This window comes from Bacillus sp. ABP14 (assembly GCF_001831375.1).
Taxonomy (GTDB): Bacteria; Bacillota; Bacilli; order Bacillales; family Bacillaceae_G; genus Bacillus_A; species Bacillus_A paranthracis.
Genome location: NZ_CP017016.1, coordinates 1,542,756 through 1,600,426 on the forward strand (window position 1 = coordinate 1,542,756; position 57,671 = coordinate 1,600,426).

Consider the following 57,671-nt stretch of genomic DNA (forward strand, 5'->3'; position numbering starts at 1 on the left):
ATAAAGTTATAGGAAATAGAAGCGCTATTTGAAATAGGATTTGGATTTGGGATGCTAGTTATTGATACTTGGAATGAAGCTGTAATTGTAGTGCCGGCATTAATACTACCAATAGTAATGCTAGTTGGTGTAACGCCTGGCTGAGCAACACCGTTAACTATGACACTGTTTGGTACAAAGGCAGTACCATTCGCAATTGAGTCGGATAGTAATACATTGTTCGCTGTAACATTTCCATCGTTTGTAAGAGAAAAATTGTACGTTAATATATCTCCGACTTCCGCAAATGTTTTATCTACAGATTTAGTAGCTTGAATGTTTGCTAATCTAATTGTTGATGTAACAGAGTTAGAATTTGCTGTTTTTGAAGTGGGTGGTAAGCTTGGATTTACAGTGTAAATGTAAGAAGCAAAAGCGTTATTAATGACAGGGTTTTGTGCAGTAATATTGATGACTGTTACTTGAAAAGAAAGTGTAAAAGTAGCTCCGCCAGGAATTGTACCAATAGGCAAAGCGACGAGAGAATTTACATTTTGCAAAACACCGTTTAGTGTTACAGTACCTGGAGTCAATATCGTTCCATTTGGAAGTGGATCTGTTAGTTGCACGTTAGTAGCAGCTGTATTTCCACTGTTTGTAATAAGGATTGTATAACTGATTGTTTCGCCAATCGTAGCAAATTGTTTATTTGTTGATTTTGTTAAAGTTACATTCGCATTGTTAATTTGAGTGGAAACGAGATTTGAAGAAATGTTTTTTGTAACGGGTGATTGACTAGGGTTGACAGTGTACTGATAAGAAGCGCTTGAACCATTAGATACAACATTCGAAGCTGGGATTGTATTTACTACTACTTGAAATGAAATGTTTTTCGTCGTACCAGTAGGAATAGATCCTATATTTACGCCGTTTGCGGGATTTGCTCCAACGTGTGTCGTTCCATCAATTGTTAAACTGTTGAGAACAAAAGTTGTTCCAGTAGGAATGGCATCTGTAAAAATAACATTGTTTGCACTTGTATTACCTGTACCTGTAAAGGAAACAGTGTACGTTAGTGTATCACCAATATCGGCAAAATTTTTATCTACTGCTTTTGTCATTGTTACAGTAGCATTATTCACTTGAGTGGAGACAATATTCGTCGTATCAGTCCCGCTTACTGCCGGTTGATTTGGCACAGGAATGTATTGATAAGTTGTTGTACCACTATTTAATATTGGATTTGTTTGCGGGATAGAAGGGACAAGTACTTGAAATGAAACAGTAGTTGTAGCATTAGCAGCAATAGACCCAATTGCTATACCATTAGCCGGATTTGCACCAGCTTGCGTAACACCGTTAACGGTTACACTCCCAGGAACGAAAGTAGTCCCGCTAGGAATCGGATCCGTATATATTACGTTAGTTGCAGCAATATTTCCTATATTAGCTAAGGCGATACTGTAAGTTAACGTTTCACCAATATCGGTAAAAAGTTTGTTAACTGATTTTGTTCCGTTAATATCTGCAAGATTAACTTGTGTTCCAGCAGAGTTACTTGTTGCAAGACCGTTAAAAGTCGTTCCGCCAGCAATTGGTGTATATTGAAATGTAATATTCGCGGTGTTTGAGATAGGATTTTGACTCGGAAGAGAAACGACAGTTGCTTGGAAAGTTACTGTACGAGAAGCGTTGTTATTAATTGTTCCAAGAGATATACCAGCAGCCGGATTTGCATTCGTTTGCGGGACATTATCTACTGTTACAGTTCCAGGTATAAAGGAAGTACCGTTAGGAAGAATGTCTGTAAAAATAACGTTATTGGCGGGGAGAAGCCCTGTATTAGGGATAGTAACTGTATAAGTGAGAACGTCTCCAATTGCTGCAACACTTTTATTCACGCTTTTTGTTGCTTGTATGTTAGGTGAATTTATGTTGATTTGTAAACCGACTGTATTTAACATATATGCGTCTCCGTTAGTTGTTAAACGGATTGCGGCGGACACTTGAGAATTTGTTAAATAAGGAGAAATATCAATGGAAGTAATGTCCCAGCCCTGTCTTCCAGCGGAGATGTTTGTACCTGTAGAAGCACTTTGATTTCGCGTTCCAAATGTCCCGGTTGTATCTAAGTTTCCAGCGGCATTATTAATTTGAGAACCGAAGAAATTATTTACAGCATTGTTAGGTCCAGATAAGGCATTTAATGAACTGAAATTTGGCCCGAATAGAGCCTGATCCCCAATTAAATCAGCATCTCCTTCGGTAGAACTTAAAAACAATCTCCCGCTTACAGGCCCTCCTGAAGGTGTTAAAAATCCTGAAACAGATACATCGGCACTACCAGTTTCTGCAGAAACACGGTTACCAGCTACGTAAATTGTTAAATTTCTTGCAGGTAAGGAACCATTTTGATATGCGACGATAAGTGTCCATCCAGCCGAGTTAATTGATCCATTAGAAGCATCTAAAGGATCAACAAGTCCAGGTACAGATCCTGTAGTATAGGAGCCAGACCCTCCAGCTTGAATAAGAGTCGTTACGTCTGCTGAACGAGTGTAAAATCCAAATGTAATAGAGTTTGAAACGAATGTTTGATTAGAAGCTGTAACAGCTGAAGGAGTAATTGAGTATGTTGACACAGGTGTTGTAAAAGAAACTGGGTTTCCTAATACGCTCGTAATGTTTTGATCACGAGATAAATAGTTTCCACCCCAAACAAGTTCTGCGTAAAGAATGGTACTACCAGCAGGGATATTTAAAAGAGCGGTAGAACTATTTTGTGTATAGTTTAACGTTGTCCCAGCAGGAAAAGATGTTACTTGTAAAGCGGTATTCGTAGTTGCGAATGCACCAATTGCCCCGATTGTACCAGCACGGTTTTGGTTACTAATTTTACTTAAGCCTAAAGTATTTCCTGTAATTGCGAGTGCGCCGTTAGTGGTGGTAGAAAATCGATTCGTAATGGGCATGTTGTCACCTCATTTCCAATATAGTCTTGGTCAAAATAGGATATGTGTGTGACAAATAAAGGGAAACATGTACAAGTTGATTTGATAATAATGATTTAAATGTCTAGATAAGGGGATGGAGAATGATTGGATTGAAAATAAGAGTAGATCGTCTTAGAACAGAAAATATAGAGGATATTGTTGCATTATCATCTTATATTGGTTGGGATTATAACAGGGAAGAAGTTGAAACAATTTTTAACTCAGGTATTGTATACGGCGTATGGAATGAGAGAAAGGAACTTATTGCTAGCGCTGCAATTATATTATACGGAGAGGCGTTAGCGTCAATAGGAATGGTGATTGTACATCCAGATTATAAGGGAAGAGGGATTGGAAAGATAATAACGGATGCGTGTGTTAAAAGCGTATCAGCTCATACTCCAATTATGCTGATTGCTACGGACGAGGGAAAGCCTTTATATGAAAAATTGGGATTTAGAGCAGTAAGCTATGTTTCTAAATACATATGTAACTCGTACAATGTGAATAATTATTGTATGAGAAATGAAGATTATATGATGAATTATGAGGAGTGTGATTTAGAAGAAATAATAAAATTAGATGAATATGCGTTTGGAACAAATAGAAAAGGGTTTGTAACGAAAAGAATTATGCAAAGTGAACAGTGCACTGTTGTAAGGGACAAGGAACAAAATGTATTAGGTTACGGTTTAAGCATACAAACACCAGAAAATAAAATAATAGGACCGGTTGTTGCTAAAAATGATGAGATGGCAATGAGAATTGTACATGATTTAGCAAAAGGGCATAATGGTAAATTAAGAATTGATGTACTAGAAGGAAAGAAAGATTTCATGAAAGTATTAGAGATTACTGGTTTTAAAAAGGTGAATACACCACCAATTATGATGAAAAATAGCGGTCAATTATTAAAAAGGAATAATGAGTTATATAGCATTGCAGCACAAATTTTTGGGTGAAAAAGAATCCTTCTGAACGAAGGATTCTTTTTCGCTAATCACGATATTGATCATGAGTCGGCTGAAAGAGGTCTTCCTCGATATCCCTTACCATAGAAAAATGATCAACATTATAATGACCATGGAGAATTTTATTATGGTGAGAGATAATTTGTTCTGCAGTCAATACGTCAGAAGCAGTTGTGGAATGACCGTTTTTAATTAATGTAACATCAAAGCCTTGTACAGTTGCTGTCCTCACAGCGGTATCAATACAATGCTCTGTTTTACATCCACCGATAACAATATGGTTAATCTTTTCTTTTTTTAAAAGTTCAAGTAAAGAAGTGCCATAGAATGCGTTTGTGGCTGCTTTATTAATAAGGATTGCAGACTGAGGTACTTGAATTTCATTATGTACTTCAAAGCCTACGCCGCTACCAGAAGCAACATCGATATCTCTTACGAAAACAATAAGGGCATTGGAATCTATTGCTTTCTGCACGGCTGTATTGAGTGTAGATAATAATTCGGTTTTACGAAAAACTTCACTTTCTTGTTCATTTCCATCCATTAATTCTTGCTGCGCATCGATAATTAATAGTGCTTGTTTCATCATGTCTCCCCTTTAATATGGAATAAGTTCCACTGTACATATTCCTTCATATTGTAAAGAAATCCTCTATTTATAAGCGAAGTAGACGATTGATTTACAAAGTTGTCAAAGAAATTTCATTCTCATGGCGTATAAAAACATGTATGATAGGAAGTGGAGAATTTTTGAGTAGGTGGGAATAACATGCAAACAGTAGAAGATTATCTTTCATTCTTACATACGAAAGGATTTAAATTATCAGAGGAAGCACAAGGATTTATTATGTTCGGACAAGGATATACGGGTGCATCTGATGGCATTGTAAACGCAGCAATAGAAGCGACAATTAAGCATCAATTGCAGTTTGATGGCAGTTATTTTGTTGCGTTATTAGAACGATTGAAAGAAGAAGAGATTACAGATAAAAAAAGCGCTAAGGCTTTTATGCGGAAGTTACAAGCGTAACTTCACGCAGCCTGCGCTTCTTTTTTTGTTTTAGAAGGTAATTCAACAAAAACCATGCCTAGGAAAATACAGAGGCATCCGATAATAGCGGAAATAGAAAGTTGTTCGTTTGCAACGAGAACGCCTGTTAAGGCAGCGAAAACGGGCTCCATTGCGAAAATAATTGCTACTCTCGTTGGAGACGTATGTTTTTGTGCTGATGTTTGAATGAAAAAAGCAATGGATGTCGCGAACAGGGAAGTTAGAAATAGAGCAAATAAAAAGGAAGAATTCGTCCATAGTGCTACTGAAAATAAATTTTCCCAATCTTCAAACAAAAAGGCGCAAATAGAAGAAAACATACCGACAGCTAATACTTGCGATGTGCTTAACAATAAAGGTGATATTTTTTTAGAGAAGAAGCCGTTAACGAGAATATGAGCAGCGAAAGCAACTGCACAACCGAGAACGAGTATATCTCCAATGTTTAATTGAAAAGAATCACCTGCTGTTAATAAATATAAACCCGCTGTTGCTACAGCAATGCCAATTACGATAAAAATAGTAGCTTTTTGTTTTAAAAAGATAAAAGACAAGATTGGTACCATAACGATACTAAGCCCTGTTAAGAAACCAGCTTTTGAAGAAGTTGTATAAAGTAAGCCGAATGTTTGTAATACATAGCCAACGCATAAAAAGAATCCAACGGTTAATCCAGCGAGGCTACTCTGTTTTATATGTTGTTTTGAAGTTTTTTTTGAGAAAATCATTTGAACGAATAATAAAATGATTCCAGCGAATAAAAAACGTATACCATTAAATGTAAATGGACCAACGAAAGACATAGCATTTTGAACGACAACAAATGTAGCTCCCCAAATAAAAGACACAAATAATAAAGCAAGAGGAGCAATCCAATCTTTTTTCACACTCATACCCCCGTTAATTTTGTAAGATAGCTTTTCTAGCTAATTCATCAGCAACTTTATTTTGACTACTTGGAATCCACTTAATAAAAAAGAGATCGAAACTTTTTATGTACTGCAGTGCTTCCTCTAATAGTGGTGCAAACATTTTATTTTTTGCGTATTCTTTTTCGACAGCCCTCTCCACAAGTTGCGAATCTGTACGAAAAGAGACAATGTTATAATTATGCTCCGTGCAATATTTTAATGCCGCAAGTAAAGCGTGGTATTCTGCTTCATGATTGGACATTGTCCCAAGGGGCAATGATAATTGTACAGCGGGTTGAACCCCTTTAATAAATACGCCTGCACCAGAAGGACCAGGATTTCCTTTTGATGCACCATCAATATATACTTCAATCAAAATGAGAAACCTCCAAATGATAAGATGATCCCCTACCTATATGTTTCTTTGAAGTAGGGGATAGAGTAACTTAGCCGATTGTAATACTATAACGACATGTAAATGTTTCATTCGCTTGTAAAGATTGAATTCCTTTTTTTTCCTTGAAATCTTTTGCTGGATTTACTTCATCAGCAATTCCGTACCAAGGTTCAATACATAAGAAAGGTGCATTCTCGCCTGGTGTCCATACGCCGACAAATGGGAATCCGTCAAATTCTACTTTTACGAATTTATTATGTTTATGAGAACGGATGGAGATTTCATCCGTATTCATATTTTCAAAAATAAGTGCATCGTTTTTAAATAGGTCGTATGTAAGTGGCAACTCATTCGTACTTTCAGCAATTAGTTGCTTCTTATTTGAAAGGTAAGGTCCTTCTAATACGCTCGTTTCTAAACGCTCTGAACCATTAAAAGATAGGTGGTAATCTGTAAATGACTCGCCCTCTAATAACGGGAAATTGAAACCAGGATGTGCTCCGATTGAGAAGAACATCTCTTTTGAAGCAGGGTTATTCACTTCGTATGTTACATGAACGGTTTGTCCGTCTAGTTCATAAGAAACGAGTAATTCGAATTCGTATGGGTATTTTTTTAATGTTTCTTCATTACTAGTTACAATGTAAGTGATTTTCGTTTCACTTTGTTCTTCTACAGAGAATGTAAGATCACGAGCAAAGCCGTGTTGTGTTAAAGAATAAGGTTTACCATCTACGTAGTATGTATTATCTACTAATCGGCCGACGATGGGGAATAAAATTGGTGCACGGCGTCCCCAATAAGTAGCATCACCTTGCCATAAGTATTCTGTATTGTCTTCTTTTAAGAGAACGCTTTGTAATTCTGCACCTTTGTCAGAGATGGTAACGATCACTTTTTCATTTTGAATTGTTGCAGTCATGAAGTAAAACCTCCTAAATCTTTCATATATTTCATTATACGTTGTCTAAAAGAAAAAGGGTAGTTCATGGTAGGAATCTATTGACGAAAGGGGGGCTACCGCGTAAAATATAGTCTTGTTGCTTAAAAAACGAATAACGTGGTTCGAAACCATCCCACGTAAAAAAACTAAGGAGATTTTGTCATGAATATTAGAACATTAGTCGGTAATGGTATTTTAGCGGCATTATATATTGCTGTTTCTATGCTTATTCAGCCATTTGGCTTTACGAATGTACAGTTTCGTATTTCAGAGATGTTTAATCATCTCGTTGTATTTAATAAGAAAGCAATTTACGGAATTGTATTAGGTGTATTTTTAACGAATCTCTTTTTCTCACCTATGATCGCTTACGATTTAGTATTTGGAGTAGGGCAATCTATTCTTGCATTAGTTGCAACGATTATTTCTATGCGATTTATTAAAGGTGTTTGGGCTCGTATGATTTTTAATACAGTTATTTTTACAATTACAATGTTTATGATTGCAATTGAACTTCATCTTGCATTTGATTTACCATTCATGTTGACTTGGTTAACATGTGCAATCGGTGAATTTGTTGTTATGGCGATTGGTATGCCTGTAATGTACTGGATTAATAAACGAGTACAATTTGAAAGATTTATGTAATAGATGAAAGAGCTATTCCTATAGGGATAGCTCTTTTTGCATGTGATAATATTGAATATAATTCTTTGACTCTTGATAAAATATAATAAAATAAAGTGAGGCTTTCATTAGCTGGATACATATAAGAAGTCTTACATAAGGGGAATCTATAGTATGAAATATAAAATTCATTGGTTGTATAAAACAAAACGCGGTTTTCAGACGGAATTAACGACAGATTATATGAACATAGAAGAAGCACTTCAATTTGCGGAGGATTTCGAGAAAACAGGAAGAGTGAAAGAATTATTATTTTACGATGAAATGGATGCAGAATGGTCATTAAAGGAAATGAAGAAGCTGAGCAAACAAGTGGAGGAAGAACCCCAAGAAATACTCGTTTATTTTGATGGCGGCTATGATGTACAGACGAAAGAAGCTGGTATAGGCATATGTGTATACTATAAAAAAGGAAATAAAAACTACCGAATTCGCCGTAATGCATATATAGAAGGTATATATGATAATAATGAAGCGGAATATGCATCACTATTATATAGCATGAATATACTCGAGGAATTAGGGATTAAGTATGAAGCGGTCACGCTTCGCGGAGATTCTCAAGTTGTACTGCAACAATTGGCTGGAGAATGGCCTTGTTATGATGAACATTTAAATCATTATTTAGACCAAATTGAGCAAAAGGCGAAGCAAATGAAATTAAAACTTGTATGTGAGCCTATATCAAGAAAACAAAATAAAGAAGCACATCAATTAGCTACGCAAGCATTAGAAGGAACAGTGATTGATAGTCATAAAGAAATAACCGAATAGAGAGGTGCAAAGGTGGATAAAAAGCAACTCATTACAGAGGTAAATGACTTATTAGAAACGTATTGTGAAGGATGTTTTTTGCGAGAACATAATCGAAAGACAAATAGTAAGTATTATGCTCATTCCTTTTGTATAAGACAATGTACCGTTGGAGAAACATTGAAAAAATATGGGGAACAGTTGTCATGAAAAAACATCCAGAGAAAACTCTCTGGATGTTTTTTAGTGCTTCGCTTCATTTAATTGATGCTCACACTCGCTTAATTTCTTTTCCTCATTTATTAAAAATGGCTCGTCTAAATCTGTTGCAACAGATTTCATAATTTCAAGCTGAGAGCGAGCTGCTTCTACAGCAGTAGTAGCATGCTCTAATGTATCTGGATCCATTGAAATTGTCGCTGATCCTACCATTTTTTGTGCTGTTTCTACACGGAATTTCACTTCTTCAAAATCATTTACTTCTGATCCCATTAATAATTCCTCCTTTGTATAGTGCGCATTTCACATAGTTTTTGCTCTGGAAAACGGAAATATACAAAGGAATAACAAAGGAGGTTACCAAGTAAGGTAACCTCCTGTCATATGTTGGATTAAAGTTTTACTACGTTAGCAGCTTGAGGTCCACGGTTTCCTTCAGTGATATCGAAAGATACTTCTTGACCTTCTTCTAAAGCTTTGTAGCCTTCGCCTTGAATAGCAGAGAAATGTACGAATACATCGTCAGCGCCTTCAATTTCGATAAATCCAAAACCTTTTTCGTTGTTAAACCATTTTACTTTTCCTTGCATGTTACAATTCCTCCTAGAAAACATTTACGTTTTTTCATTTAGTGAAATTCATTTGAAAAGATAATATAAACTAAAAATGCTATAATCTTGAATATTCTGCTAAATGATTAATTTAAATATACACGAATTGGGAGAATTTAGTCAAGTAAGCGATTTTATTTTTTTGTATTTTTAAATAATTTTTTAGCCAAATTTTTTAATAGGTATAGGACAGGCCGAGTATGTAATAGTCTTAATTGAACGCTATACATAATGAGGTGAAAGAATGAATGAGTCTTATTTATTAGATAATGAAGGAATGAGAACGAGAAACGACATACCGAATTGGGTTGCAAAGGAATTTCAAAATTTTTCGAGTGTTGTGCTAGAACCAACTTTTCCGTGCTATTTCGGCTTAACAGCTTTAAAAAAGAATGAACTTCGTTATTCATTTCTCTCTCATAATGATTGGAGTCATTTGCCATATACAATGTTATCTTTTTTAGAGCTAATGAAAGAGCGTCCAATTGTAAGAAGAGGCTTTTTTCTTTTTGTAGAACCGGAATGTGAGGAGCAATCACTGGAATATTACCGTGATTACTTTTGGAAAGTACTACAATATTTACATGAAAACGATAAGGAAACATGGCCAAAGCAAATTCCTAAAGACCCAGACCATTACTTATGGGAATTTTCATTTGGCGGGGAACCGATATTCGCATTTGGAAACGCACCAGCCTATAAACAACGAAAAACTAGGCATTTAGGAAATTCTCTCGTTATTGGATTTCAGCCACGTACTATATTTGATGGATTAGAAGGGGATCGTCCTAAAGGAGCATATTCTAGGCAAACGGTCCGTGAGCGAGTTGAAAAGTGGGATCAGCTGCCGAAACATCCTAACATTAGTCATTATGGTGATCCGGATCATCGTGAATGGAAACAATACTTTATAGGAGACGATGTAGAACCGTTAAAAGGAAAATGTCCTTTTCTTCATAAGATAGAAAAGTAAGAGTCATCATCTGGATGGCTCTTTTGCATATTTTGGATAAAAAAGGGTATTTTAGTAGTACATATTTTGTTGAAAGCTAGTCTATTTTTAATCATTACATCATTACTTAATAGTAAAGAAAGTAGAAAGGATAGAGCAATGTTTGGAGCGATTATACAGCAAATTGTATTAGGTATTTCATTAGCTGCGCCAGTAGGTCCGATTAATATTGAAATGTTAAAACGAGGAATTGAACGAGGTTTTTGGCATGCGTGGGTTGTTGGAATTGGTGGAATGACAGCAGATATTTTGTTTATGCTTCTCATCTATTTCGGTTTATCTTCTCTGTTTATGTATACATATGTACAAGCTTTTATGTATTGCACAGGGTTTTTCTTATTATTTTATTTAGGATTTCAAAGTGTAAAACAAGGAATTTCTCAATCGAATATGGAATATAAAAAAGAAGAGGTAGGCGGCCTTAAACAATCGTTTATGGCAGGTTTTTTAATTGCGATATCCAATCCATTAAATCTTGTTTTTTGGTTTGGTATATACGGAAGTACACTTAGCTCATTGCTTACGAAGGTAACGAAACAAGAAGCCTTTTTGTACAGTCTTTGTATTATCGTTGGTATTATTTTATGGAATGTAAATATTGCTTTTTCTGTCCATTTTGGCAGAACTTTATTAAAGCAAAAAGCACTTGGCTATATAACAGCCGGAGCAGGTATTATTTTAGTAGGATATTCTATCCATTTTGCATACAAAGCTTTACAGTTGTTCACATAAGATTGAAGGGGAGATTTTTATGTATCGAACCACTATTGACGGAAAAGAAATCATTATTACGTTAGCACCAAAAATCAGAAAAGAAATTACTGATAGAAATCCACTATATGAAGCGGTATTTCATAATGCAGCAAGATTACTACAAACAAAGCAACCAACGTTTGCTGTAAATCATGAAATATTTGGACTTATTATTGGAGAGGTACAAAGAGGAGAAGTAACAGTGTTTGCGGTGGAACATATTATTCCAAAGCAAAATATATTTGGACCGAACAATTTTTTCTCGACAATAGAGCAACAGGCAAATTTGTAAAGCGTATAGAATAAGATATAGAAAAGAAATAGTCGTAACGATATGTTGCGACTGTTTTTTTTGAAAAGGGGGAAGGAAGATGAAGAGGGTGGGGAAAGAGTTCTTTTTACAACATGATATCGTTATTATGTATAGTATTTTATTTGTTTTTATCATTATTTTAAAAATGCAATTTTTCACATGGATCGGTTTGTTAGCTTGTTTGTTTGGTATTATTTTTTATACGCTAAACGAATATATGACACACCGTTTTTTATTTCACTTAAAACCACCTAAAAACGTATTTTTATTAAAAATGCTAAGAAGATTACATTATGACCATCACGTCTATCCAGATGATTTAAAACTGTTATTTTTGCCTGTATGGTTTAGTATACCGAGCTTTACTATATATTTACTTATATCATACGTGATAACAAAAAGTGTTACCATTACACTTTCATTCGGAATCGGAATGATTATTATGCTTCTCGTTTATGAATGGAAACATTATATTGCACATAAGCCAATTCGTCCCGTCACCAAGTTTGGTAGGTGGCTAAAAAAACAGCACATATTACACCATTATAAAAATGAAAAATTTTGGTTTGGTGTTTCAAATCCAGTATTCGATTTCATATTTGGAACGCTTAAAGATGGAAAAGACGTTGAATTAAGCGAAACAGCTCGTAATTTAGAAAAAGAGAAAAAAACAGAAGTGGTGCGATAAGCACTACTTTTTTATTCTATTTTAATGAGTATGAAAGCTTCACTGGTGCGTAAATTTTATGTTGAAAAAATATATTAAAAATTTAGGGGAAAATGCCGAAAAATGTCTATCGAAAAATCTTTGCAGGAATGTATGGATTGTCTAAAATGAAAATAAGTTTCTGAATATTTATAAAATTTAGTTTTTGGGTATACAAGGGGGAATTGTACTTTCAGTAAGAGAGGGGATTAGAGAATGAAACGAGATGATACGTCAGCACGTAAGTTACAAAATGAGGTGAATTATACAGAGGTTGTTCAGTCAGAAGAATTTCAATTGTTATTAAATACGAAAAAGAAGTTCATCGTTCCAATGAGTATTTTCTTTTTAAGTTTTTTTATTGCGTTACCTATTTTAACATCGTATTCAAAGGTACTCAATACATCGGCATTTGGTGATGTTACGTGGGCGTGGGTATTTGCTTTTGCACAATTTATTATGACGTGGTCATTATGTATGATTTACAGCAAAAAAGCTGAATCTTTTGATAAAATCTCACAAAATATTCTGCAAGAGATGCAAAAAGGGAGGGGCTGACTTTGAATACAACCGCTTTTGCACTATTTTTAATCATCGTACTTGGTACACTCGTCATAACTTATTTTGCATCGAAGAAAACGAAAAATGCGAGTGAATTTTATACAGCTGGAGGGGGATTAACTGGTTGGCAAAATGGTCTGGCCATTGCGGGAGATTATATGTCTGCTGCGTCTTTTCTTGGTATAGCAGGAGCGATCGCGTTAACTGGGTTTGATGGTTTCTTCTATAGTATCGGTTTCTTAGTTGCTTATTTAGTTGTACTATACTTAGTTGCAGAGCCGCTTAGAAACTTGGGGAAATACACATTAGCAGATATGATTGCGGCGCGTTTTGATGCGAAAAAAGTTCGCGGAGTTGCAGCGCTTAATACGATGACGATATCCATTTTTTATATGATTGCACAATTAGTTGGTGCGGGTGCACTTATTAAATTACTATTAGGAATCGAATATACAACATCTGTATTAATCGTTGGTACACTTATGACTGTGTATGTTATTTTTGGTGGTATGACTGCGACGAGCTGGGTGCAAATTGTTAAGGCAGTATTACTTATGGCCGGTACATTTATTATTTCTGTAATCGTTTTCGCTAAATTTAATTTCAGTGTGACGGAAATGTTCGCGCAAATGAAAACAGCTACTCCGTTAAAAGAGTCGTTTTTAAATCCCGGTGTAAAGTATAAAGATGGTCTTGATACGCTATCTTTAAATTTAGGACTAGTTCTTGGTACAGCAGGGTTACCACATATTCTTGTCCGCTTTTTTACAGTACGTGATGCAAAAACGGCACGTCAATCTGTCGTATATGCGACATGGTTAATTGGCGCATTTTATATTATGACAATTTTCTTAGGGTTTGGGGCAGCGGCGTTTGTAGGAAATGAGGCAATTATTAAAGCAAATCCAGCTGGTAATATGGCAGCACCTTTATTAGCGAAAGCATTGGGCGGAGATTTCTTATTTGCTTTCGTATCAGCAATTGCCTTTGCAACGATTTTAGCTGTAGTGGCAGGCCTTGTATTAACAGCAGCATCAGCATTCGCACATGATTTTTATAACGAAATTATCCGTAAGGGGAAATCAACGGAAAAAGAGCAAGTATCCATGGCTCGTTATGCGTCTATTGGAGTAGCGGTATTGTCTATTATACTAGCGTTATTTGCTCAAACATTGAACGTAGCATTTTTAGTTTCGTTAGCATTTGCAGTTGCAGCGAGTGCAAACTTGCCAGTTATATTATTCACAATATATTGGAAGCGCTTCAATACAACAGGTGCCATCTCTGGTATGATTGCTGGTCTTGTATCAGCTATTGTTCTTGTAGCGTTAAGCCCAAATGTATGGAACCCTGTAGCTGGAAAAGCTATATTTGTTGGGGAAGCGATATTCCCATATACGACACCTGGAATTATTTCGATTCCGCTTGGATTTCTTGCAGCGTATTTAGGAACTGTTTTATCTAGTAAGAAAGAAGATGCAGCGAAATTTGATGAAATTCTCGTGAAATCTAATACTGGGCATGGTATTAGTGACGCGTCTTCGCATTAAAAAAGAGGAGCTTTTCGATAGATAAGAAAAGCTCCTCTTTTGTCATTTTCTTGTAAATAATACTGCTTTGTAAGTAGGATTTGTCTTAATTTTGTGGAATGAAAATAAGCAGGGAGAAATTTAAATCATCATGGCACCAGCGCAGCTTTTGTGAAAAATAAGTTGTTATGGAAGGTGGAAGAAATGATGAAAACGAAACAGACTGATGAATTATTAGCAAAAGATGAGCAATATGTTTGGCACGGAATGCGTCCCTTTAGTCCAAATAGTACAATGGTAGGGGCAAAAGCAGAAGGGTGCTGGGTTGAAGATATACAAGGAAAAAGATATTTAGATGGTATGAGTGGTCTTTGGTGTGTGAATAGTGGATATGGCAGAAAAGAGCTTGCAGAAGCGGCATATAAGCAATTACAAACATTATCATACTTTCCGATGTCACAATCACATGAACCGGCTATAAAGCTTGCAGAAAAATTAAATGAATGGCTTGGAGGAGAGTATGTTATTTTCTTCTCTAATAGTGGTTCGGAAGCGAACGAAACAGCTTTTAAAATAGCAAGACAATACTATGCGCAAAAAGGTGAACCACATCGTTATAAATTTATGTCACGTTACCGCGGCTATCATGGGAATACAATGGCAACGATTGCAGCGACGGGACAAGCACAGCGTAGATATCAATATGAGCCATTTGCTTCAGGATTTTTACATGTAACGCCGCCAGATTGTTATCGTATGCCTGGAATAGAAAGAGAGAACATTTATGATGTAGAATGTGTAAAAGAAGTAGATCGGGTCATGACATGGGAACTAAGTGAAACGATTGCAGCTTTTATTATGGAACCAATTATTACAGGCGGAGGCATTTTAATGCCGCCACAAGACTATATGAAAGCTGTTCATGAAACGTGTCAAAAACACGGTGCCTTGCTCATTAGCGATGAAGTGATTTGCGGTTTTGGGCGTACAGGAAAGGCATTTGGATTTATGAATTATGATGTGAAACCAGATATTATTACAATGGCAAAAGGGATTACAAGTGCATATTTACCATTATCAGCAACAGCTGTGAAAAAAGAAATATATGAAGAATTTAAAGGAAAGGGAGAATATGAATTCTTCCGTCATATTAATACATTTGGTGGAAATCCTGCAGCTTGTGCACTAGCACTTAAAAATTTAGAAATTATGGAGAATGAAAATTTAATTGAGCGCTCTGCACAAATGGGCTCGCTTTTATTAGAACAATTAAAAGAAGAAATTGGAGAGCATCCACTTGTTGGAGATATTAGAGGAAAAGGTCTACTAGTGGGAATTGAACTAGTAAACGATAAAGAGACGAAAGAGCCAATTGATAACGACAAAATTGCAAGTGTGGTAAATGCTTGTAAAGAAAAAGGGTTGATTATAGGTAGAAACGGTATGACAACAGCAGGATATAATAACGTTTTAACGCTAGCACCACCGCTTATTATTTCAAGTGAAGAAATTGCCTTTGTTGTTGGAACGTTGAAGACAGCGATGGAACGCATTTAATGAATCGAGCGAGCTGTGATTACAGCTCGCTTTTGTTTATGAGGTGAAATATGGTAAGTTTTCAAAGGGAGGGGAATTATTATGGAGAAATATGATCCTAGTCAACATTATCACATCGGATATTATGAAGATGGATATGATTTAGAAGTGACGGCGTACAAAAGAATAAATGAACCAGTTTGGGATGCGTATATTCCACACTATGAGGTAGACGATTTTTATAAGAAAGTGGAGGAAATGAAGCTAGATGAATATGTAGATGATTATGGTGTATTCATTTCGTAATGATATTGATGATGATGAAGCACGAGTTATTTTTGAAAAATGGTTAAAAACGAACGGGATTGTTTAAAGATAAAACGAAAAAGAAGCTTACTATCTTATAAGATAGTAAGCTTCTTTTTTATTAAACTTATTTACTTGCTTTCATTGCTTTATCTTTTGCACCAAAAGTGTATTTTAACATTGGTGGTGTAATCATTGTAGTTAAAATAACGACAATAACGATAGCTGTAAAGTAATCTTGTGCTAGTAGACCTGAAGAAAGTCCTGTTCCTGCGATGATAAGTGCAACTTCACCACGAGAAACCATTCCAGAACCGATAATTGCAGAAGACTTAGCGTCAAATCCAGTCATTCGTGCACCTAAGCCACAACCGATTAGTTTCGTTAATACAGCGATTACTGTTAATGCTAGGATGAACCAAATTTGATCGCCAATACCGTCAAATGTAATATTCATACCGATACTTACGAAGAATACTGGAACGAACATAGCGTAAGCAATTGGTTCTACTTTCTTTTCTACCTCATGTTTGTAGTTCGTTTGAGAAATTGCGATACCAGCTGCGAAAGCACCGATAATACCAGCAATTCCTAATAGTTCGCCGAAATATGCGAATGAGAAACAGATGATAAGAGCCGCGCTTACGATAGACTCAGATACGCGTAGTGGTGATAACCAGCGCATAATCGCAGGAACACCTTTCCATCCGATTAAAATAATAGAAGCGAAGAATACAACTTTCTTCAAAATAATCATTGTTAAGTTAACATCGTCTGTACCTAGGAAACTCATTGCAAATGCTAATAAAATAACGACAAGAATGTCATCAAATACAGCTGCGCCCAGCATAGTTGTACTTTCACGTGTTTTCATCTTTCCTAAATCGCGAAGTGTTTGTACGGAAATACTAACACTTGTCGCACATAAAAGTAATCCTAAAAATACAGCATTTCCTTGTTCCATTCCCATAATAAGACCAGAAACGTAACCACCTACGAATGGAAGAATGATACCTCCGAGTGCAACAGCTAAAGAAGAATTACGATTTGCGTTTAATTCCTCTAAGTCTGTTTCAAGTCCTGCCATAAACATTAAAAGAATAACACCAACATTACTTAATTGTGTTAGAAGTTCTGAGTTTTCAATCCAACCTAATACAGCTGGACCGATAACGATACCGACAATTAATTTACCTAGTACAGAAGGTTGACCTAATCTGACACTAAGATCACCAGCAAGCTTTGTACTTAATAAAATAAGTGCAATTTGAAAGAAAAATTCGAATTCCATCGGATCCTCTCCTTATCATTTTTATTTTTATCATACGATTTCTCGGAATTTGCCTAATGAAAATATGTAAAACCCATTAAACAAAGGGTCTGATTACGAGTTCTTTTGAACTTGTAATTTGAACCTGTAATTAATATATAATAGATTTTACAAAAAATCAATGGAAAAATGGGGGCTTTTTTAGAGAGAGACTGTGTAATTGGGGATATACATATAAGAGTAGCGTGTGAATTTATATATGTATGAAATAGTATGAAGTCCTTTTTCATTACAAATAATAAAGCCTAAATGTTATTTCACGAATTATAAATGTGAAAGGGAGGACTTATCATTTGAAGTCATTAAAAAATAACTTGTCTATCGTTGCTTTAGGTGGAGTAAATGAAATAGGGAAAAATATGTATGTTATTCAATTTGAAAATGATATTGTCGTTATTGACTGTGGATCAAAATTTCCAGATGAAAGTTTATTAGGAATTGATTTAATCATTCCAGATGTCACCTACTTACAAGAAAATAAAGAAAAAATTCGCGGATTAGTCGTGACGCATGGACATGAAGACCATATTGGGGGAATACCATATTTTTTAAAACAACTAAACGTACCAATCTATGCTACGAAGTTAACGTTAGGTTTAATTGAAATTAAATTAAAGGAACATAACCTTCAAGATGATACAGAATTAATCGTTATTCATTCAGAATCAGAAATTGATTTCGGTGCTATTAAGACAACTTTCTTTAAAACGAATCATAGCATTCCAGATTGCCTCGGTATTGTTTTTCATACACCAGAAGGTACTATAGTACATACAGGTGATTTTAAATTTGATTTAACACCAGTTAATAATCAACATCCTGATATTCACAAAATGGCTAAAATAGGTAGTGAAGGTGTATTAGCTTTACTATCTGAAAGTACAAATGCAGAACGACCTGGATTTACCCCATCAGAAAGGTCGGTAGGGGAACGGATAGAGGAAATATTTATGAAAGCAAATAGGAAAGTGATTATTTCTACTTTTGCTTCTAATGTGAATCGTGTTCAGCAAATAGTTGAAGCTTGTATAAAAACAAATCGAAAACTGGCTTTGCTCGGCAGAAGTATGGTAAATGTAGTAGAAGTTGCTCTAGAGAAAGGGTATCTAAATATTCCAGATGGTATGCTAATTGAAGCAAATGAGGTAAATAATTTAGATCCAAAGCAGGTCGCAATACTTTGTACAGGAAGTCAAGGAGAACCAATGGCAGCTTTAGCGCGTTTAGCTAGTGGAAACTATAGGCAAGTAGATGTTTTACCAGAAGATACAGTTATTATAGCTGCGACTCCTATTCCAGGAAATGAACGTAATGTTTCGCGAATTATCGATAACTTATTTGCATTAGGGGCAAGAGTGATTTACGGATCAGGCAGTTCTACTGGAGTCCATGTATCTGGCCATGCATATCAAGAAGAATTGAAGTTAATGCTCACATTAATGAAGCCAAAATATTTTATCCCCATTCATGGAGAGTTTAGAATGCTACATCACCATAGCTTGCTAGCGGAATCAATTGGTGTCGAAAAAGAAAATATCTTTATCGTTCGTAATGGAGATGTTGTAGATATAAGTAATCAAGTGGCAATTCAATCGAGAAAAATACAAGCAGGAAATATATATGTAGATGGATTAGGAATTGGTGATGTTGGAAATGCATTATTACGTGATCGAAAACAACTTTCAGAAGATGGAATGCTCGTTTTAGTTATTACTTTTAATAAAGTGGATGGAGAAATAATTTCAGGTCCTGATATTATTTCTCGTGGATTCGTCTATGTTCGTGATTCAGAAGAATTTTTGAAGGAATTAAATAAATTAGCTGTTATTACGATTAATAATGTAAAGAAAGAGAAAGTGAATAGCTGGGGTATTTTGAAAAGAGAAGTAAGAGAAGCTTTAGGGAAGTATATATATACGAGTACGAAAAGAAAACCGATGATTCTTCCTATAATTATAGAGGTGTAATAATGAATAAAAAGAATTCTCTTACGGGGATTCTTTTTTGTTTTGAAGGCAGAATGAACATATAATGAAATAAATAGAAATGGAAGGGAATACAAGATGTTATTAAATAAACGTTTTACAATTGGAGAAATGGCAAAAATGCATAATATAGCGGAATCTACTTTACGTTATTATGATGAAAAAGGAATTTTTCATCCGTCCATTGTGGACCCACAAACAAATTATCGCTATTACACAATCGATCAATTTTCACTATTAGATACGATTAAGTTTTTACGCCAATTAAATATTCCATTAAAGGAAATTAAGAAATATATTGATGAAAGAAATCCAGCATACGCACTCAATTTGTTGGAAAAACAACAAGAAATGATGTTGAAAAAACAAAGAGAAATTGAGTATGCTTTGGCGAAAATGGAGCATAGAATTCATTTGATTAAGGAAGCAACAAAAGCAAAAGCTAAACAAATGGTAATAAAAGAGATTCCGCGGCGAAAAATAACAGCCATTGCGGTTGCTCCGAATACGACGGATGATATGTTTGAGTACTACATCCATTCGTTGCAAAAAAATATGAGGCAAATGGATGATAGTTTATTTTCTGGAGATATCGGTGTAACAGTGGCGAAAAAAGGATTCATGCAAAATGAGTTTCAAGCGTATAGTAGCGTGTTTATTCTTTTGGATTATATGCCGTATGAAGTGCATAATTCAGATGAGATTAAGGAAGGTTTATATGCTTGTTCTTATCATCATGGACCGTATGAAGAAACAGATGCAACGTACAAGGAGTTACTTACATACATTGATAAAGAAGGTTATGAAGTACATGGAGATTCGATTGAGATTGGATTAATCGATTGGTCTGTAACAGAAAATCCAGAGGAGCAAGTAACAGAAATTCAAATTCCTGTAGTAAAAAAATAAGATGAAAATCTTTGAATTGATTACAAACTTACATTCATTCATATAATTCAGTTACCTATTTTTTAAATTCTCTATTGACCTTCAAGTTACTTGAAGGTTTAAACTAAGAAAAGAGAGTTGAAAAAAGGAGCATAATAGTATGGAAGCAACAGAAAAATTAAGAGAAAAACCGATAAAAAGTTTATTTATTTCTTATTTAATACCAGCCGTTCTTGGAATGGTATTAATGTCAGTGAATATTGTAATTGACGCGGTCATGATTAGTAGAGGAGTTGGGGCGAACGGTTTAGCAGGAGTAAACGTGGCTATTCCAGCGTTTTCAATTTTCTTCTCTATTTCATTATGGATTGGAATGGGCGGGGCAACGTTATATTCCATTGCATTAGGTGAAAATAAAATTGAAAGAGCAAGGTCTATTTTTACTCAATCCATGACGGTAGCAGTCATTATCGTAGGCGTTTTAGCGGCGATTTGCTTATGGAGAATAGAAGACTTAGCATACTTATTCGGTGCAAACGAAGTGATTTTACCGTATGCGTTAGACTATTTACACGTATTATTAACATTTGGAATGATATACGTTTTAGAAAATATTTTAAGTACATTTATACGAAATGATGGAAATCCTAATTTAGCAATGGCAGGTTTAGTTGTAACAGCTGTATTAAATATAGTGTTTGACTATATCTTTATTTTCATCTTTAAATGGGGCGTAACAGGAGCTGCTTCAGCAACTATTCTTTCAGCAGCGATTGGTTTCCTTGTATTATTAACGCATTTCTTTAGAAAAAGTAGTATTTTAAAATGGACGAAATTCCATTTTGAATGGGATACAGTAAAACAAATTATGATAATCGGTTTCCCGAGCTTTACAGCAGAAAGTACAGTAGCGATTGTAACGATTGGTTTTAATATTGCATTCGTTCAATATGCAGGAGAAGTAGGAGTCGCTTCTTATGCGATGGTGAATAGTATTCATGCAATGACATTACTATTATTCTTTGGGGTAGGTGCTGCATTACAACCGATTGCTAGTTTCCATTATGGTGCAAATTTAGCAGAGAGACTTCGTGAAGGGTTGCAGTTTGCAGTGAAAATTGCAGTTGTACTTGGAGGCGTTGCAATAATTGTCGGATTATTCTTCGGGAAATATATTATTGGTCTATTTGATGTCCAATCTCCAGAGTTATTGGAGTTAACATTAACGGGTATTAGCTTGTTCTTTATCCAATACGTATTTTTAGGTTATAACATTGTATATGGAGAGTACTTCCAATCAGTGCGACAAACGACAAAATCAGTACTTATTATAATGAGTCGAGGGTTACTATTTATTATTCCATTATTATGGATTATGCCGAAATTATTTGGGATAAACGGAATTTGGCTCGTTATGCCAGTAGCTGAAGTATTGACAGCGATTATCGTGTTTACGATGAATCGTATGAAACATCCTGTGCCATTAAATATGGTAGGTGAGAAAAAAGTAATATAATGAAGAAAATCCCCTTGAGCAAGTAAGGGGATTTTTTATTTTTTTAAACTGATAGCAAAAGATCCATCAATTTCTTGAACAGAAGCAAAGGCAACGTTTTTAATATTTGTAATTCCTTTTTCTTTTAACTCTTTATATAGCCACTTTTTGTCTTTATGAATTAACTTTAAGTTATCGTATTGAATTTGTGAATCAACGATAAGGGCAATTGGTAATCCAGCATACTTAACATCTATATTCAAATCTTTCGGAGTTAATGGGACAAGTTCACGCTTTGGTAAAATGCTAATGGCTCCATTCGCTTCTAAAATAGCGTATTCAATTTCATGAACACTTGGGTATCCTGCGACGCGAAGATTAGAAAGTAATTCAGCAATGGGATACCTACTTTTTTGTAAGTTCTCAAAAATAATATCACCATGTTTAATTAAAATAATCGGGTGCCCGAGAATAAAACGATTTAGTTTGTTGAATAGGCTTAATTTTGTAAGGATTAAATGCAAACATGTAATAACGACCATACCGAGAAAAGCTTGCAAAGCACCAGAGACTGGTATGGCTTGAAAAGCTAAATAAGATAAAAAGATAATAGCACCAAAATCATGAGGAGTTAGTTGTGCTAAAGCTGATTTACCGAGCATCTTAAGTGATAGTAAAAATAAAATAAAAAAGAACGATACGTTACATAAAAAGAGAAGCAATAGAGACACTCCTTCGTGCAAAGTTGTACTTACTGTTCCCGAAAGAAATATAAATATTACTTTCTAGAGGATAAATTAGGTTGAATTGGAATTTGTCTGTATACAAACAAATAAATGGATATTATCATGAAAGAAGCAAAGAACATAGGAGTATATGGATATGAAAAAGAAAAAAATAATGAAGTATATGATAGGAATTATAATGGTTTGCGCCGTTTATGTGGGATTTTTACAATATAACATTTATAAGCATGGGCAAATGAATGCGACCTATGAAGCTGATTATATCATTGTATTAGGCTCGAAAGTGAACGGAACGAAACCATCGTACTCATTGCAATATCGTATTGATAAAGCAGCTGAGTATTTGAAATCACATGAGAAAGCAATTGCTATTGTATCTGGAGGGAAAGGAAAAGGGGAAGATATTTCAGAAGCATTAGCAATGAAAAATGGATTAATGAAACTGAAAATTGCAGAAGACCGCATTATCATGGAAGATAAGTCAACGAGTACAGATGAAAATATTAAATTCTCAAAACCTTTAATTCCGGACAATATGAAAAAAGGAATGATCGTAACAAACGATTTCCACATGTTTAGAGCGAAAAAAATAGCAGCTAAGCAAGGTTTACAATTAGAAGGTCTTCCGGCCGAAACACCGAAGCGAATTGTAATTCCATCGAACATACGAGAGTATTTAGCCATTACGCAATATTGGTTTATGAATCGAATATAGAGAAAATAATCCCGTCTGGAAATCTAGGCGGGATTATTTTTGATGAAAATCTTACAAATATGTCATGTTTATGAAAGGTAAAGCGATAGTTTCTAGAATGGATTCCTGACATAATGAAGATAACAAAAACTACTTAGAGGTGAATCGGATGAAAGGAAATAATATATTATCTTCCCTATGTTACTTTAGTATCTTTTTTGCACCATTTTTACTACCAATAATCGTGTACTTCGTTGCGGAGGATGAAGTGAAATACCACGCGAAAAAAGCATTTTGGTCACATATTTTCCCATACGCAATTTTATTTGGAGGATTAGCGATATCAGGAATATACGGTTTAGGATTCAATCAATCTGACGGTGCTGGAATTGGAATGATGATCACATATGCAGTATTCATTCTTGTAGGAATTTACTACTTTATTTGGAATATCGTAAAAGGTATTAAAGTTTTGAAAACGGCGTAATAAGATAAGAAATAATATGATGTACATCTGTCGGTATAATTTCATTTATCGTACTAATAGACGTTTTAAAAAGAGCAATTCAAAAAGAATTGCTCTTTTTGTGCTTATAAGTTGTGAATATTGAAAAAGATATGTTAATTTTTCATTATGAAGAGAAAAAAGGAGTGTTTTTCATGAATGAGATCATACATAAAATGGAGCAACACGTTTCAGTTCGTAAATATAAAGAAGAATCAATTTCAAAAGAGGTAATAGAAAGAATGGTGCAAGCTGCTCAGCATGCGGCGTCCTCACATTTTGTACAGGCGTATTCTGTTATACATGTAACAGATCAAGACTTAAAGGCGAAACTAGCAGAGTTATCCGGAAATCGTCATGTGAAAGATTGCGCAGCATTCTTTGTTTGTTGTGCAGATTTAAAACGACTTGAAATGGCATGTGAAAAACATGGTACAGAGATAAAGCATGAAGGAGTAGAAGACTTTATCGTAGCAACGGTAGATGCTTCACTCTTTGCGCAAAACTTGGCGTTAGCAGCAGAATCGTTAGGATACGGTATTTGTTATATTGGTGGTATTCGTAATAATCCGAGAGAAGTGAGCGAATTGCTTCATTTACCAGATAAAGTATATCCTGTATTCGGAATGACAGTCGGTGTACCAGATGAAGATCACGGAGTGAAACCACGTTTACCGATAGCAGCAATCCTTCATGAAAATGGATATGATGAAAAGAAATATGATGAATTATTAAATGAATACGATGAAACGATGAGCGCGTATTATAAAGAAAGATCATCAAATCAAAAAAACGTAACATGGACGGAATCGATGAGTTCGTTTATGTCTAAAGAAAAAAGAATGCATATGAAAGAGTTTTTAAGTGAAAAAGGATTTAATAAGAAGTGAGCAAAGAGAGCAAAGAGGCAAACCTGTGATGCAGGTTTGCTTTTTTTTTGGAGGAGAAAGGTGATTGTCTTCTAATAAGTATAGGGGGAGGAGATAATATGAGAAAAGCTTTAATTTTTTTGTTTGATGGATTTGCAGAATTTGAAGTGAATATAGCGAGTTTATTTTTGATAAGTAAGCAATTTGAAATAATAACAGCAACTGTAGACGGAAAAACAGTTACAGGAGAAGGCGGTTTTTTGTGTCAACCACATGTCTTTATTGAGCAAATTAAAATAGAGGACTATGAAGTGTTTATCGTACCAGGCGGACATATTTTTGATCATTTAGAAAATGAACAATTGTTATCTATTGTGAACAAATTACATAAGCAAAATAAATGGATAGCGGGTATTTGTGCCGGAACATCTTTATTACATGCAGCAGGGGTGCTGAATAAGAAGAAATTCTCAACATCATTAACATCAGATGAAAAACAATTAGCTCATTTACATGAATGGGAATATAAACAAAACAAAGATGTAACGGTTGATGGAAAAATAATAACAGCGGTAGGGTCTGCGTACGTTGAATTTGCTACTGAAATAATGAGGCAGCTCAATTTATTTAATGAAGCTGAAGCGAAGGAGAACTTGCAATACTTTAAAAATGTAACAGAGATTTGTGATGAAACGTTAGTATAAGTGAATAATTTAATTGTTAATACCTAAGTTCAGAATGTAGATACTCCTTTCTGAACTTAGGTATTTTATTTGATATCATATACATAAAAATTAAAAAAATTTTACAAAAGTGATAGAAAATGAGAGTGAAATGCCAATAGTAAGTAAAGGCAGCTGCTAAAGGGGAATTGAGGAAGGAAGATGTTTATGATTTTCGATTCTGAAGTGGATTTAATTATAGCTATGAAAAAACGCGATCAAGATGCTTTGAAAGAAGTGATTGATCAATATGGAAAATTAATTTTGTACATTATTCATAAATCATTAAGTACCCCTATTGAAAAACAATATGTGGATGATTGTTATAACGATGTATTTACTGTTATTTGGTTTCATATCGACCATTTTGATACAGAAAAGGGCAACTTAAAATCTTGGATGATTGGTATTACTAAATTAAAGGCACTGGAATATAAAAAGAAAGTATATAAAGAGAATAAAATTGATAAAGACGTAGAGATAGATACAGGTATCCATGATAGGTATGACATAGAACAAGAAGAAGAGATTATGGAAATAGTTCAAGATTTAAATAAGAAAGATCGATATATCTTTTTAAAGAGGTATATTGATGGATATTCCATTGACGACATTGCAAAAGAATTAAAAGTAACGGCGGATTATATATACAATCGAATTTCTCGTGGAAAGAAAAAAATTCAAAAACTATGGAAAGGGAGTGTGTAATATGGATAAAAGATTATTATCTATGTTAAATGAGCTCCAATATTCAGAGGAAGAAATTACACGTTTAGAGAAAGAAGCGGATGAGACTATAAATGTAGATAAGTATTATGTGAAAAACGGAGAATTATTGAAGAAATTAACGGTGCAAATGTTGGAAGAATCAGTTCGGAAAGAGTTACAAGAAGGAGAAGAAATTGAATGTGAAATATTAGTGGAAGAGGGGAGCCTTGTGAATTCTAAAGTTATCCCAAGTATAATAACTGCAGGTGCTACTTTTTATTATTACATTGTTTTAACAAATACAAGATTACGAATTAAATCGTTAGATTGTTATTTCAAAAAAATAAATGAGTACAATGTGCTAATAAGCTCAATTCAAGCAGTTTCGCGACATAAAAAAATGAAGAATGTATATGGAATTACTATAGATAATAACTATATACAATTAGGAAGTACCGAGCATGAGCAAGAATTGAAAACTGTAATTGAGAAGCTAAAACAACGTGGGGTGAAAGAAGAGAGATATAAAGAGTTTGAAAAAAGTTGGCTGATTTTTTTCAATGTGTTTGTAATAGCGATGGGTGGGCTTCTAGTTTTAAAATATTTAATTTGAAAATAAAAAGCGGCATAATAGCCGCTTTTTATTGTTATCACGTTTAAAAATATTGAAAACTTATCCGTTATGACACAAACTAAAGCACCTTCTATAACGAATGCAAACTTTCAATAAGAAGATATATGCCCGTGCAACTTAAAAGGATGTACGTAAATATTTTAAAAATCCGTTGATTAAGCCATTTGAAAATAATTTGACCTATATACAAACCTAGAAATACGATTGGAATAGCGTAAAAACTTGATTCCCAAATTGTCTTGTTTGTGCCAGTAAAGAGTATTTGCGTTAGTAGACTAATGAAATATATAAATAGATAAAAAGCCAAAGTAGTTGCTCTCAGCTTCTCTTTTTTTGTATCAGTTCCTGTAAAGTACAGTAACAGGGGTGGTCCTGGCATACCGATACTTGTCGTTAAAAGACCGGATAATCCGCCAACTATGAAATCTCTAGATTTTGTTGATTGAATCTTAAAGTTACAGATTAGCATCAAAGTTAATAGTAAGAGTAGGATGCTAATTGCTAATTTAAATGTGTTGATGTTAATAGAAGTGAAAATGATAATACCAAAAGGAACACCAACTATACTGCCGAAAATTAATCTTTTCAGTAGAATACAATCAATGTCCATTCTTATTTTCCAAATGAGTGATATAGAAATAATGAATGATAAAATGATATTTATTTGTATAGCTTCTTGTGGTAGAAATAACATGAGTAAGAAAGGTGTTGCCATAATAGAAAAGCCAAAACCGGTACTTGTTTGTAAAATAGAAGCTACTAATATAATACAAATGAACATGAATATAGTATTCAAAAAAGCCCCCCCACATAATCAAGTTTCATTAATATTTTAACATAAAGTAAAACTTTAATCAGTGAGGGCTTACTACCTAGCAAATCGCCGCTTGTTATGTTGCGGTTAATATTCCAATGATGATCCTGTAGCCTTAAAATATTTTTCTCGTGAAGGCGTCATTACTCGGATTGCTAATAAACAGGAAAGGAAAAGGATAAGTAACGAGCTACTTATTACAGTCATTTGAACGGAAAGAAATTGTGCGGATGCCCCAATTGCTAAAATGAAAAAGATTTGGATAAAACTTTTTATGGAATCAAATACGCTATCGATACGTCCTATCATATGAACCGGGATGTTATTTTGATAAAATGTAAAAAAGCCAGTACCAGCAAATGATGAAGAAATGCCAAGTAAAATGAAACCGCCTGCCGCGACGATAAATGAATTTGAAAAGGCGAAAATTACATAGCCTATTGCTGTGAAAATTGTCCCTAATCCGATACAATATTGAATTGGTAAACGTTTGGCAAAGAGAGAGACAAGAAATGAACCGGAAACGTAAGCAGCGCCAGTTATACTAACAAGCATACTGTATTCTATATCGGTTAAAAACAGTACTTGTCTTGTAAAAACAACTTCTTGTGAATCAAGTGCCATAGCGACAAGCATAGTCGCTTGAAATAAAACGAATATGAGAATAATGTACGTTTCAGTTCGAGCGAAGGAAAAAACTTGTTTCCAATCACTTCGTAATGTTTGTACGAAAGTATTTGCAACTTCTTCGTTTTGCTTTGTTTGTAATGCAATGTTTGGCAAGAAGTAAATGAAAATGGTAGAAAGTAGAAAGGAAAGTGAGTTGCAGTAAATAACAAAGGTTGCTGAGTGCGTGGTGAGAAGTATTCCAGCAAGAGCTGGACCGATAATGAAAGCTCCGCTTGTACAAAAGTTACTCCAAGCGTTGAATTGCGCGCGTTCTTCAGCACGTATGAGCATTGTTTTATAAGAAAATGAAGCCGGATCGAAAAATGATGTAGCAATGCGAGTCAAAAAGATAAAAATGTAAATGGCCCAAATAGAATCAAATAGTGGTATACAGCCAATGAGAGCTGCCCGAATGATATCTGTGATAAGCATAATGGACCGTTTGTTTAATCGATCTACTATGCTACCAGACCAAATTTTTGTAACAACGGTCGCAATTGGACCGACAATCCATAATCCTGCTACAGCAGCAGGAGAGTTTGTGCTATGTAACACCATTACGTTTAGGGCGATGAGATACATAAAATCACCTAAACGAGAAATTCCTGTTCCCGACAATAATAATAATTTATTTTTCATGAGCAGATGGACCTTTCTTTCATTGTTTTTTTATCCTGCAGGAAATAGTGTATTCCTCTTCAGAGTTTGATTGACGAGCGGTTTTGTTTTCCCAGCGTAATAAAACTTGTGTAACCTCCCAAGTAAGTTGTTGTAATTCCTCTGGAGTTAAAAATAAATGAGAAACAATATGACTACCTGTATTCGTTCCCTCTGTGCCGCTTTCTTCAATATAGAAATGAGCAGATTTTGCCTTGTAATATTTTTCAATAATCCCTCGTTTTTCCTTCGTGTCTACTAATTCAAGTAACCCTCCATCATATAAAATTTGAACGTGATAATGTACGCTACCAGTAGATTTGTTTAGTTTAGTAGCTACTTGTTTTGCAGTGAGTGCTTCGTCTTTTAAAAGGTGAAGAATTTGAATACGAGTTGCGTTGGAAATAAGCTTCTGCTGTTCAGCTGAAATAGTAAGTCTATCGTCAAACATTATGGCATCCCCTTTCTTATAATCTAAATTTATTGTACATTCTAAAAAATTAGAACGTAAGGAAAATAAATCGTCTTTTTCCTTTATATTTCGACATAAATAAAAATAGCATGTACATAAACATGCTATTAAGTAATAGTAGATTCTTCATTAAGTTTCCCGCGATAATACAAGAACAGCCATATAAAACTAACAAAAATACAACATGTAGCTAGAAAACTACCAATCATTTGAGGAGAAAGGATTTCTAATAGCCATCCTGTAATGAACATAGATAACTGTATGAGCGAACCATAAATTGAGTAATGAAAGGAAAAAACTTTACCAATCATATTTTCGTGCGTGTAAGTTTGAAGTAATGTCGTATCAAGTGGAACGATGATTCCTCCTGCTATGCGCATACATAGTAATGTAATGATACCGAAAATAAGTTGATCGGATAGAATGAATCCAAGAAAGAAAATGCCTTGTAGGAAGTAGGCCCAGCCAAATGCTTTTTTCATTTTTTCTTTATTATGGGATATATAAAGATTAACGAGAAGGCTTCCTATCATAAGCCCAGCCCCTTGAACCGTATATAAAATCCCAATGTTCGTGTGGAAAATTTTTTCGGCATAGATTGTTAGAAGTAGCTGATAAGCGCCGCCAATAAGCCCCCATGAAATGCCGACAAGAATTAATGTTAAAATGATTTTTGTTTGCGATATATATGTATAACCATCTTTTATATCAGTCAAAAATGCTTTTTTCTTGTTACAAGTATTATGAGAAGGGATACACATACTATAAATAAAATAGGCTGAAATAAAGTATGATAGGCTATTTACTAAAAAAGCGAACTCAATATGTAAAGATTGTGCAATTATACCGCCTAAAGAAGCACCTATAATAGACATAAAACCATTCATTGTACTAGAAAGAGAGTTAGCAGTTACGAAATGATTTTCGTGTACGATGTTTTTTAAGGTTGCTTGTTTAGCTGGCTCAAATAAGCAAGAAAGTACAGATAAACATATATTAGCAATGAAAATAATTTCAATTTTATAGCTTGCGAGTATGTATGTAAGGACTAGAATTCCCCGTGTAATATCGGTAAAAATCATAATATTCTTTTTAGAAAAACGATCTATCACTCCGCCTATGAAAGGGCTAAGAAGTAGTTGTGGTAAACCTTTACTTATAAAAGTAAGTGCAATCATAAACGGAGATTCTGTTATGCTATAGACGAATGTTAATAAAGCTACTGTATGAAACCAATCTCCAAGTACACTTAATGTTTGTCCGTAAAATAGTTTATTGAAGTTTTTATTTGTTTTAAGAAGTGCGGAATAAGAAACTGACATAAAAAGCTCAACCCTTATGTAATGATGATGCTTGAATTTGTTTTTTCCATTCACTTAAATACACTTTCTTTTCTGAAGGAAGTCCAACAGGTAATTGTGCAATCAATTCTAAACTATTTCCATCAGGATCGTTAAAGTATACAGCGGCATGTGCTAATTCAGGAAAAACAATTGGTTCAATTGGTTCCATTTCAAAGTCTTTTCGTGCTGAAATTCCTTTTTGATTTAGCCAATGAATCGCATTTTCTAAATCATGTAAACTTACTTGAAAGGCGATGTGTCGTAAAGAGGGATGATAATTCACTTTGTATTCTGTGCCTTCCCAAAGACCGAGCCAGCTTTCATTTTCTTTAATCCAAAAGAAAGCAATATCGTCTCCTCTTTTATATAATTTTAGTCCTAGCGATTCGTAAAAAGGTATAGACACTTCTAAGCTACGGACGGGTAAATGTGCTTCGTAAAGACCTTTAATCATGGTAATCCTCCTAAGTAAAAATATTTCTTATTTCATAGTAAACGTTTTTTTATTAGTTGAAATCAGAAAAAGGAGGGACATAACTTCATACGAAAGTATGAAAAAACAGCTCAAATATGAGCTGTTTTCTTATAGTTTTTCGTTCATTTGTTAAGGATAGGATATATTAGTATCCGTATCCGCCGCCACCCCAACAGCTACATCCGATGATGATTAGAAGGATGAATAGTACGATAAGCAAAGCAAATCCACCGCCGAAACCAGCGCAACTTCCACCATAACTCATATGTTTTCCTCCTTTTGAGTAAGTTAATCTATATAATTCATGGACTACTGTATACAGTATGTTTTTCGTATGGAAAAGGAGCCAGTCTCTTTTGTAATTAGACAAACGCCTGTATGGTCATTCTAATTGTATATAGAGCTACGGATATGGGGATGAATCGTTATATATTTTGCGATTTGTTCATAAAAAAATATATAAATTGTAAAAAAAACCATTTTTATATTTTTTTATGAGAGAATTTGTACTATAATTTTACAAGTAATATTATGGGAAAAGGGAGTTTTAGTGAAGAGATGGAGATGGGACAATTAAAAAATAAAATAGAAAACAAAAAGAAAGAGCTAATTCAACTTGTTGCTAGACATGGATTGGATCATGATAAAGTTTTGTTATTTAGCCGAGATTTAGATATACTTATTAATAAGTTTATGAATGTAAAAGATAAAGTACATAAATAAAGAATTTGTAGTTTTTTATATTAAGATATTCAACAAAAAAGGAGAGAGATGTATTTGGAACATTTACAAGACGAGCTATATAAACAAATAAAAGAAGAAAAAGGTATTGTTACAATTTTTTTAAAGAGTGGCGTTAGAATAGTAGGAGAAATTGTTGCAATAGACAAATTTACTGTTTTAATGTTAGTTGATGGAAAACAACAACTTATTTATAAGCAGGCTATATCAACAATAATGAAATAAGACACTCATATGAGTGTCTTATTTCATTATCTTTTGCAAGCTTCAACGTCAATGCCGGCAGCTAGTAATTTCTCTTCTCCATCTTGCTCGATGATTTTTTGTAATTTAGATAGGAAAGAATCAAAGTTTGTATGCTTTGCTACTTGGAATGTCATTTTATGCTCAATTGGTAGCCATGTATCAATATCAGCTTCGTTATGTTGGATTTTCACCTCAAGTTTATCAAGTGCGTTAGCAACTTTTGCTTCGTACGTTTCTTTCGCTTCAAACTCCATCCATAAATCATATAATTCCTCACCGAGAGAACCTTTTAATGTTCGTTTAATATTTAAAATTGCTTCTTGTTCATTTATTTGTTTTTGTAATTGTAATTCATGACTATTCATTGTATCAAAAGCAGGAATATCACCAGCTTCTGCTTCGACTAGGTCGTGAATAATAACCATTTTAAGTAATTTTTCAATATTTACTTTTTGATCTAAATAAGGTTCAACTAAAATGGCCATTAGAGACATGCGCCACGTATGTTCAGCAACGCTTTCTTGACGCCCGTTAGAAAGCCAGCTATGTCTCATTTCATATTTTAGTTTTTCTGCTAGTGCAATGACTTGTAAAATGTTATGTTCCATCGTGATCCTCCTTATATTTCCATAATATAATTCTAATATGGAAATGAAATGTGTCAATTTTATGAGTATATTGCGATAAATAGATGATAAGCGTATAATAAACATTATATGTGAAAACGCATTATTAAAATAAAAAAATGTTTTATAAAAATGAAAAGGAAGGGCAGGAATATGGGAGACGAAAATCAAGTGTTTGCTAGACCAGAAAGAAAAAAAAGGAAGTTTGATATTTCTAGCCCAGTGGGCATAATAGTAGGTTTTGCTATTGTAATAGCGGCAATTATGCTTGGCGGCGGTGGAATAAAAGCTTTTAAAAACTTTTTAGATGTTTCATCTATTTTAATTGTTATAGGGGGAACAACAGCGACAATTGTTGTGGCATATCGATTTGGAGAAATAAAAAAATATACGAAAAGTATTTTTACTGTTTTACATAGAAGAGAAGAAGATTTAGAACAGTTAACGGATTTGTTTGTTGATTTTTCGAAAAAGTCTAAAAAACACGGTCTGCTTTCTTTAGAAGTTGATGGAGAGCAAGTAGACAATCCTTTTATTCAAAAAGGAATTCGATTAATGTTAAGTGGTTACGATGAAGAGGAATTAAAAGAAGTGTTAATGAAAGATGTTGAAACGGAAGTGTATGAGTTAAGAAAGGGAGCGACATTATTAGATAAAATTGGTGATTTCGCTCCCGCTTGGGGTATGATAGGGACTTTAATTGGTCTTATCATTATGCTTCAAAACTTGCAAGACACGTCGCAAATTGGTACAGGGATGGCAGTTGCAATGTTAACGACATTGTATGGATCCGTACTTGCAAATATGATTGCAATCCCTCTTGCTGAAAAAGTGTATCGTGGTATTGAGGATTTATATACAGAGAAGAAGTTTGTTATTGAAGCGATTTCAGAATTGTATCGTGGACAAATTCCGTCTAAATTAAAGTTAAAACTCGATACGTATGTATACGAAACAAAGATAAAAAAAGTAAAACGAGCAGCCTAATATTGCAAGGAGTGGTATGGTGATGATAAAACGACCGCAAAAGGGATCGCCTCGTTGGATGACGACTTTTACAGATTTAACGATGTTATTATTAACTTTCTTTGTATTACTAGTTGCTACTTCAAAGCAGGATGCAGTAAAATTGTCAAAGATGCTTGAAAAGTTTAGTGATACGGAGCAAGTAGATGCAAAAGTAATGGAAAATACAATACCAGATATTTCGCATGAAAAAAATGATGAAAAAATGATTTCGAAAAAAAGAATGGATGAATTATATAAGAAGTTAAAAGCATATGTAGATAATAACGGTATTAGTCAAGTGAATGTATATCGAGAGGATACGGGAGTAAGCGTCGTTATAGTAGATAATTTAATATTTGATACAGGTGACGCGAACGTTAAACCAGAAGCGAAAGAGATAATAAGTCAATTAGTTGGGTTTTTCCAATCGGTACCAAATCCCATTGTTGTAGAAGGACATACAGACAGTAGACCTATTCATAACGACAAATTCCCTTCAAACTGGGAATTATCTTCCGCGCGAGCAGCAAATATGATTCACCACTTAATCGAAGTGTATAATGTGGATGATAAAAGGCTAGCTGCGGTAGGATATGCAGACACAAAGCCAGTTGTACCAAATGATTCACCGCAAAATTGGGAGAAAAACCGTCGCGTTGTCATTTATATAAAAGAATAGTATATTATCATTTTAATAATAAAATAATAAAAATACGAAAATTCTTTTAAAAAAATATTAAATTTTATCATTTTATTTTGTATAATGAGTGAGAATGATAAGGTTAAATATTAAGATATATTTATACATAGAAGGAGAGAATCAAAAAGAATGGCACATAAAATTTTAGTTGTAGACGATGCGATGTTCATGCGAACAATGATTAAAAACTTATTAAAAAGTAATTCTGAATTTGAAGTAATCGGAGAAGCGGAAAATGGAGTAGAGGCAATTCAAAAGTATAAAGAACTTCAACCTGATATAGTTACATTAGATATTACTATGCCAGAAATGGACGGACTTGAAGCATTAAAAGAAATTATTAAAATTGATGCAAGTGCAAAAGTTGTTATTTGTTCTGCAATGGGACAACAAGGTATGGTATTAGATGCAATTAAGGGGGGGGCAAAAGACTTTATTGTAAAGCCATTCCAAGCAGATCGTGTAATCGAAGCTTTAACAAAAGTAGCAAACAGCTAATATAGAAGGGGTGCCACAAGGAATCTAAACATTGATAGCGGATATGCGTGTGGCCCCCTTTTTTCTTGTTTTAAAACACTAAATTGTTATACATGAATGAAATGTTTGTTAGACAGGTAGGGGATTAAAATGCAAACAGATCTATTAAATATATTTTTTGAGGAATCAGAAGAACATTTACAATCGCTAAATGAAAATGTGCTAACTTTAGAACAAAATCCTACTGATATGGATGTTGTGGGAGAAATATTCCGCTCAGCTCATACATTTAAAGGTATGTCAGCGAGTATGGAATTTACGGAAATGGCGGATTTAACGCATAAAATGGAAAACGTTTTAGATGAAATTCGTCATGGGAATATAGTTGTAAATGCGGAGATTATTGATGTGATTTTTGAATGCATTGATAATTTAGAGAAGATGGTTGCAGATGTGCAGCAAGGTGGCATGGGCAATATTGATGTAGTTGCAACGAAACAGAAATTAGAAGCATTATTGAACGGCAATATAGAAATTCCTACTGAACATATAGAACAAGAAACTATAAATAATGATGATGCAGCTTCACATGAAGTGCATATAACTGTTGAGCAACAAGCTATTTTAAAAGCAGTACGTGCGATTATGTGTATTGAAGCTCTACAAAATGTAGGTAATGTAAAAAAAACAGTTCCTAGTATTGAAGAAATTGAAGCAGATGCTTTCGGGTTTGAGTTCACAGTATTTATGGATACTGATCAAAGTGAAGAAGAATTAAAACAAGTAGTGCTTCATGTTTCTGAAATTGAGAAAGTAGAAGTGAAGCAAGGACATACATCAAAAGAAGTAGTTTCGGAAAAACTGGCTACACAAGAAGTCGTACAAGAAGTTATACAAGCGGCTACGCATGTGGAATCAACTAAAGAAGTATCTAAACAATCTGCTAATGCTACACCAGCTAAAAGTACTGCAAAAACGAAAAATGGTAAAGTAGAAAATCGTTCCATACGTGTTCAATTAGAAAAAATTGAAAGATTAATGAACATGTTTGAAGAAAGTGTAATTGAGCGTGGTCGCATAGATGAATTGGCGCAAGCAATTCAAAACAAAGAATTAATTGAGCATTTAAATCGATTAGGCGATATTTCAAAGGATATTCAAAATGTACTTCTAAACATGCGTATGGTGCCGATTGAAACAGTCTTTAATCGTTTCCCGCGTATGGTACGTATGTTAGCGAAAGATTTAGGGAAAAAAATCGATTTACAAATTACAGGTGAAGATACTGAAGTCGATAAAATTGTTATTGATGAAATCGGTGATCCGCTTGTTCATTTAATTCGTAATGCAATTGATCATGGGGTTGAAACTGTTGAACAACGTCGTGATGCAGGGAAAAATGAGACAGGTACGATTAAATTAGAAGCGTTCCATAGTGGAAATCATGTCGTAATTCAAATTACGGATGATGGAAATGGAATTCATAAAGGGAAAGTATTAGAAAAAGCGATTAAAAATGGTGTTGTAACAGAATCTGAGGCAAATAAATTAACAGACCGTGAAATATTTGATTTGATTTTTCAACCAGGATTTAGTACAGCTGAAGTTGTATCAGACCTTTCTGGACGCGGGGTTGGATTAGATGTAGTGAAACATACAATCCATAGTTTAGGTGGACATTTAATTATTGATTCTGAAGAAGGCAAGGGAAGTACATTTAGAATTGAACTTCCATTAACGTTGTCTATTATACAATCTATGCTTGTTCAAACGAATGATAAACGGTATGCTTTACCTCTTGGTAATATTGTTGAAGCAATTCGAATTAAGAGAGAAGACATCCAATCCATACAAGGAAAAGATGTGTTAAATTACCGTAATCAAATTATTGAAGTGAAGCATTTAAGTACGGTATTTGGTGAGAAAACAGCAGATGAGGCGTTTGCGTCATATGATGGTCAAATGGTTCCTGTGTTAATTGTTCGTAATACACATCGCAGCTATGGACTTATTGTAAACACAATTATCGGTCAAAGAGAAATAGTCTTAAAGTCATTAGGTGACTTCTTTGCAGAGAGTTCTAATTATTTCTCTGGTGCGACAATTCTCGGTGATGGACGAGTGGTCCTCATTTTAAACCCAGAAGGTTTATAATAGGAATGAAGGAAAGCTCCCCACTTGTATACAATTGGGGAGCTTTTTGGTTAATCGTTACTAATCTGAAAATAGGAATAAATACATATTAACGTTTTATATAATAAGTTTGTTAAAATAAAATGAGAGTTTATATCATTTGATAGAAAAACAGAAATGAGGAGGCAGAGGAAATGCCTGAGCAACACACAAAAGGGGATACGAGCACAATTGTGCTAGAAAAAGAAAATGAGCATTTAACGCCTCAAGAATGCGATATTCTTGGCGAAATTGCAAATATATCATTTGGTTCAGCTTCGACTGTATTATCAACAATCTTAAATAGGCAAGTAAGCATTACTGCTCCTCGCATCGAATTGGTAGATTTATATGATTCAAGCGACGTCGAAGTTCCACACGTTGTACTAAATATTCATTTTACAAAAGGATTAGATATGGAAAACCTTCTTGTCCTTAAGCAAGATGTTGCATTATCCATTGCTGATTTAATGATGATGGGAACAGGTGAGGTGGAGGACGGAAAAGAACTTGGTGAATTAGAGCTAAGTGCTGTACAAGAAGCAATGAATCAAATGATGGGGTTCGCGGCTACATCTATGTCTGAATTCTTCCAAGATACAGTAGATATGTCTCCGCCGACAATTAAAGTTGTAAAGCTATCAGAAGAAATGGAGAAAATCTCGGAAATCGATGGAAATCAAACGATTGTTAAAGTATCGTTTGATTTAAAGATAGATAATCTTGTAAACTCTAAACTTGTGCAAATTGTTTCAATTGAACATGCGAAACAAATGATAAATAAATTAATGCAATTATCTGGTGGAGTAGAAGAACAAGACGAGCCAGCAGAAGTAGTGGAAACTGAGATTGTAGAAGAACAAGTTGAAAAAGAACATTTAACGCAAGAAGAGAAAGATGTCCTTGGTGAAATTGCAAATATTTCAATTGGTTCCGCTTCAACAGTATTGTCAACACTTTTAAATCAGCCAGTTTCAATTAGTACACCGAATGTAGAAGCGATCAATGTTCGTCATTATGATGGAGTACCAGTCCCGTTTGTTATTTTAAATGTTGATTTTGTTGAAGGACTAAAGAATGAGAATGTATTCGTATTTACGAAAGATGTCGCTTTAACAATGGTAGATTTAATGATGATGGGGACAGGAGAAGTTGATTCTGAGAAAGAACTTAGTGAATTAGAACTGAGCGGTATTAAAGAAATCATGAACCAAATGATGGGGCATGCGGCAACAGCGATGTCAGAAATGTTTCAAGAAAAAATGGACATGACACCACCAAATGTTAAATTTGTAACTTTAAAAGAAGAAATGGAATATTTGGGAGAGTCAATGGAAGTGGACGAACTCGTTCAAATTACGTTCAACCTTGAAATTGGCGACCTGCTTCAATCAAAAATGTATCAAATTTTACCGATTACAGAAGCGAAAGAAATGGTAAGAAGACTTCTATATCCAATGGTGGAAGAGGAAGAAGAGATTGTTACGGAAGAAATAGAAGAAGAAAAAGTTGTAGAACCTGTTGTGCAACCTATTGAATTTAAAGAAGTAAAACAAATGGAACCAGTATACATGGACACATCCATTCTACAAAATGTAGAAATGAACGTGAAATTTGTATTTGGAAGCACAGTGAAAACCATTCAAGATATTTTAAGTTTACAAGAGAATGAAGCGGTTGTACTAGATGAAGATATTGACGAACCAATTCGTATTTATGTAAATGATGTATTGGTGGCGTATGGTGAACTTGTAAATGTAGATGGATTTTTCGGAGTAAAAGTGACGAAATCGCTATAAGTCGTTGAAATAGGAGTTTGAGCTAGTAGATGAAAAACGTAAAGTTTTTTCTAATAAGCTGGTTATGCATACATGTGTGCTTGCTCTTCCCGCTACAAAGTAAAGCGGAAGAGCAAAATGTGCCAGAACAAAATATAAATGAAGTGAATGTGCAAGAAGAGAATAAGGAAGTTCAAGAACAGCCAGAACAAGTGGAAATGAAGCAAGATAAAGAGGAACAACAAGAAGCAAAAAATGAACAAGAAACCGAAAAGAAGATAGAGACGGATCAAGGGGTTATTACAGTAAATAAGCCGGAATTAAAAGTTGGCGAAGAAGTGCTGGTTATTGTAGAGCCGAAAGAGAAAAATGTTCAAAGTATAAAAGGTATTTTGCGCTTGCCAAAAAACGGCGATCAGTATGAACAAGAAAGAATGCTATCGTTTAAGTATGAAGAGGAAACGAAGCGATGGATTGCTAACTACAAGGTCGAGACTTTTGATTTGCAAGGTGATTGGAACCTTCAGCTCATTCAAAATTACAAAGAAAATGAGAAAGAAGAGCTCTTAGAAAATGAAGTGAAAGTCCCTTTTATTCGTATAAATAATGAAACGCCAACAATAGATAAAGAGATGCCGAAGTTGCATAAGGTTACTATCGACGAGGCGAAGGGGAACGTAATCGAACGAAAACAAGGTGATTCTATACATGTACGAGTGAAGGCAACAGACGTAGAATCAGCCGTGAAAGAAGTTCGTGTTACATTAAAAGGAAAAGAAAATAAAGAGATTACATTTTTATTAGATTACAATAAGCGCGACATGGAATGGCAAAAAGTATTTGAAATAACGAATGCGTTGCCAAATGGCTCATACGAATTACTTGTAGAGATAGTGGATGCGGCAGGCAATAAACTGATTGAAGCAAGTGAGTATGTCGTTTCTGTTTTGGAGCAAAAAACAGAAGAGGATAAAAAGATAGAAGAACGAGAGAATGAAGATAAATTAGAAAATAAATTAGAAGATAAGAAAGAAACTGAGAAGCAGGAAGACTCGAAAGTAGAAATCAAGCTTCAGGAAGAAAAACCACCAGTTGTTCAAATTCCAAAAAAAGAAGAGAAAGTAAACGATCTTATAAAAGAACCATTGAAAGAGAAAGAAAAAATTACTTATGTTATAAAAGAGCCTCTCACAGACAACAAGGAAGTAAATAAAAAGAAGGCTCAAAAAGATAAAGATAATAACAATCAAGTCATTTCGAAAAAGAAAGAGAAAAAAGAAGAGCCAGAAGAGAAGAAAGAAGCAAAAAGTGAACAGGGAATACAAGCTTCTAATGTATTTGCTATCATGTCAGGTTTATTCGTACTGTTTTTAGTTTTAAAGAGTAATAAAGAATGGGGCTAAGTATTTCATAGTAGTGGAGGCGCTTAAATGGAAATTAAACGTACGACAATTGAAAATAAGACGCTACAACCATTAAAACAGCCTGCAGCTATTTCAGAACATGAAATCCAGAAAGAACGAAAGCATAGTAATCTAGTGTTTACTGGACAGTCTAAAATTATTTCGAAGAATAATGAAATAGGGATTTTACTTGCGAGTTTAGGCGATGGAAAGGTTATGAAGGAAATGCTTTCTAAAGAGATGGATACAGTATTACAACTCTTTAAAAAGTTACATACATTATCTGGAGAAGGAAAGCAAACAGAAAAAATATTTGAACAAGTAATGAAAAGCTTGCAAGGACTTGTGAAGCAGGCGCATATAAAAGAGCTTCCTTTGTTAGATGGGACCTATGATTTTGCTGAAGTACAACTATCATTTGGTAGAAAGGTACATATTCCGTTACTAGATGTAAGTGCACTCCTTTCTAGAGTGGAAAGTGATTCTTCAGAAGGAAATATAAATTTAATGGTAACGGTTATTACTGCTTATATAACGAAATTGTCTAACGAAACCATTTTAATTAGCGTTACAGATCGCACTGCTAAAGAGCGGGATGTAAGCGTATGGAGAGCACTTGCGGAAATGAATATGACACAATTATCACAGGCTTTGAAACATACGATGCAAGAACATAAATGGTCTATGACGTTTCTTTTTCTCTTTGTATGGATTGTTGCTATTATTTTAATTCGAGTTATATAAAAAGGTCGTCACTTTACGTTGTGACGACCTCTTTTATATTTTTTCGTAGAAGAATGTATCGAAGCGCTGAAGATTATAACGTTCAGGTGTTAAAATTTGTTCAGTACTACCAACAAATAATACGCCGCCTTTTCGTAAAGCACGACTAAACTTTTCATAAAGTTTTACCCTTGCTTCTTCAGTAAAGTATATCATTACGTTGCGACAAATGATTAAATCGTAATTTGTATCGAACGACTGCATTAATAGGTCATGCTGCTTGAACGTGACGTTTTGCTTAATGTTTTGGTGTAATGAATATATATCATTCTCTTTTGTGAAATGACGCTCTTTTAAATCGGCAGGTAATTCTTTTAAAGAACGTTCTGTATATTGACCGCGTTTTGCAGTTTCTAAAATGTGAAAATCAAGATCTGTTGCTTGTATTTCAAAACGATATGGAGCTAGATGCTTCGATAAAATTAAAGAGAGTGTATATGGTTCTTCACCGGCAGCGCAAGCGGCACTCCATACTTTTAATTTTCCGTTATTTTGTTCGAGTAATTTTGGTAGTGCTTTCGTCTCTAACGTTTGCCAACGTTCTTTATTTCTAAAAAACTCTGAAACGTTAATTGTAATATAGTCAATAAAACTTAAAAATAACTTTTGATCGGTACGTAAATTGCTTAGAAAACTAGTGTAGTTCTCAAAGCCCTTTCTCGAAATAAAAGCATCGATTCTACGACGCATTCTATCTTGTTTATATGAAGCGATATCCATATTGAATTGTTGTTTAAAACTCGCGATAAAATGATCATAATCTTGTTCAATTATCATATTTATAATAGGCACAATAACGATATTGTGCCTCCCCCTTTACATCATACGGATTTTTTGTTCAAAGTTTTTTTTCATCTGTTTTTCATGTAAACCTGGTAAATCATAAATAACAGCATCAATTCCTGTTTCTTTTGCAACGTCAACGGGAATGACAGATGTATGCTTGTCCCCATTATAAAAACAGAGAACTAAATCGGTATCTTCGATTATTTGTTTTACAAAAAACATATAATCTGATCGGTAAATGGAGTCGGAAGGATGATCAAAAGCGACATACTCGGCTCCGTGTTTTTTTAAGTAATCAACGACCTCTTGAAATTCATCTGTTAATGCTTGTAACGGCTGTAGCGTGTAAAGGCATAAATTTTGAGCGAGTCTTTCGTTTTCGATGAAGAAACGAAGAACCTCATTTTCAATAGATTTATAACATAATATGTAAATTTTATGTTTGTGAGCATAGTCAGTTAAAAATTTTTTTATTTCTTCCTGATCTAATGCTGTTAATTGATTTGAACCACAAAGAAAAATATTCATAGATTTGTGCCACCTCATGCTAAATTGTAACATATCTTTTATAAAAAATAACTGCAAAATATTAGTGTTCAGAGTATAATTATAAATAACTGGATTTTACGATTAAGTTTAGGAAGAAATAAAAAAATAAATAGGTGATATAAATGCTGCGTTCGATCTCGCATAATCCAATTTTATCGCATATACCGCCTGCTACTCAAATGCCGAAAGAAGCAAATGTCAGGACAGGACTTGCATTTTCGGATAATTTGCATGCAGATCCAAAAAAAGATAAATTGTTAGAACAAATGGAAGCATTTGTCGATAACATTGGAGAAATTAAAGAGAAAATTGAAATGGAATTAACGCTTGATAATGTAATGGAATACAAAAATACAGTAAAATCATTTTTGAATTTTTACGTAGATAATGTATTGCAATATAAAGATGTCATGTCGCGTCATCCACGTTATGGCTATTCACAGAAAATGACGATTGTGAAACAGGCGGAAATGGGATTAAATGAGTTAGAAGATGTTATGAATTTAATTAATACGAAAACGGGACATTTAGAAATGTTAAATCAGATTGGAGAAATCCACGGTTTAATTGTAAATTTAGTATTGTAAAAGGGAAGGAAACGATATGTACATACAATTATATGAAAAGCTCGTTATTATTCAAAAAGCATATGAAAACATTCAAACGCTTGGAGAACAAATATATGAGAATTTGAAACATAAAAATGTAAATGCAGTTCAAAAATTGCAAGTAGAGCAATTGCAGTACATAGATGGTTTAAAAGGATTATCAAGCTCGTTTGAAGAAATGGTTATTCAGTTTTGTAAAGAAAAGGGAATTGAGCCATTTCGCGTAAGTGCATTATTTTCGCATTTTTCTAACGAAGAAATTGAAAAAATGAAAGAATTACAAAAAAATGTAGCTGAATTAGAAGAGAATGTAAAAATGATTCTTTTGAAAAATCAATATTACTTAAACGTACTATTAAAAACTACAGAAAGTATTGTGGATTCCGTTTCTGAATATAATTTAGAGCGAAACAATAATTCACAAATCTTTATGAACGAACTATTGTAAAGGGGAAGTGAAACATTATGAGACTGTCTGATTATAATACACCGCTATCGGGTTTGTTAGCGGCACAAATGGGATTACAAACGACGAAACAAAATTTATCAAACATTCATACGCCTGGTTATGTGCGTCAAATGGTGAATTACGGATCGGCTGGAGCAAGTCAGGGCTATTCACCAGAACAAAAAATTGGTTACGGTGTACAAACGTTAGGCGTTGACCGTATTACAGATGAAGTGAAGACAAAACAGTTTAATGATCAATTATCTCAACTCTCTTACTATAACTACATGAATTCGACTTTATCACGTGTAGAATCTATGGTTGGAACGACAGGAAAGAATTCATTATCTAGTTTAATGGATGGCTTCTTTAATGCCTTTCGTGAAGTTGCAAAAAATCCAGAACAACCAAATTACTACGATACATTAATTTCTGAAACTGGGAAGTTTACAAGTCAAGTAAATCGTTTGGCAAAAAGCTTAGATACAGCAGAAGCACAAACGACAGAAGATATTGAAGCGCATGTCAATGAATTTAATCGTCTTGCTGGCAGCTTAGCGGAAGCGAATAAAAAAATTGGACAGGCAGGTACACAAGTGCCAAATCAACTTTTGGATGAACGTGATCGTATCATTACAGAAATGTCTAAGTATGCAAATATAGAAGTGTCTTATGAATCTATGAATCCTAATATCGCGAGTGTTAGAATGAATGGTGTTTTAACAGTAAATGGACAAGATACATATCCACTTCAATTAAATAAAGAAAAAGAACCAATGACTGCTGAAATTTACGGTTCGGAAATTCCTTTAACGAGTGGAGCGATCCAATCAGCGATCGATACGAAAGCGAAGATTGCTAGTTATAAGAAAAACCTTGAAGAACTAATGAGTTCTGTAAAGAATGAAGTAAACACAGTAATGGGGAAAGAGTTCTTCGTTGGAGATCAAGCGAAAGATATGAAATTAAACCCTGAATTTGCAAAAGATGTTTCGAAAATGAAAATATCAGCTGAAACAGCAAATAAACTAGCAGCAATTACAGATGGAAATTATAAAGAAGGTCTTTCTTATAAACAAGCATTAGATCAATTCGTAGTTGGCGTTGCATCTGATAAAAGTGCAGTGAATGCTTATCAAAAAATTCATGTGGATTTATTAGAGGGGATTCAGCAAGAAAAGATGGGTGTTGAAGGCGTTAATATGGAAGAGGAGATGGTTAATTTAATGGCCTTCCAAAAATATTTCGTTGCAAATTCTAAAGCTATTACAACGATGAATGAAGTGTTTGATAGTCTGTTTTCGATCATTAGATAATGAGAGGTAAAAACAAAACCCTTTTCTTTTATATTTGAAGAGAGAGCTAGCGGAGTGTAGAAGCGGTCAGTGCCTAATAGTGGACCTATTGGTGTGAAACCAGAGATACGGGGCGGTAGAGGGATAAGTTAGGTAAGGGGAGAGCCGGAAATAATTCTGGTTTCTTCTTCAAATTAATTTGAAATAGATAAAGGAGGATATAGAAATGAGAGTATCTACATTTCAAAATGCAAGCTGGGCAAAGAATCAGTTAATGGATTTGAATGTGCAACAACAATACCACCGAAATCAAGTAACTTCAGGGAAGAAAAACCTTCTTATGAGTGAAGATCCACTTGCGGCAAGTAAATCATTTGCGATTCAACATTCATTGGCGAATATTGAACAGATGCAGAAAGATATAGCTGATTCTAGAAACGTGTTAAGTCAAACAGAAAATACATTGCAAAGTATTGTGAAGTCTTTAACGAGAGTGGATCAATTAACGATACAAGCACTAAATGGGACGAATAGTGAAAAAGAATTGAAAGCAATTGGAGCGGAGTTAGACCAACTTGTAAAACAAGTGTTGTATCTAGCTAATACGAAAGAACAAGGGCGATACCTCTTTGGAGGAGACAGTGCAGAGAAACCGCCATTTACGGATGATGGTACATACCAAGGCGGAAATGAAGATGTAATGTGGAAATTGAATGATGGTTATGAAATTAAAGCATTTCGTAAAGGTGAGGATTTATTAGCTCCTGTAATTCAAACATTAGTAAAGATGAAAGATGCCATGCAAAGTGGTGATCAAAAAGCGTTGCAACCATTTTTAGAAGAAAATAAGAAAAACTTAGACAGTGTTATTAACCGTACGACAGAAGTGGGATCGACAATGAACACAATTGATACTTTTAAGACAATTTTAAGTGAGCAGAATTTAGCGCTTCAAGAAAATCGTAAAGAAATTGAAGATGTTGATTTAGCGGTAGCGATTTCTGATTTAGCTTATATAAACGCAACATATGAAGCTACTTTAAAAGCCGTTAGTACGATGAGTAAAACGAGTATTTTAGATTATATGTAAATAATAAGGAGTGAAACAACATGGCAGGAACGTTAACAGGTGTTGGTGGTAGACAACAGATTTGGAATCTTGGTAATAATATGATTGATACTTCAAAACTTGTAGAATTAGAATTGCAAACGTTGGAAATGAAGAAAACACCATATAATAATCAAAAACAGTTACTAACAACCGAACGAAATGTATATGCAAGTATGCAAAAAGAATTTGGTAGTTTTTTGCAAATTTTTAAAGATTTATATGCATTTAAAGGTAATGAAAAGAAAACAACTCTATCAAAAGAAGGTTATGTTACTGCACAGACCGATGCGTCGGCAATTGCGGGAACATACAATGTTACAGTTGAGAAAGTTGCAGAACGTCATCAAATTACAACAAGACCAGTGGATTTATCTGATCCTGATAACCCTAAAAATAAAATAGATTTAGAAGCAAAAATTGAAAAAGATGTTACGTTTGGAATTAATGGTAAAGAAATCACGCTATCTAAGGATATGACTTATAAAGATTTAGTAAATAAAATTAATAATGGGAACTATGGGGTGTCCGTATATTCACTAGGTGGACAGTTATTTTTTACATCTACTACGGCTGGAGAAAAAGGAGCAATAAATTTAGTAGATGGTAAAGAAGGTTTTTTAGAGGAAATTGGTTTAGTGAGCTCATCTATAGGTGCAGATAATAAAAAAACATTTACGGTCGCTCATGAAATAACGGCGGCTACAAATGCTGAATATACGATAAATGGTATTAAAGATTCGAGTACATCCAATAAAATTGATAAAATTCCAGGTTTAACAATAAATTTGGAAAAGAAAACTTCAGAACCTATTAAAATTACTGTTGAGGATTCCGATATTAAGGAATCAATTGATTTAATAAAAAAAATGAAAGGCGAATATAATAAAGCTGTCTCAAATTTAGATTTATTTGCCGGAGAAAATGGTGCTGTACAAGGAAGTAGCATTGCTTTTTCAATTAGTAATACAATGTCCAGTATATTTAGGTATTCACAAAACGGTAAATTTTTGTCTGATTTTGGAATTCAGGTGGAAAAAAACGGACAAATGACTCTGGATGAACAAAAATTAACACAAGCCTTTAAACAGGATCAAGAAACTGCAAAGCAATTTTTCTTTGGTTTTTCTGGTTTGGGTCATAATATGGAGAAGAAATTAGATGGGATTTTTGGAGATGAAGGAGTCATAGGAAAACGCTCTAAAAGTATCGAAAAGCAAGTGAAAGAATTAGATAGTAAAATGAGAGATATTGACAATATAAATAAAGAGAAGCAACAAACAATTATTGATAAATATTCTAAGTTGGAAAGCACATTAGCGGAGCTAGATAGTCAACTAAAAACAATTAAAGCAATGACAAGACAAAAAAGTGATGATTAATGAAAAATGAGGAAGTGATTGTATGCAAGCATGGCAACGTTATATGCAAAATGATATTATGACAAGCAATCCAATTAAAAATACAATTTTTATTTATGAGAGATGTATTGTGGAGTTTCGTAAATTAGAAGAGATTTTAAATGCCTTTAAACTACAAGAAGGGGATGATCTTCTTGAAAAGTTAGAACGTATTTTTGAAGAATTAAAGCTTCAATTAAACCCTGAAATTACAAAAGATTTATATGATAGTCTTTATGATTTGTATGATTGGATTAGTACTCAAATTCAAACGATGAAAGTAACGCGTGAAGCAAAAGATATTGATGCGATTGTAAAAGTATTACAAGATTTAATAGATGGTTACCGCGGAGCACTTGAAAATGAACAATGATATTTATCGGACATTTGTCGGCTGTTTTAATGAAATCGGTGAATTGCAAGTGTCAGATGAAGAGTTTGCTGAGAAGAGTGAAATGTTAAATCGCTGGATGATGACATTAGATGAGGAAACGCGTGCGCAAGTTGCAGCAGAAGTAAGTCCATTCATTATTAAGGCGGCACAGCATATTCGAGATAAGCAAAAGATTTTGGAAGAAATGATTATGACAAATGATGGGCGCATGAAAGCTAATTCATTTTACGGTAAATTTTAGTGGTAGAGTATAGAAACGGATTCCCCTTTTAAGAGGGGATCCATTCCTTTATTTAAATAAAGATTTCCGCTGATTGAGGTTTCATTTTATGACTGTAATGAAAAATAGTAGTAATCTAAATAATGTGAAAATGAACTTTAGTTTGTAAATCATATATTGAAATGTTTCATAGATTATTACGTATATACAGTTTTTTGTATTCTTTTTTATATTTTTTTATTTTTCTAAAGACAACAATGGAAAAATGGAATAAAATATGTAAGGGTACATGATTGTTAATATTTTAATAAACACATATAAGAAAATAAATAATGAAGTGAAACTTCCATCAGTGGATCATTAAGTAAAAAAGAAAGGGTGTGGAATATGCCAGATTTAGTGAGTGATGTAGGCCATTATATGAATTATTTAGTGACGAAACGAAATACTGTTTCTAGTAATATTGCAAATGCGAATACACCCGGCTATAAAGCGCAAGATGTAACATTTGCTGAGCAAATGAATAAAAGTAGTGCATTATATAAAAACAATGCTGCAGACTTAAAGAGCAATCCGGATTTATATCAAACGAATGAAATGCACTTACCGACAGTAAATATGAAAAATACATATGCAAAGATTCAAACAAAATCAATGCAAACGAATAAAGATGGAAATAGTGTGGATGTAACGACAGAAATGCTAGATTTAATGAAAGCAAACCAATTGTATGGGATCTCAATTAATGCAATTAATACACAATATGCAATTAACCAAGCAGCTCGCGGACGTTAATAGTAGAAGGAGAGACAACGATGTTTCAGGCAATTAATGCAAGTGGATCAGGGCTAACAACAGCGAGAAAATGGATGGAAGTTACTTCAAATAATATTGTAAATGCAAATACAACGGCGGCTCCGGGGGCAGATTTATATGAGCGTCGTAGTGTAGTGCTAGAATCAAACAATAGTTTTGCAAATATGTTAGATGGGTCTCCTACTAATGGGGTAAAAATAAAAAGTATTGAAGCAGATAAAACTGAAAACTTAGTGTATGACCCAACACATCCGCATGCAAATGAAGAAGGATATGTACGTTATCCAAATATTGATGTGACTGCTGAAATGACGAATGTAATGGTTGCCCAAAAAATGTACGAAGCGAATACAAGTGTATTAAATGCGAATAAAAAAATGCTTGATAAAGATTTAGAAATTGGCCGAGGATAAGGGGGAATATAGTAATATGAAAATCCAACCAATGTTAAATATGCAACCATTTGGAGCAATTCAGTCAATTGGTGCACCGAAAACTTCTCAAACATCAGTAGTTGAGGGGAAAAAGTTTATCGATTTATTGGAAGATATGAATCAAACGCAAAACAATGCGCAAACAGCGGTATATGATTTACTAACAAAAGGAGTAGGAGAAACACATGACGTTTTAATTCAGCAAAAGAAAGCTGAGTCTCAAATGAAAACGGCTGCTCTTGTACGTGATAATCTTATTGAAAATTATAAGTCACTAATTAATATGCAAATTTAGGAAAATGGACGGGTGTGTTTAAATGGAAAAGTTAAAAAATGTTTTCCAATCGTTAAAAACGTGGCATAAGTTAGTCATTGGTGCTGCGCTTTTAGCAATTGTAACAGGAGCACTTTTATACTTCACCTTGCCAGATAAATATGTTGTTGTATATCAAAATTTAAATGATGCAGATAAGCAAGAGATTACAGCAGAATTATCGAAGCTAGGTGTCGATTACCAATTAGCAGCCGATGGTTCGATTCGTGTGCAAAAGAATGATGCTCCATGGGTGCGAAAAGAAATGAATGGAATGGGCTTACCGTTTAACTCAAAAAGCGGTGAGGAAATTTTATTAGAAAGCTCGCTCGGTTCAAGTGAGCAAGATAAAAAAATGAAGCAAATTGTCGGTACGAAAAAGCAATTAGAACAAGATATTGTAAGGAACTTTGCAGCAGTAGAAACGGCAAATGTTCAAATTACATTACCTGAAAAAGAGACAATTTTTGATGAAGAAAAAGCAAAAGGAACAGCGGCGATTACGGTTGGTGTGAAGCGTGGCCAACTATTAACGGCTGATCAAGTTGCGGGTATACAGCAAATGATTAGTGCAGCAGTTCCTGGTGTGAAAGCAGAAGAAGTAAGTGTGATTGATAGTAAAAAAGGTGTCATCTCAAAAGGGGCAGATGAAGCACATTCTAGTAGTTCCTCTTCTTATGAGAAAGAAGTAGAGATGCAGCACCAAATTGAAGGTAAATTAAAGCAAGATATTGATGCAACGTTAATGACGATGTTCAAACCAAATGAATATAAAGTGAACACGAAAGTGTCTGTAAACTATGATGAAGTTACACGCCAGTCAGAAAAGTATGGTGATAAAGGTGTGCTTCGTAGTAAACAAGAGCAAGAAGAAAGCTCTACTGCACAAGAGGGAGCAGAGACGAAGCAAGGCGCTGGTATTACAGCGAACGGCGAAGTACCAAACTACGGTACGAACAATAATCAAAATGGTAAAATCGTCTACGATAATAAAAATGGTAACAAAATTGAAAACTATGAAATAGATAAAACAGTTGAAACAATTAAGAAACACCCAGAATTAACGAAAACAAATGTTGTAGTATGGGTAGACAACGATACGTTAGTAAAACGAAAAATAGATATGACTACTTTCAAAGAAGCGATCGGCACAGCTGCTGGGCTTCAAGTTGATCCGAATGGAAACTTTACAAACGGTCAAGTTAACGTTGTAACTGTTCAGTTTGATCAGCCAAAAGAAGAGAAGAAGAAAGAACCAGAAGAAAGTGGTATAAACTGGTGGTTATTCGGTGGAATTCCAGCTGGTTTATTAGCGATTGGTGGTCTAGTATGGTTCTTATTAGCAAGACGTAAGAGAAAGAAAGAAGAAGAGGAATATGAAGAATACTTAGCAGAAGAGGAAATTGCTGCAAGTAATGAAAGTATTATGGAAATTCCTGAAGAGAAAATAGTACCAGAGCCAAAACCAGAACCAGAAGAACCGAAAGAACCGACGTTAGATGAACAAGTGCAGGATGCTACGAAAGAACATGTAGAAGGAACTGCAAAAGTAATTAAAAAATGGTTAAATGGACAGTAAGGGAGGAACAACGATGTTAGATGAAATCTCCTCCAAAGAAAAAGCTGCCATCCTTATTCGTACATTAGAAGAAGGGGTGGCAGCAAAAGTCATTGAATATATGACGGCTGAGGAAAAAGAAGTATTACTTCGTGAAATCGCGAAGTTTCGTGTATATAAACCGGAAACGTTAGAAAATGTACTAGGCGAGTTCTTGTATGAATTAAATGTAAAAGAATTAAACCTAGTGACTCCAGATAAAGAGTATATTCGTCGCATATTTAAAAATATGCCAGAAGACGAACTAGAAAAATTATTAGAAGATCTTTGGTATAACAAAGATAATCCGTTTGAATTTTTAAATTCACTTACAGATTTAGAACCACTTCTTACTGTACTTAATGATGAATCGCCACAAACGATTGCGATTATCGCTTCTTATATTAAACCGCAGCTTGCTTCTCAATTAATTGAGAGATTACCAGATCATAAGCGAGTAGAAACGGTAATGGGGATTGCGAAGCTAGAGCAAGTAGATGGTGAATTAATAAATCAAATTGGGGATTTATTAAAATCAAAATTAAATAATATGGCGTTTAATGCAATTAATAAAACAGATGGTTTGAAAACAATAGTAAACATTTTAAATAACGTTTCACGAGGTGTTGAAAAAACAGTCTTTCAAAAGCTGGATGAAATGGATTATGAGTTATCTGAGAGAATTAAAGAAAACATGTTTGTATTTGAAGACTTACTCGGACTTGAAGATCTCGCACTTCGTCGTGTGTTAGAGGAAATTACAGATAATGGTGTTATTGCGAAAGCACTTAAAATTGCAAAAGAAGAAATTAAAGAGAAATTATTTACATGTATGTCTTCAAACCGTAAAGAGATGATTCTAGAAGAATTAGATGGCTTAGGACCGCTTAAGATGACGGATGCTGAAAAGGCACAGCAAACGATTACAGGCACAGTGAAAAAGCTAGAGAAGGAAGGAAGAATTATCGTTCAAAGAGGTGAAGATGATGTCCTTATTTAAAAACAGAATTCCGAAGAATTCTGTTTCTTTTTCTGAAGAAACGTATGAATTACAATTTCCAAAACCGATACCAGTTCAAGTAGAAGAAATACAGGTGGACCATGAAGAGCTTCTTGCACAACAACAATCATTACATACTGAACTGAATCAACTAAGGCAAGAGCAGCAAATGTTAGAACGAGAGCGTCAGCAGTTATTGCATGATCAAGAACAATTTCAAATGCATGTTCAGCAGCAGATGAAAGAGATAGAATCGGCACGTCAGCAGTTTCAAAAAGAACAACAAGAAACAGCGTACGAATGGACGGAATTATTATGGGATCAATCTTTTCAACTAGCAGAAAAAATTGTAAATCAAGCAGTAGATTCGCGCTTACTTGATGTGTTACCAATTTTAACTGGCATCGTTCAAACATTGCCTACTTCGTTTGAAAAACTAGTTATTACTGTACATCCAGAAACATTTGAACGTATTCAAGAAGAGAAGGAAAATACGAAAGAGTATTGGTTACTACAATTAGTAGAATGGAAATATGATTTCTCCTTACAGTTCGGTGAATTTGTTCTAGAAGAAGAGAAAGAGTTTTTTGAATTTAAGTTTGCACCTATATTTGCGAAACTTCGCCAGAAATGGGAAGAAGAGAAGTTATTTGAGGAGCAAAATGTATGAATCGACTATTAATGAATGAAAACCAAAAATGGAATACGTTTATTGAAACGCCGTTTTATACGAAAGTCGGTAAAGTTCATAGTGTACAAGAACAGTTTTTCGTAGCGAAAGGGCCAAAGGCGAAAATTGGAGATGTTTGTTTCGTTGGAGAACATAATGTTTTATGTGAAGTGATTGCGATTGAAAAAGAGAACAACATGTTACTCCCGTTTGAACAGACAGAAAAAGTATGTTACGGAGATTCCGTTACATTAATTGCAGAAGATGTTGTTATACCTCGTGGCAATCATTTACTCGGAAAAGTGTTAAGTGCAAATGGCGAAGTACTAAATGAGGATGCAGAGAATATTCCACTGCAAAAAATAAAACTAGATGCCCCGCCTATTCATGCATTTGAACGTGAAGAAATTACCGATGTATTTGAAACGGGAATCAAATCTATTGATTCCATGTTAACAATTGGCATCGGTCAAAAAATTGGTATCTTTGCAGGTTCTGGTGTTGGTAAATCTACTTTACTCGGAATGATTGCGAAAAACGCAAAAGCAGACATTAATGTTATTAGTTTAGTAGGAGAACGTGGCCGAGAAGTAAAAGACTTTATTCGAAAAGAATTAGGTGAAGAAGGAATGCGAAAAAGCGTCGTTGTTGTAGCGACGTCAGATGAAAGTCACCTAATGCAACTTCGTGCAGCGAAGCTTGCGACATCTATTGCTGAATATTTCCGTGATCAAGGTAATAACGTACTACTTATGATGGACTCTGTTACTCGTTTTGCTGACGCGCGTAGAAGTGTTGATATTGCTGTTAAAGAGTTGCCGATTGGTGGTAAAACACTCTTAATGGAAAGTTATATGAAGAAGCTATTAGAGCGCTCTGGGAAAACACAAAAGGGATCCATAACAGGTATTTATACCGTACTCGTTGATGGGGATGATTTAAACGGACCTGTACCAGATTTAGCACGTGGTATTTTAGATGGACATATTGTATTAAAGCGTGAACTTGCAACGCTCAGTCATTACCCTGCTATTTCAGTGCTAGATTCAGTAAGTAGGATTATGGAAGAAATCGTGTCGCCAAATCACTGGCAACTTGCAAATGAAATGAGAAAAATCTTATCTGTTTATAAAGAAAATGAATTGTATTTTAAATTAGGGACGATTCAAGAAAATGCAGAAAATGCTTATATTTTTGAATGTAAAAACAAAGTAGAAGGTATAAATACGTTTTTAAAACAAGGTCGATCAGATCGTTTCCAATTTGATGATATTGTTGAAGCGATGCACCATATCGTATAAGACCTCTGCTCAAGAGGTCTTATTTTTTTGTTTTTTAATATTTCACAGATTTTTTTGGAAAAAAACTATATAATAGAAAAAGAGAGCGTTATAATAGGAAGGGGCTATAAAAACAGGTGGATAAGCAGCAGTATGACACGATAAAATTGCAAATAAATCAAGAAAAAGAACAGATTTTGAAAGAAGTGTATGAATTAGCAGCTGAAAAAAGAAAAATAGAACAAAAAAAAGAATATGATTTATATGTAGTAAAATCGCGTAGTAAAGTCGTACAAACTGGGCAGCATATAATGGCTGGTATGCTTTCCTCACATACGTTTTCACCTGAAAGAATAGAAGAATGGAATCGAAAAATAAAAAAAACAGAAGGTTTTATTCAAAAAAATGAAAGCCTTTTAGAGCAAGTAAAAGAAAAAGAACGTGTCATTGATGAGATGTATCAAGAAGATTGTAAGAAGCTTGCAAAAGTACGAGAAAAGCAGGAAGAAAAAATGCTTCTTGATTTGAAAATGTGTATGAATGGATGAGGTGAATGTAGTGATACAGTCTGTATTACCGGTGCAACAAAGTTTACCTCCGCAAAAAGAAAAAGGGCTAGAAGTACAATCAAAAAGTGAAGATTCTTCATTCGATCGTACGATGAGAATGGAAAATAAAAAGCAGCCGAAAACGGAGAAAATGAAACGAGAAGAAGCACCAAAAGAAGAAAAAAAAGAATATATTCTTTCTAAACAATCAGTAACGAAAGAAGAGCCAATTGTAAAGAAAGAAGAAAAAAAAGAGACAGAACAGTTGTTGTTAGCTGTATCTGAGCAAATGGTTGCAATTGAGCAATTACGTGTGCAGCCAGAATTGTTATATCAATACATACAAAAAATACAAGAGCTATATAAGGAATATGGAAATATAAAACTTAACGAATTACCTGCAGCTGAATTACAACAATTACAAGAACTTCTTTCCAATATGAATATCAAAAATGCTATATGTTTAGAAGATACAATGCAAATGGTATTAGATAAAGTGACGATGCCCGAGCAGACGATGCAAGTATTGAAAGTAGTAGAAACAGAAACTTGTAATATCGCAAAGAAACAAGAAGAGTCCAAAGACTTAGAGGTAGATCTTTCGAAAGCCGAGGATGATGATGTAAAGATAGAGTTGCCGGAAGGTGATGTGTTAAATGATTCGAGTTCAACGGGTGCGGAGTTACTAAATAAAGCAAAGGGTACCGATCAAATAGGAAAATCAAATAGTAGCGCTGAGAAAGTTACGTTACCTGACTTAGGAAAGAAAATGGAAGCGCAAGTAGAAGCGTTGCAAAAATTTGTAGTGAAACAAGAGCGTGTTTTGTTTCAGTTAAATCCAGAAAAACTTGGTACATTAACAGTGTTTATGAAAAAACATGGAGATCAAATTGATGTTCACGTAGAAATGGAAAAACACGATGCGAAAAAACGGGTTGAAATCATTTTTGATGAATTGAGATTGAAGTTAAAAGAAAAAGAAATCAACATTCAAATTAGCTATTCAGATAAAGATGAAAATCGAAAAGAACAGCGAGAACAAGAGCAAAGACAAAAACAAAAATTAGCAAGTACGAAACATGAAAAACAACATGCAAAAGAATTTGCGGGATTATTGGAGGAATAAAGTGTGCCAACAGTTGGATTAAATACAACGAGTACAAATCATATTCCGTTACAAGTAGGAGCACAAACAAAAAACGCATCTGTTACTGGTGCACAGTCGACAGCTCAACAAGCAAACGGAGTATCAGCAAGTACTCAAAAAACACCCGGTATTATGGATAAAGATGATTTTCTGAAACTTTTCTTAGCAAGCTTTCAACATCAAGACCCGTTTAATGCGATGGATATGAACCAAATGATGAACCAAACAGCACAACTATCGCTTATGGAGCAAGTACAGAATATGACAAAAGCAGTAGATAAACTGCAATCAACGATGTATTCGACGGCTCTTGATGGAGGGATGAAGTTTTTAGGAAAGTACGTTAGAGGTGTAAGCAATAATGGAAAGCAAGTGACTGGTCAAGTGGAAACAGTTCGACTTGCGGAAAATAACGATGTGCAACTTATTGTTGATAATCAAGTTGTCTCACTTCGTTTCATAGAAAGGGTTTCTGATAAACCGATAACAGAAACTAATCCGGAAGATGAGAAGAAAGATGATATAGAAAAAAATGAAGAGGTTAAGCCAGATTAATAAAAGGAGTGTACAAAGGTTATGATTAAAGCGTTATATACAAGTATTACAGGGATGAATGCAGCACAAAATGCATTAAGTGTTACTTCAAATAATATTGCAAATGCACAAACAGTTGGATATAAAAAGCAAAAAGCTATTTTTGATGATTTGCTATATAATAATACGGTTGGTTCACGTGGTGATGGTGCCTATGCTGGTACGAATCCAAAGAGTATTGGTAACGGTGTAAAGTTCAGTGGGACATCTACAGATTTTAGTGATGGTTCTATTACTTTAACTAGTGATAAGATGGAGACAGCGATAGAAGGAAACGGTTTATTTTTAGTTGGTGATCGTAACGGTGGAAATGTAGAGTATACGAGAAAAGGGTCTTTCGGTGTATCGAAAGATAACTATGTTACAACTACAGGTGGACAGTATGTGCTAGGTTATGGTGTGAAAACAGGAACACAAGAAATAGATTTCTCTTCACGACCAAGCCCAATTCATATTCCGATGGGATCAGCTGTTGGTGGGATTCAAACAGATAAAGCGACAATAGGTGGAAACCTTCCTAGAAACCAAAATGCATTAGCTCACGAATTCACAGTTTTTGATGCGGAAGGAAACTCGTTAACGTTACGTGTAAATATTAAGCAAAAGACTACAAAAGAGAATGTAGATGGTAAAGAAGTTGAAAAGCCAGTGCCAGGCGAATATACATATACAGTTTCTGTAAGGAATGATTCTAAAAACGAAAAAGAATTTAAGCCTGTCCAAGGCATGACGGGCGAAAAAAATCTTAAATTTGATACATTAGGAAATTTAAAGGAGACAGATGAGGTTGTACAAAAAGATCCAGTAACTGGAGAAATTACTAAAGGTGGATCTGTTCAAATTCCTTTTGGTAATGGTCTAACACTTGATTTAAGCGGATTAACAAATTATCCGACAGGGAAAACTATTTCTACAACAGAAGTAACGGGGCGCCCAGCTGCAATTGCAAATGACTACTCTATTTCTGACGGTGGTTTCGTTATGATGAAATATTCAGATGGTAGTATGAAAGTTGTAGGACAACTAGCTGTAGCTACATTCCCGAATTCAGGTGGATTAATGAAAACAGGGAATGGAAATTACGTTGCGACACCATCAGCGGGTATTCCAGGAATAGGTGTTGCTGGTGAGAATGGTGCAGGTAATGTACGAGGGTCAGCAAAAGAAAGTTCAAACGTAGATTTATCTGTAGAATTTGTTGATTTAATGCTTTATCAACGTGGATTCCAAGGAAATGCGAAAGTAATTAAAGTGTCAGATGAAGTATTAAATGAAGTTGTAAACTTAATTCGA

65 protein-coding genes, 2 pseudogenes and 1 riboswitch (2 of these 68 cut by a window edge) are annotated in these 57,671 nt (G+C 34.4%); of the genes and pseudogenes, 49 read left to right on the plus strand and 18 right to left on the minus strand.

Going from position 1 to position 57,671, the window contains the following annotated elements; genetic code table 11:
- On the minus strand, positions 1-2,951 hold the 5' end (the start) of the coding sequence (locus BGI23_RS08090) for a DUF7507 domain-containing protein (protein ID WP_070805643.1). The gene continues 12,103 nt to the left of window position 1, outside the view; 2,951 of the gene's 15,054 nt are visible here — the first part of the coding sequence; it begins with the start codon at positions 2,949-2,951; its stop codon lies off the left edge, out of view.
- Between the two features lie 122 nt (positions 2,952-3,073).
- On the opposite strand from BGI23_RS08090, the gene BGI23_RS08095 reads away from it, so the two are divergent.
- Positions 3,074-3,934, plus strand: coding sequence for a GNAT family N-acetyltransferase (locus tag BGI23_RS08095; protein ID WP_070805644.1), 861 nt, complete (start codon positions 3,074-3,076; stop codon positions 3,932-3,934).
- A 34-nt stretch (positions 3,935-3,968) separates the two neighbouring features.
- Here BGI23_RS08095 and BGI23_RS08100 read toward each other — a convergent pair whose 3' ends face one another.
- Positions 3,969-4,529 carry a cysteine hydrolase family protein gene (locus BGI23_RS08100; RefSeq protein ID WP_070805645.1) on the minus strand — a complete coding sequence of 187 codons (561 nt, stop codon included), beginning with the start codon at positions 4,527-4,529 and terminating at the stop codon, positions 3,969-3,971.
- Between the two features lie 183 nt (positions 4,530-4,712).
- Here BGI23_RS08100 and BGI23_RS08105 point away from each other — a divergent pair, with 183 nt between their 5' ends.
- On the plus strand, positions 4,713-4,973 hold the full coding sequence (locus BGI23_RS08105) for a DUF6123 family protein (protein WP_001195212.1): 261 nt from the start codon (positions 4,713-4,715) through the stop codon (positions 4,971-4,973).
- A 2-nt stretch (positions 4,974-4,975) separates the two neighbouring features.
- Here BGI23_RS08105 and BGI23_RS08110 read toward each other — a convergent pair whose 3' ends face one another.
- The 3 genes from BGI23_RS08110 to BGI23_RS08120 form a co-directional block, all read right to left on the minus strand.
- On the minus strand, positions 4,976-5,881 hold the full coding sequence (locus BGI23_RS08110; RefSeq protein WP_070805646.1) for a DMT family transporter: 906 nt from the start codon (positions 5,879-5,881) through the stop codon (positions 4,976-4,978).
- A gap of 13 nt (positions 5,882-5,894) precedes the next feature.
- Positions 5,895-6,281, minus strand: a complete 387-nt coding sequence (locus BGI23_RS08115) for a reverse transcriptase-like protein (RefSeq protein ID WP_000573873.1) — start codon at positions 6,279-6,281, stop codon at positions 5,895-5,897.
- Positions 6,282-6,351: 70 nt separating this feature from the next.
- Positions 6,352-7,224 carry an aldose 1-epimerase family protein gene (locus BGI23_RS08120; RefSeq protein WP_000127427.1) on the minus strand — a complete coding sequence of 291 codons (873 nt, stop codon included), beginning with the start codon at positions 7,222-7,224 and terminating at the stop codon, positions 6,352-6,354.
- A 132-nt stretch (positions 7,225-7,356) separates the two neighbouring features.
- A riboswitch (PreQ1 riboswitch) is annotated at positions 7,357-7,401 on the plus strand.
- A gap of 6 nt (positions 7,402-7,407) precedes the next feature.
- Between BGI23_RS08120 and BGI23_RS08125 the strand changes: the two genes are divergently transcribed.
- From BGI23_RS08125 to BGI23_RS08135, 3 genes are all read left to right on the plus strand, one after another.
- Positions 7,408-7,893: a QueT transporter family protein gene (locus BGI23_RS08125; protein WP_001026467.1), complete on the plus strand. Its 486-nt coding sequence runs from the start codon at positions 7,408-7,410 to the stop codon at positions 7,891-7,893.
- 153 nt (positions 7,894-8,046) lie between these two features.
- The gene (locus BGI23_RS08130) at positions 8,047-8,706 is read left to right on the plus strand and encodes a ribonuclease H family protein (RefSeq protein ID WP_000875517.1); all 660 of its coding nucleotides are present in this window, start codon (positions 8,047-8,049) and stop codon (positions 8,704-8,706) included.
- Positions 8,707-8,718: 12 nt separating this feature from the next.
- Complete coding sequence (locus tag BGI23_RS08135; RefSeq protein WP_000358801.1) at positions 8,719-8,895, plus strand: zinc-finger domain-containing protein; 177 nt, start codon at positions 8,719-8,721, stop codon at positions 8,893-8,895.
- Positions 8,896-8,928: 33 nt separating this feature from the next.
- Here the strand turns inward: BGI23_RS08135 and BGI23_RS08140 are convergent, their stop codons facing one another.
- Together BGI23_RS08140 and cspB are read right to left on the minus strand one after the other, a co-directional pair.
- Positions 8,929-9,177, minus strand: a complete 249-nt coding sequence (locus BGI23_RS08140) for a DUF2564 family protein (RefSeq protein ID WP_000534391.1) — start codon at positions 9,175-9,177, stop codon at positions 8,929-8,931.
- Positions 9,178-9,296: 119 nt separating this feature from the next.
- Positions 9,297-9,494 carry a cold shock-like protein CspB gene (gene cspB / locus BGI23_RS08145; protein ID WP_001161727.1) on the minus strand — a complete coding sequence of 66 codons (198 nt, stop codon included), beginning with the start codon at positions 9,492-9,494 and terminating at the stop codon, positions 9,297-9,299.
- Positions 9,495-9,759: 265 nt separating this feature from the next.
- Here cspB and BGI23_RS08150 point away from each other — a divergent pair, with 265 nt between their 5' ends.
- The 8 genes and pseudogenes from BGI23_RS08150 (at position 9,760) to BGI23_RS08185 (ending at position 16,298) form a co-directional block, all read left to right on the plus strand.
- Entirely contained in the window at positions 9,760-10,488 is a 729-nt protein-coding gene (locus BGI23_RS08150) for a YqcI/YcgG family protein (protein WP_070805647.1), read from the plus strand.
- A 138-nt stretch (positions 10,489-10,626) separates the two neighbouring features.
- A complete protein-coding gene (locus BGI23_RS08155; RefSeq protein ID WP_000466557.1) occupies positions 10,627-11,259 on the plus strand; it encodes a LysE family transporter in 633 nt (210 codons plus the stop codon).
- 19 nt (positions 11,260-11,278) lie between these two features.
- On the plus strand, positions 11,279-11,572 hold the full coding sequence (locus tag BGI23_RS08160) for a hypothetical protein (protein WP_000286361.1): 294 nt from the start codon (positions 11,279-11,281) through the stop codon (positions 11,570-11,572).
- A gap of 79 nt (positions 11,573-11,651) precedes the next feature.
- The gene (locus BGI23_RS08165) at positions 11,652-12,281 is read left to right on the plus strand and encodes a sterol desaturase family protein (RefSeq protein ID WP_000832152.1); all 630 of its coding nucleotides are present in this window, start codon (positions 11,652-11,654) and stop codon (positions 12,279-12,281) included.
- A 234-nt stretch (positions 12,282-12,515) separates the two neighbouring features.
- On the plus strand, positions 12,516-12,857 hold the full coding sequence (locus BGI23_RS08170; protein ID WP_070805648.1) for a DUF485 domain-containing protein: 342 nt from the start codon (positions 12,516-12,518) through the stop codon (positions 12,855-12,857).
- A 2-nt stretch (positions 12,858-12,859) separates the two neighbouring features.
- The gene (locus BGI23_RS08175) at positions 12,860-14,410 is read left to right on the plus strand and encodes a solute symporter family protein (protein ID WP_001098251.1); all 1,551 of its coding nucleotides are present in this window, start codon (positions 12,860-12,862) and stop codon (positions 14,408-14,410) included.
- Positions 14,411-14,596: 186 nt separating this feature from the next.
- Positions 14,597-15,946, plus strand: a complete 1,350-nt coding sequence (locus BGI23_RS08180; RefSeq protein ID WP_070805649.1) for an aspartate aminotransferase family protein — start codon at positions 14,597-14,599, stop codon at positions 15,944-15,946.
- Positions 15,947-16,027: 81 nt separating this feature from the next.
- Positions 16,028-16,298, plus strand: a pseudogene (locus BGI23_RS08185) (DUF3986 family protein).
- A 60-nt stretch (positions 16,299-16,358) separates the two neighbouring features.
- Here BGI23_RS08185 and BGI23_RS08190 read toward each other — a convergent pair.
- On the minus strand, positions 16,359-17,522 hold the full coding sequence (locus tag BGI23_RS08190; protein WP_000393887.1) for a cation:proton antiporter: 1,164 nt from the start codon (positions 17,520-17,522) through the stop codon (positions 16,359-16,361).
- 332 nt (positions 17,523-17,854) lie between these two features.
- Here BGI23_RS08190 and BGI23_RS08195 point away from each other — a divergent pair, with 332 nt between their 5' ends.
- The 3 genes from BGI23_RS08195 (at position 17,855) to BGI23_RS08205 (ending at position 21,950) form a co-directional block, all read left to right on the plus strand.
- A complete protein-coding gene (locus tag BGI23_RS08195) occupies positions 17,855-19,528 on the plus strand; it encodes a ribonuclease J (protein ID WP_044790361.1) in 1,674 nt (557 codons plus the stop codon).
- A 96-nt stretch (positions 19,529-19,624) separates the two neighbouring features.
- Positions 19,625-20,455: a MerR family transcriptional regulator gene (locus BGI23_RS08200; RefSeq protein ID WP_000925927.1), complete on the plus strand. Its 831-nt coding sequence runs from the start codon at positions 19,625-19,627 to the stop codon at positions 20,453-20,455.
- Between the two features lie 139 nt (positions 20,456-20,594).
- Positions 20,595-21,950 (plus strand): MATE family efflux transporter, encoded by a 1,356-nt coding sequence (locus BGI23_RS08205; protein WP_044790360.1) that lies wholly within the window; start codon positions 20,595-20,597, stop codon positions 21,948-21,950.
- A gap of 35 nt (positions 21,951-21,985) precedes the next feature.
- Here BGI23_RS08205 and BGI23_RS08210 read toward each other — a convergent pair whose 3' ends face one another.
- Complete coding sequence (locus tag BGI23_RS08210) at positions 21,986-22,651, minus strand: DUF421 domain-containing protein (RefSeq protein WP_000923934.1); 666 nt, start codon at positions 22,649-22,651, stop codon at positions 21,986-21,988.
- Positions 22,652-22,838: 187 nt separating this feature from the next.
- Here BGI23_RS08210 and BGI23_RS08215 point away from each other — a divergent pair, with 187 nt between their 5' ends.
- The 6 genes from BGI23_RS08215 (at position 22,839) to BGI23_RS08240 (ending at position 26,786) form a co-directional block, all read left to right on the plus strand.
- A complete protein-coding gene (locus BGI23_RS08215; RefSeq protein ID WP_317458980.1) occupies positions 22,839-23,390 on the plus strand; it encodes a YdcF family protein in 552 nt (183 codons plus the stop codon).
- A 148-nt stretch (positions 23,391-23,538) separates the two neighbouring features.
- Positions 23,539-23,856, plus strand: a complete 318-nt coding sequence (locus BGI23_RS08220) for a magnetosome magnetite crystal formation protein family (protein WP_000678041.1) — start codon at positions 23,539-23,541, stop codon at positions 23,854-23,856.
- 173 nt (positions 23,857-24,029) lie between these two features.
- Positions 24,030-24,764 (plus strand): oxygen-insensitive NADPH nitroreductase, encoded by a 735-nt coding sequence (nfsA, locus tag BGI23_RS08225; protein WP_070805650.1) that lies wholly within the window; start codon positions 24,030-24,032, stop codon positions 24,762-24,764.
- A 98-nt stretch (positions 24,765-24,862) separates the two neighbouring features.
- On the plus strand, positions 24,863-25,447 hold the full coding sequence (locus BGI23_RS08230; protein ID WP_070805651.1) for a type 1 glutamine amidotransferase family protein: 585 nt from the start codon (positions 24,863-24,865) through the stop codon (positions 25,445-25,447).
- A gap of 180 nt (positions 25,448-25,627) precedes the next feature.
- Positions 25,628-26,173: a sigma-70 family RNA polymerase sigma factor gene (locus BGI23_RS08235; protein WP_070805652.1), complete on the plus strand. Its 546-nt coding sequence runs from the start codon at positions 25,628-25,630 to the stop codon at positions 26,171-26,173.
- Position 26,174: 1 nt separating this feature from the next.
- The gene (locus BGI23_RS08240; protein ID WP_000361348.1) at positions 26,175-26,786 is read left to right on the plus strand and encodes a flagellar motor switch protein FliG; all 612 of its coding nucleotides are present in this window, start codon (positions 26,175-26,177) and stop codon (positions 26,784-26,786) included.
- A 91-nt stretch (positions 26,787-26,877) separates the two neighbouring features.
- Here the strand turns inward: BGI23_RS08240 and BGI23_RS08245 are convergent, their stop codons facing one another.
- The 6 genes from BGI23_RS08245 to BGI23_RS08270 all read right to left on the minus strand — a co-directional run bounded on the left by BGI23_RS08245 (position 26,878) and on the right by BGI23_RS08270 (position 31,502).
- Positions 26,878-27,603, minus strand: coding sequence for a sulfite exporter TauE/SafE family protein (locus tag BGI23_RS08245; protein WP_001092069.1), 726 nt, complete (start codon positions 27,601-27,603; stop codon positions 26,878-26,880).
- 105 nt (positions 27,604-27,708) lie between these two features.
- Entirely contained in the window at positions 27,709-28,929 is a 1,221-nt protein-coding gene (locus BGI23_RS08250; RefSeq protein WP_070805653.1) for an MFS transporter, read from the minus strand.
- Between the two features lie 19 nt (positions 28,930-28,948).
- Positions 28,949-29,398: an ArsR/SmtB family transcription factor gene (locus BGI23_RS08255; RefSeq protein ID WP_070805654.1), complete on the minus strand. Its 450-nt coding sequence runs from the start codon at positions 29,396-29,398 to the stop codon at positions 28,949-28,951.
- A 128-nt stretch (positions 29,399-29,526) separates the two neighbouring features.
- Positions 29,527-30,741, minus strand: coding sequence for an MFS transporter (locus tag BGI23_RS08260; protein WP_070805655.1), 1,215 nt, complete (start codon positions 30,739-30,741; stop codon positions 29,527-29,529).
- A 7-nt stretch (positions 30,742-30,748) separates the two neighbouring features.
- Complete coding sequence (locus BGI23_RS08265; protein ID WP_070805656.1) at positions 30,749-31,216, minus strand: VOC family protein; 468 nt, start codon at positions 31,214-31,216, stop codon at positions 30,749-30,751.
- Between the two features lie 166 nt (positions 31,217-31,382).
- Positions 31,383-31,502, minus strand: a complete 120-nt coding sequence (locus BGI23_RS08270) for a YjcZ family sporulation protein (protein WP_000120179.1) — start codon at positions 31,500-31,502, stop codon at positions 31,383-31,385.
- A gap of 239 nt (positions 31,503-31,741) precedes the next feature.
- Between BGI23_RS08270 and BGI23_RS08275 the strand changes: the two genes are divergently transcribed.
- Both BGI23_RS08275 and hfq read left to right on the plus strand, forming a co-directional pair.
- Entirely contained in the window at positions 31,742-31,960 is a 219-nt protein-coding gene (locus BGI23_RS08275) for an aspartyl-phosphate phosphatase Spo0E family protein (RefSeq protein ID WP_002080856.1), read from the plus strand.
- A gap of 54 nt (positions 31,961-32,014) precedes the next feature.
- Positions 32,015-32,203, plus strand: a complete 189-nt coding sequence (gene hfq / locus BGI23_RS08280) for an RNA chaperone Hfq (protein ID WP_000400652.1) — start codon at positions 32,015-32,017, stop codon at positions 32,201-32,203.
- Positions 32,204-32,229: 26 nt separating this feature from the next.
- On the opposite strand, the gene BGI23_RS08285 is transcribed toward hfq, so the two are convergent.
- Positions 32,230-32,832 (minus strand): HD domain-containing protein, encoded by a 603-nt coding sequence (locus tag BGI23_RS08285; protein WP_048551694.1) that lies wholly within the window; start codon positions 32,830-32,832, stop codon positions 32,230-32,232.
- Positions 32,833-33,003: 171 nt separating this feature from the next.
- On the opposite strand from BGI23_RS08285, the gene BGI23_RS08290 reads away from it, so the two are divergent.
- The 7 genes from BGI23_RS08290 (at position 33,004) to BGI23_RS08320 (ending at position 41,132) form a co-directional block, all read left to right on the plus strand.
- Positions 33,004-33,837: a flagellar motor protein MotP gene (locus tag BGI23_RS08290; protein ID WP_070805657.1), complete on the plus strand. Its 834-nt coding sequence runs from the start codon at positions 33,004-33,006 to the stop codon at positions 33,835-33,837.
- Between the two features lie 22 nt (positions 33,838-33,859).
- A complete protein-coding gene (locus tag BGI23_RS08295; RefSeq protein ID WP_000596045.1) occupies positions 33,860-34,537 on the plus strand; it encodes an OmpA family protein in 678 nt (225 codons plus the stop codon).
- A gap of 150 nt (positions 34,538-34,687) precedes the next feature.
- Positions 34,688-35,056: a response regulator gene (locus BGI23_RS08300; RefSeq protein WP_000940575.1), complete on the plus strand. Its 369-nt coding sequence runs from the start codon at positions 34,688-34,690 to the stop codon at positions 35,054-35,056.
- A gap of 129 nt (positions 35,057-35,185) precedes the next feature.
- Positions 35,186-37,189: a chemotaxis protein CheA gene (locus BGI23_RS08305; protein ID WP_070805658.1), complete on the plus strand. Its 2,004-nt coding sequence runs from the start codon at positions 35,186-35,188 to the stop codon at positions 37,187-37,189.
- Between the two features lie 173 nt (positions 37,190-37,362).
- On the plus strand, positions 37,363-39,006 hold the full coding sequence (locus BGI23_RS08310; protein ID WP_070805659.1) for a flagellar motor switch protein: 1,644 nt from the start codon (positions 37,363-37,365) through the stop codon (positions 39,004-39,006).
- A 29-nt stretch (positions 39,007-39,035) separates the two neighbouring features.
- Entirely contained in the window at positions 39,036-40,388 is a 1,353-nt protein-coding gene (locus tag BGI23_RS08315; RefSeq protein WP_070805660.1) for an Ig-like domain-containing protein, read from the plus strand.
- 27 nt (positions 40,389-40,415) lie between these two features.
- Complete coding sequence (locus tag BGI23_RS08320; protein ID WP_000403978.1) at positions 40,416-41,132, plus strand: hypothetical protein; 717 nt, start codon at positions 40,416-40,418, stop codon at positions 41,130-41,132.
- A 33-nt stretch (positions 41,133-41,165) separates the two neighbouring features.
- Here BGI23_RS08320 and cheR read toward each other — a convergent pair whose 3' ends face one another.
- Together cheR and BGI23_RS08330 are read right to left on the minus strand one after the other, a co-directional pair.
- Positions 41,166-41,948 carry a protein-glutamate O-methyltransferase CheR gene (cheR, locus tag BGI23_RS08325; RefSeq protein WP_000582886.1) on the minus strand — a complete coding sequence of 261 codons (783 nt, stop codon included), beginning with the start codon at positions 41,946-41,948 and terminating at the stop codon, positions 41,166-41,168.
- Positions 41,949-41,987: 39 nt separating this feature from the next.
- Positions 41,988-42,485, minus strand: coding sequence for a hypothetical protein (locus tag BGI23_RS08330; protein ID WP_001020099.1), 498 nt, complete (start codon positions 42,483-42,485; stop codon positions 41,988-41,990).
- A gap of 143 nt (positions 42,486-42,628) precedes the next feature.
- Here BGI23_RS08330 and BGI23_RS08335 point away from each other — a divergent pair, with 143 nt between their 5' ends.
- From BGI23_RS08335 to flgE, 18 genes and pseudogenes are all read left to right on the plus strand, one after another.
- Entirely contained in the window at positions 42,629-43,093 is a 465-nt protein-coding gene (locus tag BGI23_RS08335; RefSeq protein ID WP_000946323.1) for a YaaR family protein, read from the plus strand.
- A gap of 16 nt (positions 43,094-43,109) precedes the next feature.
- The gene (locus tag BGI23_RS08340) at positions 43,110-43,562 is read left to right on the plus strand and encodes a hypothetical protein (RefSeq protein WP_070805661.1); all 453 of its coding nucleotides are present in this window, start codon (positions 43,110-43,112) and stop codon (positions 43,560-43,562) included.
- Positions 43,563-43,579: 17 nt separating this feature from the next.
- Entirely contained in the window at positions 43,580-44,878 is a 1,299-nt protein-coding gene (gene flgK, locus BGI23_RS08345) for a flagellar hook-associated protein FlgK (RefSeq protein ID WP_001239681.1), read from the plus strand.
- A gap of 205 nt (positions 44,879-45,083) precedes the next feature.
- Positions 45,084-45,947 (plus strand): flagellar hook-associated protein 3, encoded by an 864-nt coding sequence (locus BGI23_RS08350; protein WP_048527154.1) that lies wholly within the window; start codon positions 45,084-45,086, stop codon positions 45,945-45,947.
- Between the two features lie 20 nt (positions 45,948-45,967).
- Positions 45,968-47,347 (plus strand): flagellar hook-associated protein 2, encoded by a 1,380-nt coding sequence (locus BGI23_RS08355; protein ID WP_070805662.1) that lies wholly within the window; start codon positions 45,968-45,970, stop codon positions 47,345-47,347.
- Between the two features lie 22 nt (positions 47,348-47,369).
- A complete protein-coding gene (locus BGI23_RS08360) occupies positions 47,370-47,738 on the plus strand; it encodes a flagellar export chaperone FliS (protein WP_070805663.1) in 369 nt (122 codons plus the stop codon).
- Positions 47,728-48,000, plus strand: a complete 273-nt coding sequence (locus BGI23_RS08365; protein ID WP_001058076.1) for a hypothetical protein — start codon at positions 47,728-47,730, stop codon at positions 47,998-48,000. Before BGI23_RS08360 ends, BGI23_RS08365 begins: the two co-directional genes overlap by 11 nt.
- 316 nt (positions 48,001-48,316) lie before the next feature.
- Positions 48,317-48,774: pseudogene (gene flgB / locus BGI23_RS08370) on the plus strand (flagellar basal body rod protein FlgB).
- A 20-nt stretch (positions 48,775-48,794) separates the two neighbouring features.
- Positions 48,795-49,208 (plus strand): flagellar basal body rod protein FlgC, encoded by a 414-nt coding sequence (gene flgC / locus BGI23_RS08375; RefSeq protein ID WP_000484673.1) that lies wholly within the window; start codon positions 48,795-48,797, stop codon positions 49,206-49,208.
- A gap of 16 nt (positions 49,209-49,224) precedes the next feature.
- Positions 49,225-49,524 (plus strand): flagellar hook-basal body complex protein FliE, encoded by a 300-nt coding sequence (gene fliE / locus BGI23_RS08380; RefSeq protein WP_070805665.1) that lies wholly within the window; start codon positions 49,225-49,227, stop codon positions 49,522-49,524.
- A 22-nt stretch (positions 49,525-49,546) separates the two neighbouring features.
- Positions 49,547-51,121, plus strand: coding sequence for a flagellar basal-body MS-ring/collar protein FliF (gene fliF, locus BGI23_RS08385; RefSeq protein ID WP_070805666.1), 1,575 nt, complete (start codon positions 49,547-49,549; stop codon positions 51,119-51,121).
- 13 nt (positions 51,122-51,134) lie between these two features.
- Entirely contained in the window at positions 51,135-52,139 is a 1,005-nt protein-coding gene (locus BGI23_RS08390) for a flagellar motor switch protein FliG (protein WP_000883362.1), read from the plus strand.
- The gene (locus BGI23_RS08395; protein ID WP_070805667.1) at positions 52,126-52,809 is read left to right on the plus strand and encodes a FliH/SctL family protein; all 684 of its coding nucleotides are present in this window, start codon (positions 52,126-52,128) and stop codon (positions 52,807-52,809) included. The genes BGI23_RS08390 and BGI23_RS08395 overlap by 14 nt, the downstream gene beginning before the upstream one ends.
- The gene (fliI, locus tag BGI23_RS08400) at positions 52,806-54,110 is read left to right on the plus strand and encodes a flagellar protein export ATPase FliI (protein ID WP_001080946.1); all 1,305 of its coding nucleotides are present in this window, start codon (positions 52,806-52,808) and stop codon (positions 54,108-54,110) included. Before BGI23_RS08395 ends, fliI begins: the two co-directional genes overlap by 4 nt.
- Before the next feature lie 116 nt (positions 54,111-54,226).
- Positions 54,227-54,637, plus strand: coding sequence for a cytoplasmic protein (locus tag BGI23_RS08405; RefSeq protein ID WP_070805668.1), 411 nt, complete (start codon positions 54,227-54,229; stop codon positions 54,635-54,637).
- Between the two features lie 10 nt (positions 54,638-54,647).
- The gene (locus BGI23_RS08410; protein WP_070807283.1) at positions 54,648-55,763 is read left to right on the plus strand and encodes a flagellar hook-length control protein FliK; all 1,116 of its coding nucleotides are present in this window, start codon (positions 54,648-54,650) and stop codon (positions 55,761-55,763) included.
- Between the two features lie 3 nt (positions 55,764-55,766).
- Complete coding sequence (locus BGI23_RS08415) at positions 55,767-56,339, plus strand: flagellar hook assembly protein FlgD (protein ID WP_070805669.1); 573 nt, start codon at positions 55,767-55,769, stop codon at positions 56,337-56,339.
- A 21-nt stretch (positions 56,340-56,360) separates the two neighbouring features.
- Positions 56,361-57,671, plus strand: the 5' portion of a protein-coding gene (flgE, locus tag BGI23_RS08420) for a flagellar hook protein FlgE (protein WP_070805670.1). It continues 3 nt past the right edge of the window; the window shows 1,311 of its 1,314 coding nt (coding positions 1-1,311); its start codon is at positions 56,361-56,363; its stop codon lies beyond the right edge, outside the window.

Coding starts and splice junctions, on each gene's coding strand:
- BGI23_RS08095 (WP_070805644.1), top strand. CDS start 3,074: ATGATTGGATTGAAAATAAGAGTAGATCGTCTTAGAACAGAAAATATA.
- BGI23_RS08100 (WP_070805645.1), bottom strand. CDS start 4,529: ATGAAACAAGCACTATTAATTATCGATGCGCAGCAAGAATTAATGGAT.
- BGI23_RS08105 (WP_001195212.1), top strand. CDS start 4,713: ATGCAAACAGTAGAAGATTATCTTTCATTCTTACATACGAAAGGATTT.
- BGI23_RS08120 (WP_000127427.1), bottom strand. CDS start 7,224: ATGACTGCAACAATTCAAAATGAAAAAGTGATCGTTACCATCTCTGAC.
- BGI23_RS08125 (WP_001026467.1), top strand. CDS start 7,408: ATGAATATTAGAACATTAGTCGGTAATGGTATTTTAGCGGCATTATAT.
- BGI23_RS08130 (WP_000875517.1), top strand. CDS start 8,047: ATGAAATATAAAATTCATTGGTTGTATAAAACAAAACGCGGTTTTCAG.
- BGI23_RS08140 (WP_000534391.1), bottom strand. CDS start 9,177: ATGGGATCAGAAGTAAATGATTTTGAAGAAGTGAAATTCCGTGTAGAA.
- cspB (WP_001161727.1), bottom strand. CDS start 9,494: ATGCAAGGAAAAGTAAAATGGTTTAACAACGAAAAAGGTTTTGGATTT.
- BGI23_RS08150 (WP_070805647.1), top strand. CDS start 9,760: ATGAATGAGTCTTATTTATTAGATAATGAAGGAATGAGAACGAGAAAC.
- BGI23_RS08155 (WP_000466557.1), top strand. CDS start 10,627: ATGTTTGGAGCGATTATACAGCAAATTGTATTAGGTATTTCATTAGCT.
- BGI23_RS08160 (WP_000286361.1), top strand. CDS start 11,279: ATGTATCGAACCACTATTGACGGAAAAGAAATCATTATTACGTTAGCA.
- BGI23_RS08165 (WP_000832152.1), top strand. CDS start 11,652: ATGAAGAGGGTGGGGAAAGAGTTCTTTTTACAACATGATATCGTTATT.
- BGI23_RS08170 (WP_070805648.1), top strand. CDS start 12,516: ATGAAACGAGATGATACGTCAGCACGTAAGTTACAAAATGAGGTGAAT.
- BGI23_RS08180 (WP_070805649.1), top strand. CDS start 14,597: ATGAAAACGAAACAGACTGATGAATTATTAGCAAAAGATGAGCAATAT.
- BGI23_RS08190 (WP_000393887.1), bottom strand. CDS start 17,522: ATGGAATTCGAATTTTTCTTTCAAATTGCACTTATTTTATTAAGTACA.
- BGI23_RS08200 (WP_000925927.1), top strand. CDS start 19,625: ATGTTATTAAATAAACGTTTTACAATTGGAGAAATGGCAAAAATGCAT.
- BGI23_RS08205 (WP_044790360.1), top strand. CDS start 20,595: ATGGAAGCAACAGAAAAATTAAGAGAAAAACCGATAAAAAGTTTATTT.
- BGI23_RS08215 (WP_317458980.1), top strand. CDS start 22,839: ATGATAGGAATTATAATGGTTTGCGCCGTTTATGTGGGATTTTTACAA.
- BGI23_RS08220 (WP_000678041.1), top strand. CDS start 23,539: ATGAAAGGAAATAATATATTATCTTCCCTATGTTACTTTAGTATCTTT.
- nfsA (WP_070805650.1), top strand. CDS start 24,030: ATGAATGAGATCATACATAAAATGGAGCAACACGTTTCAGTTCGTAAA.
- BGI23_RS08230 (WP_070805651.1), top strand. CDS start 24,863: ATGAGAAAAGCTTTAATTTTTTTGTTTGATGGATTTGCAGAATTTGAA.
- BGI23_RS08235 (WP_070805652.1), top strand. CDS start 25,628: ATGTTTATGATTTTCGATTCTGAAGTGGATTTAATTATAGCTATGAAA.
- BGI23_RS08240 (WP_000361348.1), top strand. CDS start 26,175: ATGGATAAAAGATTATTATCTATGTTAAATGAGCTCCAATATTCAGAG.
- BGI23_RS08250 (WP_070805653.1), bottom strand. CDS start 28,929: ATGAAAAATAAATTATTATTATTGTCGGGAACAGGAATTTCTCGTTTA.
- BGI23_RS08255 (WP_070805654.1), bottom strand. CDS start 29,398: ATGTTTGACGATAGACTTACTATTTCAGCTGAACAGCAGAAGCTTATT.
- BGI23_RS08260 (WP_070805655.1), bottom strand. CDS start 30,741: ATGTCAGTTTCTTATTCCGCACTTCTTAAAACAAATAAAAACTTCAAT.
- BGI23_RS08265 (WP_070805656.1), bottom strand. CDS start 31,216: ATGATTAAAGGTCTTTACGAAGCACATTTACCCGTCCGTAGCTTAGAA.
- BGI23_RS08270 (WP_000120179.1), bottom strand. CDS start 31,502: ATGAGTTATGGTGGAAGTTGCGCTGGTTTCGGCGGTGGATTTGCTTTG.
- BGI23_RS08285 (WP_048551694.1), bottom strand. CDS start 32,832: ATGGAACATAACATTTTACAAGTCATTGCACTAGCAGAAAAACTAAAA.
- BGI23_RS08290 (WP_070805657.1), top strand. CDS start 33,004: ATGGGAGACGAAAATCAAGTGTTTGCTAGACCAGAAAGAAAAAAAAGG.
- BGI23_RS08295 (WP_000596045.1), top strand. CDS start 33,860: ATGATAAAACGACCGCAAAAGGGATCGCCTCGTTGGATGACGACTTTT.
- BGI23_RS08300 (WP_000940575.1), top strand. CDS start 34,688: ATGGCACATAAAATTTTAGTTGTAGACGATGCGATGTTCATGCGAACA.
- BGI23_RS08305 (WP_070805658.1), top strand. CDS start 35,186: ATGCAAACAGATCTATTAAATATATTTTTTGAGGAATCAGAAGAACAT.
- BGI23_RS08310 (WP_070805659.1), top strand. CDS start 37,363: ATGCCTGAGCAACACACAAAAGGGGATACGAGCACAATTGTGCTAGAA.
- BGI23_RS08315 (WP_070805660.1), top strand. CDS start 39,036: ATGAAAAACGTAAAGTTTTTTCTAATAAGCTGGTTATGCATACATGTG.
- BGI23_RS08320 (WP_000403978.1), top strand. CDS start 40,416: ATGGAAATTAAACGTACGACAATTGAAAATAAGACGCTACAACCATTA.
- cheR (WP_000582886.1), bottom strand. CDS start 41,948: ATGATAATTGAACAAGATTATGATCATTTTATCGCGAGTTTTAAACAA.
- BGI23_RS08330 (WP_001020099.1), bottom strand. CDS start 42,485: ATGAATATTTTTCTTTGTGGTTCAAATCAATTAACAGCATTAGATCAG.
- BGI23_RS08335 (WP_000946323.1), top strand. CDS start 42,629: ATGCTGCGTTCGATCTCGCATAATCCAATTTTATCGCATATACCGCCT.
- BGI23_RS08340 (WP_070805661.1), top strand. CDS start 43,110: ATGTACATACAATTATATGAAAAGCTCGTTATTATTCAAAAAGCATAT.
- flgK (WP_001239681.1), top strand. CDS start 43,580: ATGAGACTGTCTGATTATAATACACCGCTATCGGGTTTGTTAGCGGCA.
- BGI23_RS08350 (WP_048527154.1), top strand. CDS start 45,084: ATGAGAGTATCTACATTTCAAAATGCAAGCTGGGCAAAGAATCAGTTA.
- BGI23_RS08355 (WP_070805662.1), top strand. CDS start 45,968: ATGGCAGGAACGTTAACAGGTGTTGGTGGTAGACAACAGATTTGGAAT.
- BGI23_RS08360 (WP_070805663.1), top strand. CDS start 47,370: ATGCAAGCATGGCAACGTTATATGCAAAATGATATTATGACAAGCAAT.
- BGI23_RS08365 (WP_001058076.1), top strand. CDS start 47,728: ATGAACAATGATATTTATCGGACATTTGTCGGCTGTTTTAATGAAATC.
- flgC (WP_000484673.1), top strand. CDS start 48,795: ATGTTTCAGGCAATTAATGCAAGTGGATCAGGGCTAACAACAGCGAGA.
- fliE (WP_070805665.1), top strand. CDS start 49,225: ATGAAAATCCAACCAATGTTAAATATGCAACCATTTGGAGCAATTCAG.
- fliF (WP_070805666.1), top strand. CDS start 49,547: ATGGAAAAGTTAAAAAATGTTTTCCAATCGTTAAAAACGTGGCATAAG.
- BGI23_RS08390 (WP_000883362.1), top strand. CDS start 51,135: ATGTTAGATGAAATCTCCTCCAAAGAAAAAGCTGCCATCCTTATTCGT.
- BGI23_RS08395 (WP_070805667.1), top strand. CDS start 52,126: ATGTCCTTATTTAAAAACAGAATTCCGAAGAATTCTGTTTCTTTTTCT.
- fliI (WP_001080946.1), top strand. CDS start 52,806: ATGAATCGACTATTAATGAATGAAAACCAAAAATGGAATACGTTTATT.